Here is a 57,671-nt window from a genome sequence, read left to right on the forward strand (position 1 = left end):
CGGAGCCGACGACGTCGACGCGGCCGTGGCCGCCGCCCGCGCGGCCTTCCCCGGCTGGGCCGGCGCCACCCCCGGGGAGCGGTCCGACGCCCTGCACCGCTTCGCCGCGGTCCTCGCCGAACGGGCGGAGGACTTCGCCCGCGCGGAATCCCGGCAGTGCGGCAAGCCGCTCAAGCTCAGCCGTGAGTTCGACGTGCCGGGGACGGTGGACAACGCCGCCTTCTTCGCCGGTGCCGCCCGGCACCTCCAGGGCCAGTCGGCCGGTGAGTACTCCGGCGACCACACGTCGTACGTCCGCCGTGAGCCGATCGGTGTCGTCGGGTCGATCGCGCCGTGGAACTACCCGCTCCAGATGGCCGCCTGGAAGATCCTCCCGGCGATCGCCGCGGGCAACACCATCGTGCTGAAGCCCGCCGAGCTGACCCCGCTGACCTCGCTGCTGTTCGCCGAGGCCGCCACCGCGGCCGGCATCCCCGACGGCGTGATCAACGTCGTCACCGGTACCGGCAAGGAGGCCGGTGAGCGCCTGGTGGGACACCCGGACGTGGCGATGACCTCCTTCACCGGCTCCACCGCCGTCGGCAAGCGGGTCGCCGAGATCGCCACCGCCACCGTCAAGCGCCTGCACCTGGAACTCGGCGGCAAGGCCCCCTTCCTGGTCTTCGACGACGCCGACCTGGACGCGGCCGTCAACGGCGCGGTCGCCGGAGCGCTCATCAACACCGGGCAGGACTGCACGGCCGCCACGCGCGCGTACGTGCAGCGCCCGCTGTACGAGGAGTTCGTCGCCCGCACCGCCGCGCTGATGGAGACGGTGCGCCTCGGCGATCCCTTCGCCCGCGGCACCGACCTCGGACCGCTGATCTCGCACGCCCAGCGCGACCGCGTGGCCGGCTTCGTCGACCGGGCGCGTGCCTACGCGCGCGTGGTCACCGGCGGTGAGGCACCCGGGGGAGAGCTGGCCAAGGGCGCGTACTACCGGCCCACCCTGGTCGCCGACGCACCGCAGGACAGCGAGATCGTCCAGGCGGAGATCTTCGGTCCCGTGTTGGTCGTCCTGCCGTTCGACAGCGACGATGAAGGCATCCGGCTGGCCAACGACACCCCCTACGGCCTCGCCGCCTCCGCGTGGAGCCGGGACGTGTACCGGGCGAACCGGGCGACACGCGAGATCAAGGCGGGATGCGTGTGGATCAACGACCACATCCCGATCATCAGCGAGATGCCCCACGGCGGCTACAAGGCGTCCGGCTTCGGCAAGGACATGTCATCGTACTCGTTCGAGGAGTACACGCAGATCAAGCACGTCATGTTCGACAACACGGCGGTCGTCAGGAAGGACTGGCACCGCACGATCTTCGGGGACCGATAGCCACAGCGGGCCGCTGAGCGCGGCCCACCCTCCCGAAAGGGCAACCACGCGCATGGAGCAGTACGAGCCCGACCGCCCGACCCCGGCCCAAGCGGCCGCCATGCGGCGCAGTTTCGCCAACGGCCGGGCCGCCCTGACCCGCCGTTCGCTGCTGCGCGCCTCCGCGGGCGGCGCGCTCGCGGTCGGCGGACTCGGGGCGCTGAGCGCCTGCGGGATCCCCGCGGCCGGCAAGACGGCGGGCGGCACGTCCGCCGAGGACCACTCGGCCCAGGAGAAGACCGTCAACTTCTCCAACTGGACCGAGTACATGGACGTCGACGCCTCGGGCAAGCACCACCCGACGCTCGACCAGTTCACCCGGCGCACCGGCATCTCGGTCCGCTACACCGAGGACATCAACGACAACAACGAGTTCTTCGGCAAGATCCAGCCGCAGCTCGCCGCGGGCCAGGACACCGGCCGCGACCTGATGGTCCTCACCGACTGGATGGCCGCCCGGCTGATCCGTCTGGGCTGGGTGCAGAAACTGGACCCGGCGCACCTGCCGCACGCCTACGCCAACCTCTCGCAGCAGTTCCGCAATCCCGACTGGGACCCGGGGCGGGCGTACTCCTACCCCTGGCAGGGCATCTCCACCGTCATCGCCTACAACAAGAAGGCGCTCGGCGGCGTCGAGGTGAAGTCGGTCTCCGACCTGCTCGACAACCGCAAGCTCAAGGGCCGTGTCGGCTTCCTCACCGAGATGCGCGACAGCATCGGCATGACGCTGCTGGACATGGGCAAGGACCCGGCGAAGTTCACCGACGACGACTTCGACGCGGCGATCGCCCGGCTGCAGAAGGGCGTGGACAGCGGCCAGATCCGCCGCTTCACCGGCAACGACTACACCTCCGACCTCACCAAGGGCGACCTCGCCGCCTGTCTGGCCTGGGCCGGTGACGTCGTACAGCTGAAGGCGGACAGCCCGGACGTCGACTTCGTCATCCCGGACAGCGGGTACATCACCTCGACCGATGTGATGCTGATCCCGAACAAGGCGCGTCACAAGACCAACGCCGAACGGCTCATCGACTACTACTACGAGCCTCAGCCGGCCGCCGAGCTCGCCGCCTACATCAACTACGTCTGTCCGGTCGAGGGCGTGAAGGCCGAGCTTGCGAAGATCGACAAGGATGCGGCGAACAACCCGCTGATCATCCCCGACAAGGCCATGCAGGCGAGGTCTCATCCCTTCCGCTCGCTGACGCAGAAGGAAGAGACCGCCTACGAACAGAAATTCGCGAAGCTCACTGGGGCGTGACGATCATGACGACAGACAACAGCGGCGACGTCCGCCTCTCCGGGATCAGCAAGACCTACGACAACGGCTTCACCGCCGTCCAGCCGCTCGACCTGACCGTGCCGCAGGGCTCCTTCTTCGCCCTGCTCGGCGCCTCCGGCTGCGGCAAGACCACCACCCTGCGCATGATCGCCGGCCTGGAGGAGCCCACCACGGGCACCGTCCACCTCGGCGACCAGGACGTGACCCGCCTGCCGCCCTACAAGCGGCCCGTGAACACCGTCTTCCAGTCCTACGCCCTCTTCCCGCACCTCGACATCTTCGAGAACGTCGCCTTCGGTCTGCGCCGGCGCGGCATCAAGAGCGTGAAGAAGCAGGTCGAGGACATGCTGGAGCTGGTCCAGCTCGGCGAGCAGGCACGCAAGAAGCCGCACCAGCTCTCCGGCGGCCAGCAGCAGCGCGTCGCGGTCGCCCGCGCACTGATCAACCACCCGAAGGTGCTGCTCCTCGACGAGCCGCTCGGCGCGCTCGACCTGAAGCTGCGCCGCCAGATGCAGTTGGAGCTCAAGCGCATCCAGACGGAGGTCGGCATCACCTTCGTGCACGTCACGCACGACCAGGAGGAGGCCATGACCATGGCCGACACGGTCGCCGTGATGAACGCCGGCCGCGTCGAGCAGCTCGGCGCGCCCACCGACCTGTACGAGAACCCGCAGACCACGTTCGTCGCGAACTTCCTCGGCACCTCCAACCTGATCGAGGCCGAGGTCGACACCAAGAGCGGCGACGACATCGTCCTGAAGGCGGGCGGCGGCAAGCTGGTGCTGCCGCAGGCGCGATGTTCCGCGCCCGCCACCGCCGGCGGCAAGGTGCTGGTCGGCATCCGCCCGGAGAAGATCGCGCTCACGCACGCCGACGACGCGGGCTCGATCCCCGAGGGCCGCAACCGCGTCACCGGCAGGATCGCCGACGCCAGTTTCATCGGCGTCTCCACGCAGTACGTCATCGACAGCCCGGTCTGCGACGAGCTGGCGGTGTACGCGCAGAACGTCGAGCGCGACGGCCGGCTGGTCCCCGGCGCCGATGTCGTCCTGCACTGGAGCCCCGCGCACACCTTCGGTCTTGACGCCACGCAGGACATCGACGCGGGCACCGAGGAAGAGGCGGCGGCCTGATGTCGACGCTCACCGAGGCGCCCCCGCCGCTCACCCCGACCGCCCCGGAGAAGAAGCCGCCGCGCAAGCGGGGCCGGCTCACGCCGTACTGGCTACTGCTGCCCGGTCTGCTCTGGCTGATCGTCTTCTTCGCGCTGCCGATGATCTACCAGGGCTCCACGTCCGTGCAGACGGGCTCCCTGGAGACCGGCTACAAGGTCACCTGGCACTTCGCCACCTACTGGGACGCGCTGGCCGAGTACTGGCCGCAGTTCCTGCGCTCGGTCGCCTACGCGGCCGCCGCGACCGTGCTGTGCCTGCTGCTCGGCTACCCGCTGGCGTATCTGATCGCCTTCCGCGCGGGACGCTGGAAGAACCTGGTCATGATCCTGGTGATCGCGCCGTTCTTCACCAGCTTCCTGATCCGCACCCTCGCCTGGAAGACGATCCTGGCCGACGGCGGGCCGGTCGTCGGCGCCCTGAACACGCTGCACGTCCTGGACGTCACCAACTGGCTCGGCTGGACGGCCGGTGACCGGGTGCTCGCCACCCCGCTGGCGGTGGTGTGCGGTCTGACGTACAACTTCCTGCCGTTCATGATCCTGCCGCTGTACACGTCCCTGGAGCGCATCGACGGGCGGCTGCACGAGGCGGCCGGCGACCTTTACGCGCGGCCGTGGACCACCTTCCGCAAGGTGACCTTCCCGCTGTCGATGCCGGGCGTCGTCTCCGGCACCCTGCTCACCTTCATTCCGGCGGCCGGCGACTACGTCAACGCCGAACTGCTCGGCTCCACCGACACCCGCATGATCGGCAACGTCATCCAGACGCAGTTCCTGCGGATCCTGGACTATCCGACGGCCGCCGCGCTGTCCTTCATCCTCATGGCGGCGATCCTTCTCATGGTCACCTTCTACATCCGCAGGTCCGGGACGGAGGATCTGGTCTAAATGCCCTTCGTCACCTGGTTCAAGAAGAAACTCGTCGTCATCGCGGGCCTTTTCACGCTCGCCTATCTGCTGCTGCCGAACATCGTCGTCACGGTGTTCTCCTTCAACAAACCGAAGGGCCGCTTCAACTACGAGTGGCAGCAGTTCTCCACGGACGCCTGGAAGGACCCGTGCGGCGTCGCCGACATGTGCGGCTCGCTCGGCATCAGCCTGCAGATCGCCGTGTGGGCGACCATCGGCGCCACTCTGCTCGGCACGATGATCGCCTTCGCGCTGGTGCGCTACCGCTTCCGCGCCCGGGGCGTGGTCAACTCGCTGATCTTCCTGCCGATGGCGATGCCCGAGGTCGTCATGGCGGCCTCGCTGCTCACCCTGTTCCTCAACATGGGCGCGCCGCTCGGCTTCTGGACGATCCTGATCGCGCACATCATGTTCTGCCTGAGCTTCGTCGTCACCGCGGTCAAGGCGCGCGTGATGTCGATGGACCCGCGTCTGGAGCAGGCCGCGCAGGACCTCTACGCCGGACCGGTGCAGACGTTCCTGCGGGTCACCCTGCCCATCGCGGCCCCCGGAATCGCCGCGGGCGCGCTGCTCGCCTTCGCGCTCTCCTTCGACGATTTCATCATCACCAATTTCAACGCGGGCTCGACGGTCACCTTCCCCATGTTCGTGTGGGGTTCGGCGCAGCGCGGCACGCCCGTCCAGATCAACGTCATCGGTACGGCCATGTTCCTGGTCGCCGTGCTGCTGGTGCTGACCTCCATGCTGATCGGCAATCGCCGCAGCAAGCAGAAGGCGTAAGCCTCTTCTCGCACACCCCGGTAGGGAGTTGAAATCATGGCCCCGAGCGCCATGAGCCGTTGGACAGAGTCTCTTTCGCAAGCGCAGCCGGTCCCGTACTGGCTGGACGACCCCGGCAGGCCGCGCCCCGAGCCCGCGCTGACCGCCGCCGAATCCTGCGATCTGCTGGTCGTCGGCGGCGGGTACAGCGGACTGTGGACCGCGCTGATCGCCAAGGAGCGCGACCCGCAGCGGGACGTGGTCCTGCTGGAAGGCCGCGAGGTGGGCTGGGCCGCCTCCGGCCGCAACGGCGGCTTCTGCGCCGCCTCCCTCACTCACGGCCTGCCCAACGGGCTGACCCGGTGGCCGCAGGAGATCCACACCCTGGAGGAGCTGGGCCGGCGCAACCTCGACGAGATCGAGCGGGCGGTCGCCCGCTACTCCATCGACTGCGACTTCGAGCGCAGCGGCGAGATCGACGTGGCGACGGAGCCGTACCAGGCCCGGGAACTGCGCGAGTGGTACGACGAGCTGGAGGCGAAGGGGCTCGCCGAGGGCATCGAGTTCCTGGATGCCGACGCGGTGCGCGCGCAGGTGAACTCACCCACCTTCGAGGCGGGCCTGTGGGACCGCCGGGGCGTGGCGATGCTGAACCCGGCCAGGCTCGCCTGGGGCCTCAAGCGCGCCTGCCTCGACCTGGGCGTGCGCGTCTACGAGCGCACCCCCGCCCTCACCCTGAAGGCGTACGGCGCCGGCATGGCCGTGCGCACGCCGTACGGCCAAGTCCGTGCCCGGCAGGTGGCGCTCGGCACCAACATCTTCCCGAGCCTGGTCAAGCGGGTGCGGTCCTACACCGTGCCCGTGTACGACTACGCGCTGATGACCGAGCCGCTGACGGCCGAGCAGCTGAAGTCGATCGGCTGGGAGAACCGGCAGGGCCTCGGCGACTCGGCGAACCAGTTCCACTACTTCCGGCTGTCCGCCGACAACCGGATCCTGTGGGGCGGTTACGACGCGATCTACCCGTACGGCGGCCGGGTGCGCTCCGAGTACGACGACCGCCCGGAGACCTACGCCAAGCTGGCCGGGCACTTCTTCACCTGCTTCCCGCAGCTGGAGGGTGTGCGGTTCACGCACGCGTGGGGCGGCGCGATCGACACGTGCTCGCGCTTCTCGGCGTTCTTCGGCACAGCCCACCAGGGCCGGGTGGCGTACGCGGCGGGCTTCACGGGCCTCGGTGTCGGCGCGACCCGGTTCGGCGCGGACGTGATGCTGGACCTGCTGGCGGGGGAGCGCACCGAGCGCACCGCGCTGGAGATGGTCCGCAAGAAGCCGCTGCCGTTCCCGCCCGAGCCGTTCGCCTGGACCGGCATCGCCCTCACCAAGTGGTCCCTGGCCCGCGCGGACGCCCACGGCGGCCGGCGCAACCTGTGGCTGCGCACGATGGACAAGCTGGGGCTCGGCTTCGACAGCTGACCTCGGATGTGACCCGGATCACTCCAACGGGTCGCCGGAACCCGCGTAATGCTCCTGGAAGACCTCCCTCTCCACTCGTGGCGCCCGCGGTGCGCACCGCGTCGCGGCACGTGGACGAGACAGGGAGGTCTTCTCATGGCAGGGGCGAAGACGGCGGTGGAGTGGCTGGCATCGGTGGCGCCGGACCCCGCGGCCTGCCGCTGGGAGTGGGAGCGCAGTCCGCTCGGGGTCGCGCTGCTGCCCGCCGGCCGGGCCTGGGACGTGCTGATCCTGCCGAGCGGTCTCGGCTATCCGACGCTGGACGTCCTGACCCGCATCCTCGACCGGCCCGGACCCGTCCTGGTCGACTTCGGCGACCACCGCATGGGCTTCTTCGTGCCTCCGGGCACCGCCGCGCGCTGGGTCGGCACCGGCATCCGCTCGGCCGGGTACGGCACCTGGATCGTGGTGCCGCGTCCGGGCCGGTCCACCGGCGCGGTCCGCTGGCTCGTGCAGCCGGACGGCTCCGGGACGCTGACCGACCCGGCGCTGCTGGAGCTGGCGATGCACGAGGCGGCGGCGGGTCTGGCGGCCGGGGACGGGACGGACTGAGCCGCCGGACGTCTTGACAACGGGATTGGTCTGGACCAAGTTGGGCGCGCTCCACCCCTCCACTTCCCCCATGCCCGGAGGCACTTGTGGACCGCACCAGACCCCTGGCCGCCCTCATCGCGGCCGCCGTCCTGACCCTCCCCGGTATCACCGCGCTGTCGTCGGCCGCCCGTGCGGCCGAGGCGAACCTCGCGGTGAACGGCGGCTTCGAGTCGGGCCTCGACGGCTGGACCTGTCCCGCCGGACAGTCCGTCACCTCACCGGTGCACAGCGGCACCCACGCGCTGCAGGCCACCCCGGCCGGCAACGACAACGCCCAGTGCGCCCAGACGGTGACCGTGCAGCCGAACGCGCAGTACACGCTGTCCGGTTACGTCCGCGGCTCCTACGTCTACCTCGGCGCGAGCGGCACCGGCACCACCGACGTCTCCACCTGGACCCAGTCCGCCCCCGACTGGCAGCAGCTCACCACCACCTTCCGCACCGGCGCCGCCACGACCGCGGTCACGATCTACACCCACGGCTGGTACGGCACCGGCGCCTACCAGGCCGACGACCTCACCCTCACCGGCCCCGGCGGCACGACCACGCAGCCGCCCGCCCCTCCCGCCGCCCCGGCCATCGGTACCGTCACCTCCACCAGCGTGGCCCTGTCCTGGCCGGCGGTGCCGGGCGCCACGGGGTACGCCGTCTACCGGGACGGCGTGAAGGCGCAGACGGTGACGGGGACGACGGCCACGGTGACGGGCCTCGCCCCCTCGACGCCGTACACCTTCCAGGTCACCGCGACGAACAGCGCCGGCGAGTCCGCGAAGTCGGCGGCCGTGACGGCGACGACCGGCGCGACGACGGGCGGCGGCACCGGCGACCTCCCCCCGCACGCCCTGGTCGGCTACCTCCACGCGAGCTTCGCCAACGGCGCCGGCTACACCCGCCTGGCCGACGTCCCCGACAGCTGGGACGTCATCGACCTGGCCTTCGGCGAGCCGACCTCGGTCACCTCGGGCGACATCCGCTTCACCCGCTGCCCGCTCACCGAGTGCCCGACCGCCGAGTCCGACGCCGAGTTCAAGGCGGCGATCAAGGCCAAGCAGGCGGCCGGCAAGAAGGTCCTGATCTCCATCGGCGGCCAGAACGGCCAGGTCCAGCTGACGACGACGGCGACCCGCGACACCTTCGTCGCCTCCGTGGCGAAGATCATCGACACCTACGGCCTCGACGGCCTCGACGTCGACTTCGAGGGCCACTCCCTGTCCCTGAACGCCGACGACACCGACTTCCGGAACCCGAAGACCCCGGTGATCGTCAACCTGATCTCGGCACTGAAGACACTGAAGGCCAAGTACGGCGCGAAGTTCGTGCTGACCATGGCCCCCGAGACCTTCTTCGTGCAGAACGGCTACCAGTACTACGGCACCGGCAAGTGGGGCGGCCAGGACCCGCGCTGCGGGGCCTACCTGCCGGTGATCCACGCACTGCGCGACGACCTGACCCTGCTGCACGTCCAGGACTACAACTCGGGCCCGATCATGGGCCTGGACAACCAGTACCACTCCATGGGCGGCGCCGACTTCCACATCGCGATGACCGACATGCTGCTCACCGGTTTCCCCGTCGCCGGGGACGCCACCCGCTTCTTCCCGCCGCTGCGCCCCGACCAGGTCGCCATCGGCATGCCGGCCTCCAGCAACGCGGGCAACGGCTACGTCACTCCGGCCGAGGTCACCAAGGCCCTGGACTGCCTGACGAAGAAGACCGGCTGCGGTTCCTACACCCCGCACGGCACCTGGCCGTCCCTGCGCGGCCTGATGACCTGGTCGGTCAACTGGGACCGGTTCGCGGGCGGGGAGTTCCAGCGCACGTTCGACGGCTACTTCGGCTGATCACCCGCCACAGCACGGTCAGCAGGACGGTGGCCAGACACCAGCTGGCCACCACGTCCAGCGGCCAGTGGTAGCCCCGGATCAGCAGGCCGGTGGAGACGGCCAGGGCGAGGAACGCCCACACGGCGACGGTGACGTGGCGGGCAGCGGGGGAGCGGAGCCAGGGAAGGAGAAGCAGGGCCGCGGCGCCGTACGCCACCAGGGCCGTCGCCGTGTGCCCGGAGGGGTAGTAGCCGGTGGCCGGCGGCATCACCGGGGTGCTGGGGCGGGCGGTCCAGTCCTTCAGCGGGACGACCAGGGCCGGTACCAGCGCCATGGTGAGCGCCGCGGCGAGCGGCGGGAGCCACCAGCGTTCCGGGCCCGCGGACCGGCCGCGCCAGGCGGCGTACGCCACCGCCAGGGCCAGCACCGGCACCGCGACCTCCACATTGCCGAGGTCGGAGAGCAGCGCCCAGAAGCGGTCCGGATGCACGATGTCGCCGCTCACCCGCTCGTCCACCGTGAGCAGCGGGCCGTCGGTGACGACCTGCCAGGTGATGAGGGCGAAGAGCAGAACCGGCAGGAGCAGCAGAAGCATGAGGCCCATGATCCGTCAGCGGACGGCGGGCGCGGCGGAAAAGGAGGCCGGCCGCCCCGGAACAGGGGGGGTGGTTCCGGGGCGGCCGAACTGACCGGAACGCCGCGCGCCCCGGGGGGTTTGGGGCGGGCGACCGTCCGATCGGTGAGGAGATCCGGAGCCCTCGGGCTCCGTCTGTGTGCGCGAGGCACGACCAGGTCGAAGCTGGGGAGGCCTCGGCCTGAGATCACCCACAGTCCCCTGTGGGTGGGGGTGTATCTCTCATCTGGGTAGAACCTACGGCAGCGGATGCGCGGGGGACAGCAGGAACGGCGTCCTGCCATCCACCTCGCACACGTTCTTCACACCCTCTGCCGCAGGGCCGCCGGACGTGCGCACGGCGTGCCGGTGCGCGCCCCGCTCAGATGCGAGTGAAGGCCTGCTCGATGATGTCGAGGCCCTCGTTCAGCAGGTCGTCGCCGATGACCAGCGGCGGCAGGAAGCGCAGCACGTTGCCGTAGGTGCCGCAGGTCAGGACCAGCAGGCCCTCCTGGTGGCAGGCCTTGGCCAGGGCGGCGGCCGCCTCGGCGTTCGGCTCCTTGGTGGCGCGGTCCTTGACCAGCTCGATGGCGATCATCGCGCCACGGCCGCGGATGTCGCCGATGACGTCGAACTTCTCGGCCATGGCGGCGAGGCGGGACTTCATGATCGCCTCGATGTTCTTCGCCTTGGCGTTGAGGTCCAGCTCCTTCATCGTCTCGATGGCGCCGAGCGCACCGGCGCAGGCCACCGGGTTGCCGCCGTAGGTGCCGCCCAGGCCGCCCGCGTGCGCGGCGTCCATGATCTCGGCGCGGCCGGTCACCGCGGCCAGCGGCAGACCGCCGGCGATGCCCTTGGCGGTGGTGATCAGGTCCGGGACGATGCCCTCGTCCTCGCAGGCGAACCACTGGCCGGTGCGGCAGAAGCCGGACTGGATCTCGTCGGCGACGAAGACGATGCCGTTGTCGTTGGCGAACTTCACGATCTCCGGCAGGAAGCCCTTGGCCGGCTCGATGAAGCCGCCCTCGCCGAGCACCGGCTCGATGATGATCGCGGCCACGTTGTCCGCGCCGACCTGCTTGGTGATCTGCTCGATGGCCTGCTTGGCGGCCTCGGGGCCGCAGTTCTCCGCACCGGTGGGCCAGCGGTAGCCGTAGGCGACCGGGACGCGGTAGACCTCGGGGGCGAACGGGCCGAAGCCGTTCTTGTACGGCATGTTCTTCGCCGTCAGCGCCATCGTGAGGTTGGTGCGGCCGTGGTAGCCGTGGTCGAAGACGACGACGGCCTGGCGCTTGGTGTACGCACGGGCGATCTTGACGGCGTTCTCGACGGCCTCGGCGCCCGAGTTGAACAGCGCCGACTTCTTCGCGTGGTCACCCGGCGTGAGCTCGGCCAGCGCCTCGGCGACGGCCACGTAGCCCTCGTAGGGGGTGACCATGAAACAGGTGTGGGTGAAGTCGGCGAGCTGCGCGGAGGCGCGGCGCACCACGGCCTCGGCGGAGGCGCCGACGGAGGTCACGGCGATGCCGGAGCCGAAGTCGATCAGGCTGTTGCCGTCGACGTCCTCGATGACGCCGCCGCCGGCGCGCGTGACGAACACCGGCAGCGTGGAGCCCACGCCCTGCGCGACCGCGGCGAGACGGCGGGTCTGAAGCTCCTGCGACTTCGGACCGGGGATGGCGGTGACGACGCGGCGCTCCTGCGGAAGTGCGGTCATGCGGGGCTCCTGGGGGTTTTGCGGATGCTTGCCTTCTTTTCTCGCAGGCTAAGACGGGGGAGGAGGGGCGGGCATGCTCCATGTGGGCGTTGTCGGGGGTGTCCGTTGTCCGCGATGGATATAGAGGTGGGGGCGGCCGGCGACGCTCCGGCGACGAAGGACCGGCCGCGGAATCGGTGAACTCCCCATGCGGGGGCATTAGATTGGCTCGCTAGTGGTCGACGGAACGGCTGGTCAGGGGGCAGGGGCGATGGAGAGCGACGGGACGCACGAGGCGCGGGGCGCCCGATCGGGTGCCTGGCCGGGCACCCATGCGAACCCGGTGCCGCGCCCGGCGGGGCCGCCGCAGGTGCCGGCGGCCGGTGCGGCGGCCTCCGGCGCCGACGCCGGGGGGTACGGACCGCCCGGGGTGCCGCCACGGCCCGCGCACGCGCCGGGCCAGGTCCCCGCGCCGGGCCGGGCCCCGGGGCAGAGCCCCGCCTCCCCCATCGCCGAGTGGCTGGACGCGCCCCGCCCGGACGCCGAGCCGGGGATCTGGCGGCTCGGCTACCGGCGCCCCGATCCCGGTCCCGGCCGCGAGCGGCTCGCCCCCGTCACCCTCGTCGGCATGGCCGTCCCGCTCGTCGTGGGGCTGCTGCTCTGGTCGCTGTGGCGGCACGGCAGCGTCCCCTACCAGTGGAGCCTGCTGCGCCTGGTCACCCCCGACGACTGGTGGTGGGGCGGCACCTTCGCCTCCCCCAAGGGCTGGCAGGGCGCCGAGGCCACCGTCGTCTACGGCGGCGTCTTCTTCGGCGTGCTCGTCTACGCCATGGGCCGGCTCGGCAGCTGGCCCGGCGTCGTCCGGCACGTCGTGGCCCGCCGGCCGCAGCCCGCCCGCGCCCTGCTCGCGCTGCTGTTCGCCCTGGTCGCGCTGAGCTTCGTCTTCCCCAGCGCCTTCCCCGGCGTCGGCTGGGACGCGCTGCCCGTCGTGGGACCCGTGTTCTCCCTGGTCGCCCTGGTCAGCGGCGGCTACGACGTCTTCACCTCGCCCTGGGTCACCGACCTGCTCTACGCCGTCATCACCGCGCTCGTGGTGTGGCCCTTCGCCCGCCTCGGCGCCTGGCTGCCGTACGCGAAGGAACTGCTCGCCGCCCGCCGTGAGACACCGAGCGCTGCCGTGCCCGACACGACGCTGCCGCCCACGCAGTGGCCCGCGCTGCGCGAGGCCGGGCAGCACCGGGCCGCCGATCTGCTCACCGCCGACGTGCTCGCCGGTCGGATGAACGACGTGGACTGCGCCCGGCTGGAACACGCCTGGACGCTGGCCCGCGGCCGGGGCCGCCTCGCCGAGTTCACCGACGCCGTCCTGCGCCACGGCTCCGCCGCGCTCACCCACCCCTCCGGCGCCCGCGACCTGCCCGCCCGCACCGCCCGGCACGACCTGCGCGCCGGGCAGGTACGCATCGGCCGCTGGGTCGCGGGCGAGCGCACCCCGCCCGCGTACGGCGACGCCGGCGCCGCCCTCGACCCGGCCGCCCTCGGCACCTCCCTGCTGGTCGTCGGCCCCTCGGGCACCGGCAAGACCCGGCAGGTGATCGCACCCCTCGTCGAGTCCCTCGCGCTGCAGGCGCTGACCGGGCGGTGCGCCGTCGTCGCGGTGGGCCCCGGATGCGGACCCGACGCCTCCTTCGACGTGGTGGTCCGCATCGGGGACCCCGCCTCCCTGCACGACCTCGACCCCTACGCCGGCACCACCGACCCCGACGAGGCCGCCGCCCTGCTCGCCGAGGCCCTCGCCGGTGACCTCGACACCGTCGGCGCCCAGCGCGCCGCGACCGCGCTGGCCCAGCTGCTCGGCCCCTACCGGGCCGTCCACGGCGCCTTCCCCACCCTGCCCGTGCTGCGCGAACTCCTCGCCGGGGAGCCCGCGCCGCTCACCGACCTGCGCGCCGCCCTCGCCGAGGAGCGGCACGCCGTGATGCGGCGCGAGCTGGACGCCCGGGTCCGTCAGTCCGGCACCCCGGGCGATGCCGGGCTCGCCCTCGCCGACCGGCTCGCGCTGCTGGACCGGCCGGTGTTCGCGGAGTTCTTCGGCGCGGGTACGGGAGCGGGCGGTGCCGGTTCCGACGCGAGCGGCGCGTCCGACGACGCGATCCGGCCGTTCTCGCTGCGCGCCCTCGCCCACCACCCGCTGCGGGTGCGCATCGACCTGCCCGAGCACGGCCACGAGGAGGCCGCCCGGCTGCTGACCCGGCTGGTCCTCGCGCAGTTCGCCGCCGTCGCCCGGGAAAGCGGACGCGACCACTTCGCCTGCCTGGTCCTGGACGACGCCACCGGAGCGATCACCGCCGAGTCCGTCCGCCGTGTCCAGCGGCTGCGCTCGCAGAACGCCGGTGTCGTGCTCGCCCTGCGCACGGTCGCCGACGTGCCCGAGGCGCTGCACGGGCCGCTGTACGCCGCCGTCGGCTGCCGGATGGCCCTGTCGGGGGTCAGCACCTGGGACGGCAGCCGGTTCGCGGGGGCCTGGGGCACCGAGTGGGTGGAGACCCGTGACGTCGCCCAGCACACCGTCTTCGCCGACCAGCCCATGACCCGCGCGCTGCACGCGCTGCGCAAACTGGTCACCGGCAAGGCCGTCACCACGGAGGCGGTCACCGTCCGGCAGGTCGAGCGGGAGCGGTGGTCCGCCTCGGAACTGGCACACTCGGTGCCGCCCGGGCACGCGGTGCTGTCGCTGACCACGGTGACGGGCGAGCACGCCCCGCCGCTGCTGGTCGACCTGCGCGGCTGACGCCACGTCCCTCGCCCGACGGCGCGTCACGGCGACGGTCGTGCAAGGCGACGGTGGTGCAAGGCGACGGTGGTGCACGGCGACGGCCGCGTCACGCCGTCGTCCGTGGCGCACGCCATGGCCCTGCCCGACGCCCGACGTGACGACCGCGCCCGACGTGACGACCGCGCCCGGCGTCCGCCGCCACGGCCGCCCACCGACACGGCGTCACGCCCCCGGACGCGCCCACCGCTGACCGGAACTCCCGGATGGCGGCGCGCCGGGACCGTACGGTGAGGCAGAATCGACATAGGTCGTTCATACGTGGCGGCCAAAGGATCACAGCGATCACAGCGACCGCACGACGTCCGCAGACCTGCCGCAGACCTGAAGGCCCCATGCCCCTGACGCTCGCCTCCCTCGTCCACCACTCGGCGCTCAAGCTGACCGTGCGGGCGGGCGAGGACCGCCTGGACGTGCCCGTGCGCTGGGCGCACGTCAGCGAGCTCGCCGACCCCGTGCCCTACATGGAGGGCGGGGAGCTGCTGCTGATCACCGCGCTGAAGCTGGACGCCGAGGACCCCGAGGCGATGCGGCGCTATGTGCGGCGGCTGGCCGGCGCGGGCGTCGTCGGCATCGGCTTCGCCGTCGGAGTCAACTACGAGGAGACCCCGAAGGCCCTGGTCGACGCCTGCGCCGACGAGGGACTGCCGCTGCTGGAAGTGCCCCGCCGCACCCCCTTCCTCGCGATCAGCAAGGCCGTGTCCGCCGCGATCGCCGCCGACCAGTACCGGGCCGTCACCGCCGGCTTCGCCGCCCAGCGCGAGCTGACCAAACAGGCCCTGAACTCCGGGCCCGAGGGACTGCTCGCCGCGCTCGCCGCGCAGGTCGACGGCTGGGCGGCGCTGTACGACGCCTCCGGTGCCGTCGTCGCCACCGCGCCCGACTGGGCCGTACGCCGGGCGGCCCGGCTCACCGCGGACGTGGAGCGGCTGCGCGAGCGGCCCGCCCCCGCGTCCTCCGTGGTCGGCGGCCCCGACCACGAGGACCGCGTCGAACTGCACTCCATCGGCACCGGCCGCCGCCCCCGCGCCGCCCTCGCCGTCGGCACCGCCGCCACCCTCGGCACCGCCGAGCGCTACGCCGTGCACTCCGCGATCGCCCTGCTCACCCTCACCACCGAGCGCTCCCGCTCGCTGCACGCCGCCGAGCAGCGGATCGGCACCGCCGTGCTGCGCATGCTGCTCGCCGGGGAACCGGACCACGCGCGGGCCGTCGCCGGGGACCTGTACGGGACGCTGCTCGACGCCCCGTTCCGGGTGATCGTCGCCGAGTCGGCGTCCGCCTCCGCCGCACGGGCGCATGCCGACGGCCACGCGCACGTGACGGCGGCGAAACCGGCCGCCGCCGGCCCCGCCGCCGCGGTCGACTCCTCGGGCGACCCGCTGGGCGTCCTCGCCGAGACCGTCGAGGCGGCCGCCGCCCGCGCCGGTGAGGCCGTGCTCGTCGTCCCCGACGGGGAACGGCTCGTGGTGCTCGCCGGCGACGGCGGCGCCGCCGTCGGCGCGTGCACCGCGTACGCGGCGGCCCTGGAGGCGAGCCGCACCACGGAGCTGCACGAGCAGCCCGGCGGCGAGGAGGACGAGTTGATCGTCGGCCTGTCGGCGCCGTCCGGGCCGATCGCGGCCGCCGCCGCGTACAAGCAGGCCGAACAGGCGCTGTCGGTGGCCCGCCGGCGCGGCCGGGTGTGCGTCGAGCACGAGCACCTGGCCTCCGGTTCGGTGCTGCCGCTGCTCGCCGACGACGCGGTCAAGGCGTTCGCCGACGGCCTGCTGCGGGCCCTGCACGAGCACGACGCGACGGGCCGCGGCGACCTCGTGGCCTCCCTGCGCGCCTGGCTGTCCCGGCACGGGCAGTGGGACGCGGCCGCCGCCGACCTGGGCGTGCACCGGCACACCCTGCGCTACCGGATGCGCCGGGTGGAGGAGATCCTCGGCCGCTCCCTGGACGACCCGGACGTCCGCATGGAGCTGTGGCTGGCCCTGAAGGCGACATCGACCGAATAGTCGTACGCCAAAGCGGCGCATGCCGGCCGCCGACTGCTACGGGTCGGACAAACGACCCCTGCCTGTCCCGGCCCTACCGTGGTGGCGAAAGCACGCACACCCCCTACGCGGAAGGGCCGGGACTCGCCAATGACTTCCACCCACGCCTTCTGGCTCGCCGGCCGCCAGGCCACCGGCGACGACACCTTCGACGTCAGCTCCCCGTGGGACGGCCGGCTGGTCGGCACGGTCGCTGTGCCCACCGAGGCGCAGGTCGAGGAGGCCGTGGCCGCCGCGTACGCGGTGCGGGACGAGTTCGCCGCCACCCCGGCGCATGTGCGCGCCGCCGCCCTGGACCACGTCAGCAAGCGGCTCGTCGAGCGCACCGAGGAGATCGCCCAGCTGATCTCCGCCGAGAACGGCAAGCCGATCAAGTGGGCCCGCGGCGAGGTCGGCCGTGCCGTGTCCGTGTTCCGCTTCGCGGCCGAGGAAGCCCGCCGCTTCAACGGCGGCGACGGCCAGCGCCTGGACACCGACGCCGGCGGCCAGGGCCGCCTGGCGATCACCCGCCGCTTCCCGAAGGGCGTCGTGCTCGGCATCGCGCCGTTCAACTTCCCGCTGAACCTGTGCGCCCACAAGGTCGCCCCGGCGATCGCCGCCGGTGCGCCGATCATCCTGAAGCCGGCCCCGGCCACCCCGCTCTCCGGCCTGATCCTCGGCGAGCTGCTGGCCGAGACCGACCTCCCGGCGGGCTCCTGGTCGATCCTGACCGTCCCGAACGACCGCATGCCCGCCCTGGTCAAGGACGAGCGCCTGCCGGTCATCTCCTTCACCGGCTCCGACACGGTCGGCTACGCCATCATGGACTCGGTGCCGCGCAAGCACTGCACCCTGGAGCTGGGCGGCAACGGCGCGGCCGTCGTGCTCGGCGACTGGGCGAGCGACGAGGACCTGGACTGGGCCGCGACCCGCATCGCGACCTTCTCCAACTACCAGGGCGGCCAGTCCTGCATCTCGGTGCAGCGCGTGATCGCCGACGCGTCGGTGTACGACCGCCTCCTGCCGCGCATCGTCGCTGCCGTCGAGGCGCAGGTCACCGGCGACCCGTCCGACGACACGGTGGACGTCGGCCCGCTCGTCAGCGAGGCCGCCGCCCAGCGCGTCGAGACCTGGGTGGACGAGGCCGTGGCGGCCGGCGCGAAGCTGCTCGCCGGCGGCAAGCGCGACGGCGCCTCCTACGCGCCGACCGTCCTCGCCGAGGTCCCGGCCGACGTCACGATCGCCTGCGAGGAGGTCTTCGGGCCGGTCCTCACCGTGCAGAAGGTCGACGGCGAGGCCGAGGCGTTCGCCGCGGTCAACAACTCCAAGTTCGGCCTCCAGGCGGGCATCTTCACGCACGACCTGCAGACCGCGTTCCGCGCCCACCGCGCCCTCGAGGTCGGCGGCGTCGTCATCGGCGACGTCCCCTCCTACCGCGCCGACCAGATGCCGTACGGCGGCGTCAAGCAGTCCGGTGTGGGCCGCGAGGGCGTGCGCTTCGCGATGGACGACTACACCTACGAGCGGGTCCTGGTCCTGACGGGTATCGCCCTCTGACCGACCCCCCCAGGCCAACGGCCCGAGCTCACTGTGCGGGAGCTCGGGCCGTTGTCGTACCCGCCGTACGGTCCGCTGCGGCCGCGGGGTCACCTCGCCGTCGGGCGGCCCGTACCGCGTCCCGGACGGCCGCGTGGCGGGCGGTGGTTCAGGAAGGCGCCGGCCCCGAGCTGGCCCGGACCGTCAGCCGAGGCGCGATCAGCACGACCTCGTCGCCGCCCCGCCCGTCCAGCTTGGCGACCAGTTGCTCGACGGCGCGACGCCCCATCTCCTGCGCGGGCACGGCGACCGACGTCAGCCGCACCGAGCCCTGCGTGGCGACCTGTTCGGGACAGACGGCCACCACCGACACGTCCTCCGGTACGGCACGGCCCTGCTGGCGCAACAGCGCGAGCAGCGGTTCGACCGCCGCCTCGTTCTGCACGACGAAGCCGGTCGTGCCGGGCCGCTCGTCGTGGATGCGGGCGAGGGTGGCGGCCATCGCGTCGTAGCCGCCCTCGCTCGGACGGTGCAGCACGCGCAGGCCCAGCTCACGGGCGCGCGAGCGCAGCCCGTCCAGGGTGCGCTCGGCGAAGCCGGTGTGCCGTTCGTAGACGGCCGGTGCCTCGCCGATGACGGCGACGTCCCGGTGGCCGAGCTCCGCCAGGTGCTCGAGGCACAGCGCGCCCGTCGCGCTCCAGTCGAGATCGACGCAGGTCAGACCGGTGGTGTCGGCGGGCAGACCGATCAGCACACCGGGCTGCCGGCTCTCGCGCAGCAGCGGCAGCCGCTCGTCCTCCAGCTGCACGTCCATGAGGATCATCGCGTCGGCGAGCCCGCTGCCGGTGACCCGGCGCACGGCGTCGGGGCCCTCCTCGCCGGTGAGCAGCAGTACGTCGTACCCGTGTGCGCGGGCCGTGGTGGCGACCGCGATGGCGATCTCCATCATCACCGGCACATACATGTCGGTGCGCAGCGGCATCATCAGCGCAACGATGTTCGACCGGCTGCTGGCCAGGGCGCGGGCTCCCGCGTTGGGGTGGTAGCCCAGCTCCTGGATGCTCCGCTCGACGCGCTGCCGCGTGGTGGCGGAGATGGACCGCTTGCCGCTGAGGACATAGCTCACCGTGCTCGCCGAGACTCCGGCGTGCTGGGCGACCTCGGCGAGGGTGACCATCCGGCTCTCCAAGCGGCGTGAAGCGCTTCGACGACGCTTCGTTTGTGTCCACAGGATTAAGGGTGCGACGACCCTAGCTCGTCTCGGAGTCTGCTGTCCACGAGGTGCTGTCCACGAGGGTGTCGAAGCGCTTCGACACCCTCCCCAGCCGCTCGACCGTCCCGTCGCCCCCGTGGCCCGAAGGTACCGGCATCGGCTGAACGGACGCGCGAGGACTGGTGGGGACGTCCGCTTTCGGGTAACAACGATCCAGTAGCACTGGTCGGTAACGAACGGTCCCCGAACATCCCTCTTCGCGGCGAGGTGACCCTCATGTCCGCCCCCACCACTCCCTCCTCCTCTCCCGCCACCCCACCGCCCTCCCGGCCCGCCGTCAGTGAGCGCGAGGCCCGTGAGGTTGCGGAGGCCGCCCGGGAACAGCACTGGCGCAAGCCCAGCTTCGCCAAGGAGCTGTTCCTCGGCCGTTTCCGGCTCGACCTCATCCACCCGCACCCGCTGCCCGCCGACGACGCCGTCCAGCGCGGCGAGGCCTTCCTCGCCAAACTGCGCGACTTCGTCGAGACCCGGGTCGACGCGGCCCTCATCGAGCGCGAGGCCCGCATCCCCGACGAGGTGATCGACGGCCTCAAGGAGCTCGGCGCCCTCGGCATGAAGATCGACCCCAAGTACGGCGGGCTCGGCCTCACCCAGGTGTACTACAACAAGGCGCTCGCCCTGGCCGGCTCGGCGTCCCCCGCGATCGGCGTGCTGCTGTCGGCGCACCAGTCGATCGGCGTGCCCCAGCCGCTGAAGATGTTCGGCACCCAGGAACAGAAGGAGACGTTCCTGCCGCGCTGCGCGCGCACCGACATCAGCGCCTTCCTGCTCACCGAGCCCGACGTCGGCTCCGACCCGGCCCGCCTCGCCACCACCGCCGTACCCGACGGGGACGACTACGTCCTCGACGGGGTGAAACTGTGGACCACCAACGGGGTCGTCGCCGACCTGCTCGTGGTCATGGCCCGGGTGCCGCGCGGCGAGGGCCACAAGGGCGGCATCACCGCCTTCGTCGTGGAGGCCGACTCGCCCGGCATCACCGTCGAGAACCGCAACGCCTTCATGGGCCTGCGCGGCATCGAGAACGGTGTCACCCGCTTCCACCGGGTCCGGGTGCCCGCCGCGCACCGCATCGGCGAGGAGGGACAGGGCCTGAAGATCGCCCTGACCACCCTGAACACCGGCCGGCTCTCCCTGCCCGCCTCGTGCGTCGCCGCCGGCAAGTGGTGCCTGAAGATCGCCCGCGAGTGGTCGGCCGCCCGCGAGCAGTGGGGCAAGCCCGTCGCCGAGCACGAGGCGGTCGGCTCGAAGATCTCCTTCATCGCCGCCACCACCTTCGCCCTGGAAGCCGTCACCGACCTCGCCTCCCAGATGGCTGACGAGGACCGCAACGACATCCGCATCGAGGGCGCGCTGGCCAAGCTGTACGCCTCCGAGATGGCGTGGAAGATGGCCGACGAACTCGTCCAGATCCGCGGCGGCCGCGGCTTCGAGACCGCCGAGTCGCTGCGCGCCCGCGGCGAACGCGCCGTCCCCGCTGAGCAGTTGCTGCGCGACCTGCGCATCAACCGCATCTTCGAGGGCTCGACGGAGATCATGCACCTGCTGATCGCGCGGGAGGCCGTCGACGCCCACCTGTCGGTCGCGGGCGACCTCATCGACCCCGGGAAGTCGCTGTCCGACAAGGCGAAGGCGGGCGCGAACGCCGGCGTCTTCTACGCCAAGTGGCTGCCGAAGCTGGTCGCCGGACCGGGCCAGCTGCCCACCGCCTACACCGAGTTCAAGCACGAGGTGGATCTCTCGCCGCACCTGCGCTACGTCGAGCGCACCGCCCGCAAGCTCGCCCGCTCCACCTTCTACGGCATGTCCCGCTGGCAGGGCCGCATGCAGTCCAAGCAGGGCTTCCTCGGCCGGATCGTCGACATCGGCGCCGAGCTGTTCGCGATGAGCGCCGCCTGCGTACGCGCCGAGCTGCTGCGCGCCCAGGGCCGCAACGGCCGCGAGGCCTACCAGCTCGCCGACGTCTTCTGCCGCCAGTCCCGGCTGCGCGTCGAGGAACTCTTCGGCCGCCTGTGGAACAACACCGACGACATGGACCGCACGGTCGTCAAGGGCGTCCTCAGCGGCACGTACACATGGCTGGAGGACGGCGTCATCGACGCATCCGGGGACGGCCCCTGGATCGCCGACACCACCCCCGGCCCGAGCACGAAGGAGAACGTGCACCGCCCGATCCGGTGACATCGAGCGCTGCCCGCCCCGGCGCGTGGTGCACAATCGTCGACCAGTCGACCGACGCACACGACCACAGGGGTGGGCATGCTCGGCTCACGGGCCCGACACACGGCGGCCGCCGCACTCGCGGCGGCCGTCCTCACGGCCGCGGCCGCCTGCGGCGGGAACGGGGCCGGCCGGGCCGCCGCCCCGTCATCCGCCGCACCGACCGCCTCCTCACCGGTCCCGCCGGCCGCCGCCCCGGCGGGCCCGAGGCCCCTCACCCGGACGCAGCTGCTGGCCGCGGCGCTCTCCGAGGAGGACGATGCCGGGTCGTACACCGCGGAGGAGCCCGTCGACGGAGAGCCGCCCGTCAGCGACATGTACACCGCCGCCCCGGCCGTCTGCCAGCCGCTCGTCAGCCTCACCCGGGGCGCCACACCGCACGATCCGGCCGCCGAGATCGTCCGCACCGTCTGGGACCCGGACGCGGAACGCGGCGTCGACATCGACCTGCACCTGCGCTCCTACACCGCCGCCGACGCCGCCGCCGTCATGCAGGCCCTCGCCAGGGCGGGCCGGGAGTGCGCGCACGGCTTCACCGAGCAGCGGGTGATCACCGACGCGAAGGTCCTGCGGGTCGAGACCCTCCGCCCGCCCGCCGCGGGCGACGAGGCGTACGCCTTCCGGATCACCACGCAGGACGTCAAGGACGCACGCCTGAAGCTGTACGACTACCTCACCGTCATCCGCTCCGGCTCCACCACCCTGTCCTTCCGCGCCGACACGCACAGCACCGAGGACGTCGGCGGCGTACCGCAGGACGTGGTGGACGCGCAGTGGCACAAGTTCCGGCACGCCACCCCGTGAACACGGCCGACGCCCCCAAGGGGCAAGAATGGGGGGCATGAGTGACAGTCCCGCACCCCTCGCCGATCCGCACCTCGTCTACGACCCGGTGACCGCGGACGGCCCGAAGGACGTCGTGATCCTCGGCTCCACCGGCTCGATCGGCACCCAGGCCGTCGACCTCGTGCTGCGCAACCCCGGCCGGTTCAAGGTCACCGGCCTGTCCGCCAACGGCGGCCGCGTCGCCCTCCTCGCCGAGCAGGCCCGCCGGCTGAGGGTGCGCACCGTCGCGGTGGCCCGCGAGGACGTCGTACCGCAGCTGCGCGAAGCGCTCGCCGGGCAGTACGGCGCAGGGGAGCCGCTGCCGGAGATCCTCGCCGGACCCGACGCGGCCACGCAACTCGCCGCCTCCGACTGTCACACCGTCCTCAACGGCATCACCGGCTCCATCGGCCTCGCGCCCACCCTCGCCGCCCTGGAGGCGGGCCGCACCCTCGCGCTCGCCAACAAGGAGTCGCTCATCGTCGGCGGCCCGCTGGTCAAGGCGCTGGCCAAGCCCGGTCAGATCATCCCCGTCGACTCCGAGCACGCGGCGCTCTTCCAGGCGCTCGCCGCCGGCACGCGCGCGGACGTGCGCAAGCTCGTCGTCACCGCCTCCGGTGGCCCCTTCCGCGGCCGCACCCGGGCCGACCTCGCCCAGGTCACCGTCGAGGACGCCCTCGCCCACCCCACCTGGGCCATGGGACCGGTCATCACGATCAACTCCGCGACCCTCGTCAACAAGGGTCTGGAGGTCATCGAGGCCCACCTGCTGTACGACATTCCCTTCGACCGCATTGAGGTCGTCGTGCACCCGCAGTCGTATGTCCATTCGATGGTGGAGTTCACGGACGGATCGACGATGGCCCAGGCGACGCCCCCCGACATGAGGGGGCCGATCGCCATCGGTCTCGGCTGGCCCGAACGCGTCCCCGACGCCGCGCCCGCCTTCGACTGGAGCAAGGCCTCCACGTGGGAGTTCTTCCCGCTGGACAACGACGCCTTCCCCTCCGTGAACCTGGCCCGGCACGTGGGTACGCTCGCGGGCACCGCCCCGGCGGTGTTCAATGCGGCCAACGAGGAGTGCGTGGACGCGTTCCTGCGCGGCGCGCTGCCGTTCAACGGGATCATGGACACCGTCATCCGGGTGGTCGAGGAACACGACACGCCGGTCACGGGAACTTCACTCACCGTGCCGGACGTCCTCGAAGCGGAGACCTGGGCGAGGGCCCGGGCCAGGGAACTGACAGCGAAGACGGCGGAGGCCCGTGCATGACGACCCTGATGATGATCCTCGGCATAGTGGTCTTCGCGGTCGGCCTGCTCGTCTCGATCGCCTGGCACGAGCTGGGGCATCTGTCCACGGCCAAGCTGTTCGGCATCCGCGTGCCGCAGTACATGGTCGGCTTCGGCCCGACCGTCTGGTCGCGGAAGAAGGGCGAGACGGAGTACGGCGTCAAGGCCATCCCCTTCGGCGGCTACATCCGCATGATCGGCATGTTCCCGCCCGGCGACGACGGCCGGATCACCGCCCGCTCCACCTCACCCTGGCGCGGCATGATCGAGGACGCCCGCTCCGCCGCCTTCGAGGAACTGCAGCCCGGTGACGAGTCACGGCTCTTCTACACGCGCAAGCCGTGGAAGAGGGTCATCGTGATGTTCGCGGGGCCCTTCATGAACCTCATCCTCGCCGTCGCGCTCTTCCTCGTCGTCCTCATGGGCTTCGGCATCCAGCAGCAGACCACCTCCGTCAGCTCCGTCTCGCCCTGTGTGATCTCGCAGAGCGAGAACCGCGACACGTGCAAGAAGACCGACCCCGCCTCCCCGGCGGCAGCCGCCGGCATGAAGGCCGGCGACAAGATCGTCGCCTTCGACGGCCGGCGCACCGAGGACTGGAACACGCTGTCCGACCTGATCCGCGACAGCGCCGGGAAAACCGTGCCGATCACCGTCGAGCGGGGCGGCCGGGAAGTGACCCTGCACGCGAAGATCGCCACCAACATGGTCGCCAAGAAGGACGCCTCCGGCGCCTACGTCCAGGGCCAGTACGTCAAGGCCGGCTTCCTCGGCTTCAGCGCGGCCACCGGCGTCGTCAAGCAGGACTTCGGCCAGTCGATGACCTGGATGACCGACCGGGTCGGCGACGCGGTCGACTCCCTCGCCGCGCTCCCGGCCAAGATCCCCGCCTTGTGGGACTCCGCCTTCCACGGCGCCCCCCGCGCCCCCGACTCGCCCATGGGCGTCGTCGGCGCGGCCCGGGTCGGCGGTGAGATCTTCACCCTGCACATCCCGCCCACCCAGCAGCTCGGCATGGCCCTGATGCTGGTCGCCGGCTTCAACCTCTCGCTGTTCCTGTTCAACATGCTCCCGCTCCTCCCGCTGGACGGCGGGCACATCGCGGGCGCTCTGTGGGAGGCCCTGCGCCGCAACACCGCCAAGGTGCTGCGCCGCCCGGACCCGGGCCCGTTCGACGTGGCGAAGCTGATGCCGGTGGCCTATGTGGTGGCCGGGATCTTCATCTGCTTCACCGTCCTGGTCCTCATCGCGGACGTCGTCAACCCGGTGAGAATCTCCTAGCCACACGGGGGACGACGCGGCCGGGCCCCCACGGGGACCCGGCCGCCTCCCATCGAGTGGGTTTACGGGTGTGATGTGCCCGCGCGATCGCGCGTGCCGTAATCTCGAAATCCGGAGCCCGCCGCTGACGGGACCGGGACCTTGATCCACGACTTGGGGTTGCACAGCAGATGACTGCGATTTCTCTCGGCATGCCGTCCGTTCCGACCAAGCTCGCCGAGCGCCGCAAGAGCCGGCAGATCCAGGTCGGATCCGTGGCCGTCGGCGGAGACGCCCCCGTGTCGGTGCAGTCGATGACGACGACCCGTACGTCCGACATCGGTGCCACGCTCCAGCAGATCGCCGAGCTCACCGCGTCCGGCTGCCAGATCGTGCGGGTGGCCTGCCCCACCCAGGACGACGCCGACGCGCTCGCCACCATCGCCCGCAAGTCGCAGATCCCTGTGATCGCCGACATCCACTTCCAGCCGAAGTACGTCTTCGCCGCGATCGAGGCCGGCTGCGCGGCCGTGCGCGTCAACCCGGGCAACATCAAGCAGTTCGACGACAAGGTCAAGGAGATCGCCAAGGCCGCCAAGGACCACGGCACCCCGATCCGCATCGGCGTCAACGCCGGCTCGCTGGACCGGCGCCTGCTCCAGAAGTACGGCAAGGCGACCCCCGAGGCCCTGGTGGAATCGGCCCTGTGGGAGGCGTCCCTCTTCGAGGAGCACGACTTCCGCGACATCAAGATCTCGGTCAAGCACAACGACCCGGTCGTCATGATCGAGGCCTACCGCCAGCTCGCCGAGAGCTGCGACTACCCCCTTCACCTCGGCGTCACCGAGGCCGGCCCCGCCTTCCAGGGCACGATCAAGTCGGCCGTGGCCTTCGGCGCCCTGCTCTCCCAGGGCATCGGTGACACCATCCGCGTCTCCCTCTCGGCCCCGCCCGCCGAGGAGGTCAAGGTCGGCCTGCAGATCCTGCAGTCCCTCGGTCTGCGCCAGCGCGGCCTGGAGATCGTCTCCTGCCCGTCCTGCGGCCGCGCCCAGGTCGACGTCTACAAGCTCGCCGAGGAGGTCACCGCCGGCCTCACCGGCATGGACGTCCCGCTGCGCGTCGCCGTCATGGGCTGCGTCGTCAACGGCCCCGGCGAGGCCCGCGAGGCCGACCTCGGCGTCGCCTCCGGCAACGGCAAGGGCCAGATCTTCGTCAAGGGCGAGGTCATCAAGACCGTCCCCGAGTCCAAGATCGTCGAGACCCTGATCGAAGAGGCGATGAAGCTCGCCGAGCAGATGGAGTCCGAGGGCGCCGCCTCCGGCGAACCGTCGGTGACGGTAGCGGGCTGACCTTCCGGACGCCGGGCTGACCTTTCGTGCGCTGGGCAGTGCAAAGCCGTCAGGGGTGCGGGGCTGTGTCGATGTGCGGCTCCGCCGCGTGGGCGCGACCAGCCTCAACGCACCTGCACTCGCCCACGGACCGGAACCCCCCGAGATCGAAGGCGCCCGGCACCAGCAGCGCAGCTATAGTGCGGAGATCAGTGCACACCCGACCGTGAGGCCCCACCCGTGCTGACCCAGACCACCTCACGGGTCCTCGAACCGAGCGACCTGGACGCCGCGCTCGCCGTGCTGCACCGCGAGCCGGTCGTGAACGCCTTCGTGACGTCACGCGTCCAGGTCGCGGGCCTCGACCCGTGGCGGCTCGGCGGCGAGATGTGGGGCTGGTACGAGGACGGCATGCTCACGTCCCTGTGCTACGCGGGCGCCAACCTCGTCCCGATCTGTGCCACCCCGCGCGCGGTGCGCGCCTTCGCCGACCGCGCGCGGCGGTCCGGCCGCCGCTGCTCCTCCATCGTCGGCCCCGCCGGCCCGACCTCCGCGCTGTGGCGCCTGCTCGAACCCAGCTGGGGCCCGGCCCGCGACGTCCGCGCCCACCAGCCGCTGATGGTCACCGACCGCATGCCCGGCGACATCGCCCCGGACCCCTACGTCCGCCGCGTCCGCAAGGACGAGATGGAGACGATCATGCCGGCCTGCGTCGCGATGTTCACCGAGGAGGTCGGCGTCTCCCCGATGGCCGGCGACGGCGGTCTGCTCTACCAGGCCCGGGTCGCCGAACTCGTCGGCTCCGGCCGCTCCTTCGCCCGCGTCGACGAACACGGCAAGGTGATGTTCAAGGCGGAGATCGGCGCGGCGACCCCGCAGGCCTGCCAGATCCAGGGCGTCTGGGTCGACCCCGCCTACCGCGGCCAGGGCCTCGCCGCCCCCGGCATGGCGGCCGTCCTGCGTTACGCACTGGCCGATGTGGCCCCCGTGGTGAGCCTGTACGTCAACGACTTCAACACCCCCGCACGCAGGACCTACCGGCGCGTCGGCTTCCGGGAAGCCGGCGAGTTCATGAGCGTGCTTTTCTGAACCCGGCCAGCGAGGCCCCCTGTAGGCTCCCGGCATGGATGTCGTGATCGGCCCGCTGGACCTGTCCGCCCACGTCGACGAGGCACTGGCCGTCCAGGCCGTCGCCTTCGGGCTCGGTGCCGACGAAGTGGCCGTACGCCGTCAGATCGTCATCCGCCACATGACCCACCCGGGCGCCCGCGCCCTCGGCGCCACCGTCGAAGGCCGCCTCGTCGGTTTCGTCTACGGCATGCCCAACGACCGCACCCACTGGTGGTCCACGGTCGTCGAGCCCTACCTGCGCGCCCAGGACCACGAGGAATGGCTGAACGACTCCTTCGTGATCACGGAGCTGCACGTCCACCCCGACCACCAGCACCGCGGGATCGGCCGCCGCCTGATCACCACGATCACCGACAGCGCCACCGAACCCCGCTCGATCCTCTCCGCGATCGACACCGAGAGCCCGGCCCGCGCCCTCTACCGCTCCCTCGGCTACCGCGACCTCGCCCGCCAGGTGCACTTCCCGAGCGCCCCCAAGCCGTACGCCGTGATGGGCGCCCCCCTGCCGCTGCGCCGCCCGTGAAACGGATTTCCGGCCACGGCGGCCGCCCGGCTAACCTCCTAGCCATCACCTACACGTAGCGGGAGTAAGAGAGCCATGGCGAACGCACCGGTCCAGCGCATGTCCCAGTTGATGGCGAAGACGCTGCGCGACGACCCGGCGGACGCCGAGGTCCTCAGCCACAAGCTGCTCGTCCGCGCCGGTTACGTCCGCCGCACCGCCGCCGGCATCTGGACCTGGCTGCCGCTGGGCAAGAAGGTCCTCGCCAACGTCGAGCGGATCGTGCGCGAGGAGATGGACGCCATCGGCGCCCAGGAAGTGCTCCTGCCCGCCCTGCTGCCCCGCGAGCCCTACGAGGCGACCGGCCGCTGGGACGAGTACGGCGCCGAGCTGTTCCGTCTGCAGGACCGCAAGGGCGGCGACTACCTGCTCGGCCCCACCCACGAGGAGATCTTCACCCTCCTGGTGAAGGACCAGGCGTCCTCCTACAAGGACCTGCCGGTGATCCTCTACCAGATCCAGACGAAGTTCCGTGACGAGGCCCGCCCCCGCGCCGGCATCCTGCGCGGCCGCGAGTTCCTGATGAAGGACTCCTACTCCTTCGACCTGGAGGACGAGGGCCTGGCGCAGTCCTACGCCCTGCACCGCGAGGCCTACCAGCGCATCTTCGCCCGCCTGGGCCTGGACTACCGCATCTGTGCCGCGACGGCCGGCGCGATGGGCGGCTCCAAGTCCGAGGAGTTCCTCGCTCCGGCCGAGGCCGGCGAGGACACCTTCGCCGACTGCCCGAACTGCGACTTCGCGGCGAACACCGAGGCCGTCCACTACGCCCTGAAGCCGGTCGACGCCACGGACGTCCCCGCCGCCGAGGACATCCCGACGCCCGCCACCCCCACCATCGAGAGCCTGGCCGCCCACCTCGGCGTCCCCGCCTCCGCCACCCTCAAGAACCTCCTGGTCAAGGTGGACGGCGAGATCGTCGCCGTCGGCGTGCCCGGCGACCGCGAGGTCGACATGGACAAGGTCGAGGCGCACTTCGCCCCGGCCACGGTCGAGATGGTCACCGAAGAGGACTTCGCGACCCGCACCGACCTGGTCCGCGGCTACGTCGGCCCGCAGGGCCTGGACAAGGTGAAGTACATCGCCGACCCGCGCGTCGCCCCCGGCACCGCGTGGATCACCGGCGCGAACAAGGCGGACACGCACGCCAAGAACGTCGTCGCCGGACGTGACTTCGAGGTCGACGAGTACGTCGACGTCGTGGTCGTCCAGGACGGTGACCCCTGCCCGGTGTGCGGCACCGGTCTGAAGCTGGACCGCGCCATCGAGATCGGTCACATCTTCCAGCTGGGCCGCAAGTACGCCGACGCGCTCAAGCTGGACGTCCTCGGCCAGCAGGGCAAGCCCGTCCGCGTCACCATGGGCTCCTACGGCGTCGGCGTCTCCCGAGCGGTCGCGGCCCTCGCCGAGCAGACCGCCGACGACAAGGGCCTGTGCTGGCCCCAGGAGGTCGCCCCGGCCGACGTCCACGTGGTCGCCGCGGGCAAGGCGCTGCAGACCGAGCTGGCCCTCGACGTCTCTGACAAGCTGGCCGCGGCCGGCGTCCGCGTCCTCGTCGACGACCGCGCGGGCGTCTCGCCGGGCGTGAAGTTCACCGACGCGGAACTGATCGGCGTCCCCTGGATCCTGGTCGCGGGCCGCCGTGCGGCCGAGGGCGTCGTCGAACTGAAGAACCGCCGCACGGGCGACCGCGAGGAACTCCCGGTCGCCGAAGCAATCACCCGCCTCACGGCCTGACCCCGAAAACGCCGGGCGCGCGACGAAGCGCCCGGCGTTTCGCGGTACATGTGCGGGCGCGTCGTGGCTGGGCAGCCGGCGGTGGCCGCCGGCCTGTTAGAACCGTCGGGGCGACGGCCCGCAGCCGCGTACGGCGGGAAGGGGCCGGGGCGGGGGGTGTCCGCCCGCAGCGTCCGGCACCGACCAAGGGCGCCCCTCGTCGGAAACGGCCGGCCGGACCGAGGACGGACACCCCCCACCCCGGCCCCGACTCAGAAACCGGCCGCAGGCGAGGACCGCAACCGGACACCGGACGGCAACGGGCCGCCGCAGGCAAAAAGGGGCGCGGGGAACGGCGCGACCAGCCACAACGCACCCGCAGACAACAACGCACCAAGCGCCGCAGGCACCACGCACCGTCACAGCCACCCCGCGAACTCCAGCAGCAACTCCCCGTCCTTGGGCCGCCCCACGCGCAGTGCCCGCACCCCCGACTCCACGGCACGGAACAGCGTCCACCCCCGCAGCCGCTCCTGATCCACCTCCAGCGACTCCGCGAGCCGCTTCACCCGCCGCCGCGTGATGGTCGCCCCCGACGGCGAGGCGATCAGATCCTCCACCCGGTCCCGCACCAGCCGCGCCAGATCGAAGGCGCACTCGCCCACCACCGGGTCCGGCCCCACCGCCAGCCATGGCATCCGGTCCCCGGCCAGCACCTTGCTCTGCCGGAACGTCCCGTGCAGCAACCGCCGCTCCGGCGGAGCCACCAGCAACGCCTCCCGCGCGGCCAGCGCCTCCGTGACCAGCGGCGCCACCTCCGCGTCCCGCTCGGCGCTCGCCCGCATCGCCTCGGCCTGCCGCCCGGTCCGCTCGGCCACGGTCTCGAACGTGTACTCCGCGGGCGGCTCGGCCCACAGCCGCCGCAACGTCCCCGCCGCCTCCAGCAACGCCCGCGCCTCGGGCAACGACCGCACCGACACCTCGGGATGCAGCCGCTCCAGCAGCAGCACCCCGGGCGCGACCGGCGAGGGATCGAGCAGCTGCACGGCACCCCGCCCGGCCCAGTGTGTCAGCGCCGCCCGCTCCGCCTCGGGACGAGCCCTGGCCGGCGCCAGCTTCAGCACCGCGGGTGTCCCGTCCGCGCACCGCACGAGCAGCACCAGACTGCTGCGACCGCCCGGTACCTGCACCCGCTCGACGGTCAACTCGCGTAGCGCGACGGCCTGCGCCACGGCCTCCGGCAGCCTCTCCAGCCACTCGTCACCGCCCGGTGCCGTCTCACCCAGCGCCTTCACCAGACGCCGCGGCGGGTCGAAAGCCATACGCGAGCCGCTCCTTCCTTCCCCTACGCCTCCGGCAGGGCTTCTACGCCGTGGGCGTCCCGCCCCGTTCGGCGAGCCCAGGGAAGGCTACGCTCCCGCCGCGCCACCGCACCGCCCGGACCGCCGCCTCCCGCAGCGCACCGGCGGCCTCCCGCCGCCGCTCGCCGGCACTGGCCCGCACCAGGTCGGAGTAGACCCCGGCGACACGTTCCTCCAGGTCGGCGGCGAGCCGCACCGCAGCCGCCGCGTCCGGCACCGGGAACGGCAGCGCGTACCCGGCCGCCGCGGCGACCGGCCGCGCGCCGCGGTCGCGCACCTCGCGCACCAGGGCGTCACGCCGCGCCCGGTGCGTGTCGTACGCCGCCCGGGCCTCCGCACGCCGGTCAGTGCCGATCCGGCCGCCGACGACGCCGTAGCCGTAGACGGCGGCGTGCTCGGCGGCCAGTGCCGCCTGGAGCGCCCTGATCACCTCGTTGCCGGTCATGCGGCCCCCTCCGTCAGCAGGAACGCGTGCGCCGCCCCGGCCGCCGCCACGGAGGCCAGCAGCCGCGCCAGCTCACCGTCGACGCCGACCAGCTCGGCGGTGCGCCGGTCGGCCAGCTCCCGCTCGGCGGCGGCGAGCTGCGCCAGCGCCTGCGCCGGGGTGCCGGGCACGGCGGGCGACGCGGACACCGACGCCGGGGGAGCCCCCGCCGCCGAAGGCGACTGCGATGGCGGCTGCGACGGCGAAGGCGACACCGCCGGGCTCCCGGACGCCGTGGGCGCTCCCGCCCGGCTCCCGGCACCCGCGGCCGTCCCGCCGAACGCCTCCCCGTGCCGTACGACCTCCGCCCGCAGCGGCCCGAGCCGCGCCGCCAGCGCCGGATGGGCGGCGAGCACGGCGTCGTAGCGCGCGACCAGCCCCGCGCTGTCCCGCGCAGCACGCGCGCGTGTCCGCTCGCTGAGCGACGGACTGCCGCCGGTGCCCCCGTCACCGTCCCCGGAACCGCCGGAGCAGCCGGTGACGAGCAGGGCGCCCGCGGCGGACGCGGCGAGCAGGGTTCTTCGGCGCGGCCCCGAGGGCAGGCGCGGCGGAGGGAACGGCACGGCAGTCGTCCTCAGGGAACTCGTACGAGCGGGACCGGCGGGCACACGGCCCGTGATCACCGTACCCGCGCCCTCCTCCACCACCACCCATCGGCACCACCGACCACCCATCAGCACCCCCCACTGCCTTCGGACGCCCACGCACCGCCCCGCCCCGCCCCCACTCTCCGCCCCCGCCGTCCCTCGCCACCCGCCCCCACCGTCCGCCGGCCCCCCGCCCCTCCACCGACCACCCTCGGCCCCCGGCAACACCGACCACCCCTCGGCCCCCGCCCCGTCCCGCCAGCCACGCACCGGCACCGTCCGTGCACAGGTGGACGGCATCACCGCCCGGGACCGGATACCCTTTGACCTGACACGCGACCCATCCCACAACAGCACACGCGGCCGAGGAGTCACCCGGATGAGCACCACCCACCACGAGAGGCTGCGGGAACTGCTGGAACCGCTCGTCACTTCCGAGGGCCTGGATCTCGAAGAGATCGCCGTGGACTCCGTCGGACGGAAGCGTGTGCTGCGCGTCGTCGTGGACTCCGACACCGGAGCCGACCTGGACCAGATCGCCGATGTGAGCCGTGCGCTCTCGGCGAAGCTCGACGAGACCGACGCGATGGGCGAGGGGGAGTACACCCTCGAGGTCGGCACCCCGGGCGCGGAACGCCTCCTCACCGAGCACCGGCACTACGTGCGTGCCACCGGCCGGCTGGTGAAGTTCCAGCTGGCCGAGGACGGAGAGCTGGTCGCGCGGATCCTTCAGGTCGACGACGAAGGACTCGACCTCGAGGTGCCCGGGGTCAAGGGACGCAAGGCCACCACCCGCCGCATCGCCTTCCCGGAGATCGAGAAGGCCCGCGTGCAGGTGGAATTCAGCCGCAAGGACAAGAACGAGAACGCAGAGGAGGCGTAGCCGTGGACATCGACATGAGTGCCCTGCGGGGCTTGGTCCGGGAGAAGGAGATCTCCTTCGACCTGCTGGTCGAGGCGATCGAATCGGCCCTCCTCATCGCCTACCACCGCACCGAGGGAAGCCGCCGACACGCGCGCGTGGAGCTCAACCGGGAGACCGGGCATGTGACCGTGTGGGCGAAGGAGGACCCGGACGACCTCGAGGAGGGGCAGGAGCCCCGCGAGTTCGACGACACCCCCTCCGGCTTCGGCCGGATCGCCGCGACCACCGCCAAGCAGGTGATCCTGCAGCGCCTTCGGGACGCGGAGGACGACGCCACGCTCGGCGAGTACGCCGGCCGCGAGGGCGACATCGTCACCGGCGTGGTCCAGCAGGGCCGCGACCCGAAGAACGTGCTGGTCGACATCGGCAAGCTGGAGGCCATCCTGCCCGTGCAGGAGCAGGTCCCCGGTGAGACCTACCCGCACGGCATGCGCCTGCGGTCGTACGTCGTACGGGTGGCGAAGGGTGTGCGCGGTCCGTCCGTCACGCTCTCGCGCACCCACCCCAACCTGGTGAAGAAGCTGTTCGCGCTGGAGGTCCCGGAGATCGCCGACGGATCGGTCGAGATCGCCGCGATCGCCCGTGAGGCCGGCCACCGCACCAAGATCGCCGTCCGCTCCACCCGCTCGGGCCTGAACGCCAAGGGCGCCTGCATCGGCCCGATGGGCGGCCGGGTGCGCAATGTCATGGGCGAGCTGAACGGCGAGAAGATCGACATCGTCGACTGGTCGGACGACCCGGCCGAGATGGTGGCGAACGCGCTGTCACCCGCACGGGTGTCGAAGGTCGAGATCGTCGACATGTCGACCCGCTCCGCCCGGGTGACCGTCCCCGACTACCAGCTCTCGCTGGCGATCGGCAAGGAAGGCCAGAACGCCCGGCTCGCGGCCCGGCTCACCGGCTGGCGGATCGACATCCGGCCGGACACCGAGCAGACCGCTCAGCCGGACGAGCAGCACGCCGGGGAATAAATACCGGCCGTCGGCCGCTGAGATCACGACAGGTTGACGTCGGGTAACTGTTCGAACCCTGCCCCAAAGGGGTGAGGTGCGTACGGGGAGGTAGACTTAAGGGTGTCTGGCCGGACACGGGACCGAGCATGCCCTGAACGCACCTGTGTGGGGTGCCGGGAACGAGCGGCCAAGACGGAGCTGGTGCGCATCGTGGCGATCAAGGACGAGTGTGTTCCTGATCCACGCGGTACGCTGCCCGGCCGGGGTGCTTACGTGCACCCCGCCCTGGTCTGTCTCGATCAGGCGGTACGCCGCCGGGCGTTCACGCGGGCACTGCGCGCCCCGGGAGCGCTCGACACAAAGGCGTTGCGTCAGTACGTCGAGCAGGCAACAGTTGCCGAGCAGGCAACACGGTAAGAAGACGTGCCGCACGGCACCCCGTGCGGTGTAGGTACCTCGCGAGTCGAAAGCAGGTCGAGATTGCGATGAGCACTCGATGAGTACGCGATGAGTACGCCCATGAACTAGCGACGGTCCGGCATCACCCGGACCTCAAAGGAGCGAAGTGGCTAAGGTCCGGGTCTACGAACTCGCCAAGGAGTTCGGTGTCGAGAGCAAGGTCGTCATGGCCAAGCTCCAGGAACTCGGTGAATTCGTCCGTTCGGCGTCTTCGACGATCGAAGCGCCTGTCGTACGCAAGCTGACCGACGCCTTCCAGGGAGGTGGCTCCGGCAAGTCCGGCAAGCCCGCCGCTCCCAAGAAGGCCGCCCCCAAGCCCGCCGCGCCCTCCCCGGCGCAGGCGGCACGTCCCGCTGCACCGGCTGCTCCCAAGCCGGCCGCCGCCCCCAAGCCCGCGGCGCAGCAGCCCGCGGCCCCGTCGGCGCCCGCGCCGGCCCAGGGCCCGCGTCCCGTGCCCGGCCCGAAGCCCGCGCCGCGTCCGGCCCCGGCCGCCCCGGAGTTCACCGCTCCGCCGGCCGCCCCCGCCGCTCCGCAGGCTCCGGCCGCCCAGGGCCCGCGCCCCGGTGCGCGTCCCGGTGCCCCCAAGCCCGGCGGCGCCCGTCCCGGTGCTCCCGGTCAGGGCCAGCAGGGCCAGCGTCCCGCCGCCGCTCAGGGCGGCGCGCGTCCCGGCGCCGGCGCTCCGCGTCCGGGCGCCCGTCCGGCCGGTCCCCGCCCGGGCAACAACCCCTTCACCTCCGGCGGCAACGCCGGCATGGCGCGCCCGCAGGCTCCCCGCCCGCAGGGTGCTCCGCGTCCCGGCGGTCCCGGTGCTCCCGGCGGCGGTCCCCGTCCGCAGGCCCCCGGCGGCCAGGGCGGCGGTCCTCGTCCGCAGGCTCCGGGCGGCGCCCGTCCGACCCCGGGCGGCATGCCTCGCCCGCAGGGCGCAGGCCCCGGCGGTCCGCGTCCCGGCGGCCCGCGTCCCAACCCCGGCATGATGCCGCAGCGTCCCGCTGCCGGCCCGCGTCCCGGCGGCGGTCCCGGCGGTGGCCGAGGCCCGGCCGGTGCCGGCCGGCCCGGCGGTGGCGGTCGTCCCGGTGGCGGCGGCTTCGCCGGTCGTCCCGGCGGTGGCGGTGGCGGCGGCTTCGCCGGCCGTCCCGGTGGCGGCGGTGGCGGCGGCGGCTTCGCCGGTCGTCCCGGCGGTCCCGGTGGCGGCGGTGGCCGTCCCGGCTTCGGCGGCCGTCCCGGCGGTCCCGGTGGCCGTGGTGGCACGCAGGGCGCCTTCGGCCGTCCCGGTGGTCCCGCGCGTCGCGGTCGCAAGTCGAAGCGGCAGAGGCGCCAGGAGTACGAGGCCATGCAGGCCCCGAGCGTCGGCGGCGTGATGCTGCCGCGCGGCAACGGCGAGACCATCCGTCTCTCCCGCGGCGCGTCGCTCACCGACTTCGCGGAGAAGATCAACGCCAACCCGGCGTCGCTCGTCGCGGTCATGATGAACCTCGGCGAGATGGTCACGGCCACGCAGTCCGTCTCCGACGAGACGCTGCAGCTCCTCGCGGGCGAGATGAACTACCAGGTTCAGATCGTCAGCCCCGAGGAGGAGGACCGCGAGCTGCTCGAGTCCTTCGACATCGAGTTCGGCGAGGACGAGGGCGACGACGAGGACCTGGTGGTCCGTCCGCCGGTCGTCACCGTCATGGGTCACGTCGACCACGGCAAGACCCGACTGCTCGACGCCATCCGCAAGACGAACGTCATCGCGGGCGAGGCCGGCGGCATCACCCAGCACATCGGTGCCTACCAGGTCTCGACCGAGGTCAACGACGAAGAGCGCAAGATCACCTTCATCGACACCCCGGGTCACGAGGCGTTCACCGCCATGCGTGCCCGTGGTGCGAAGTCGACCGACATCGCGATCCTGGTCGTCGCGGCCAACGACGGCGTCATGCCGCAGACGGTCGAGGCGCTCAACCACGCCAAGGCGGCCGACGTGCCGATCGTGGTCGCGGTCAACAAGATCGACGTCGAGGGTGCCGACCCGACCAAGGTGCGCGGTCAGCTGACCGAGTACGGCCTGGTGGCCGAGGAGTACGGCGGCGACACGATGTTCGTCGACATCTCCGCCAAGCAGGGTCTGCACATCGACAGCCTCCTCGAGGCCGTCGTCCTCACCGCCGACGCCTCGCTCGACCTGCGGGCCAACCCGAACCAGGACGCGCAGGGCATCTCGATCGAGTCCCGCCTCGACCGCGGCCGCGGTGCCGTGGCGACGGTCCTCGTCCAGCGAGGCACCCTGCGGGTCGGCGACACGATGGTGGTGGGCGACGCCTACGGCCGCGTGCGCGCCATGCTCGACGACAACGGCAACAACGTCGCCGAGGCCGGCCCGTCGACGCCGGTCCAGGTCCTGGGCCTGACCAACGTCCCGGGTGCGGGTGACAACTTCCTCGTGGTCGAGGAGGACCGTACGGCCCGCCAGATCGCGGAGAAGCGCGCCGCCCGCGAGCGCAACGCGGCCTTCGCCAAGCGCACGCGCCGTGTCTCGCTCGAGGACCTGGACAAGGTGCTCAAGGCCGGCGAGGTCCAGCAGCTGAACCTGATCATCAAGGGTGACGCCTCTGGTTCCGTCGAGGCCCTCGAGTCCTCCCTGCTCCAGCTGGACGTCGGCGAAGAGGTCGACATCCGCGTCCTGCACCGCGGCGTCGGTGCGGTCACGGAGTCCGACATCGACCTGGCGATGGGCTCCGACGCCATCGTGATCGGCTTCAACGTCCGTGCGGCAGGCCGCGCGGCGCAGATGGCCGAGCGCGAGGGTGTGGACGTCCGGTACTACTCGGTCATCTACCAGGCGATCGAGGAGATCGAGGCGGCCCTCAAGGGCATGCTCAAGCCGGAGTACGAAGAGGTCGAGCTCGGTACGGCGGAGATCCGCGAGGTCTTCAAGTCGTCCAAGCTGGGCAACATCGCGGGTGTTCTCATCCGCTCCGGCGAGGTCAAGCGCAACACCAAGGCCCGCCTCATCCGCGACGGCAAGGTGGTCGCGGAGAACCTCAACATCGAGGGTCTGCGTCGCTTCAAGGACGACGTCACCGAGATCCGCGAAGGCTACGAGGGTGGTATCAACCTCGGAAACTTCAACGACATCAAGGTCGACGACGTCATCGCGACGTACGAGATGCGCGAGAAGCCGCGGGTGTAACGCCCACGGTGCGTGCCGGCCGGCGGGACCGAGTGTCCCGTCGGCCGGTGCGCCGTTTGCGGCCCCTTCCCACGGTCCACGGAGCGCAATATCCGTCGATCGTGCGGGCCGTGTCGTTGTACGGTTCTTGATGTCCCCGGCCGCACGGCCGCGGGGCCATCGATCCCGTACCGGCGGGTGAACCGGTTACACACATGTACGTGGGGACGCTGTCCTTCGACCTCCTCCTCGGCGACGTCCATTCGCTCAAGGAGAAGCGCTCCGTCGTCCGCCCGATCGTCGCCGAACTCCAGCGCAAGTACGCCGTGAGTGCGGCCGAGGTGGACCACATCGATCTCCACCGGCGGGCGATCATCGGCCTCGCCGCGGTCTCCGGTGACGCGGGGCACCTCACCGACGTACTCGACCGGTGTGAACGGCTGGTCGCCGGCCGCCCCGAGGTGGAGCTGCTGTCCGTGCGGCGGCGGTTCCACGGCGAAGACGACGACTGACCAACACGAAACGCAAGCAGAGAAAGAACGGGAGACGGACCAGTGGCCGACAACGCGCGGGCGAAAAGGCTGGCGGACCTCATCCGAGAGGTGGTGGCCCAGAAGCTGCAGCGCGGGATCAAGGACCCGCGGCTCGGCTCGCACGTCACCATCACGGACACCCGGGTCACGGGCGACCTGCGGGAGGCGACCGTCTTCTACACGGTGTACGGCGACGACGAGGAGCGCAAGGCGGCGGCAGCCGGCCTGGAGAGCGCCAAGGGCGTCCTGCGCTCGGCCGTCGGCGCGGCCGCCGGGGTGAAGTTCACGCCCACCCTGACCTTCGTGGCCGACGCCCTTCCGGACACCGCCCGGAACATCGAGGACCTGCTCGACCGGGCCCGCCAGTCCGACGAGAAGGTGCGCGAGGTCTCCGCGGGCGCCACCTACGCCGGTGAGGCGGACCCGTACCGCAAGCCGGGCGAGGACGACGACGAGACGGACGACGCCGCCGAATGACCAGCAAGCCCACCCCGCCCGACGGCCTCGTCATCGTCGACAAGCCGTCGGGTTTCACTTCGCACGACGTGGTCGCCAAGATGCGCGGGATCGCCAGGACCCGCCGCGTCGGCCACGCCGGCACCCTCGACCCGATGGCGACCGGTGTGCTCGTCCTCGGCGTCGAGAAGGCCACCAAGCTCCTCGGCCACCTCGCGCTGACCGAGAAGGAGTACCTGGGCACCATCCGCCTCGGGCAGACCACGATCACGGACGACGCCGAGGGGGAGCTGACCGCCTCCACCGACGCCTCCCACGTCACCCGGGACGCCGTCGACGCCGGCGTCGCCAAGCTGACCGGCGAGATCATGCAGGTGCCGTCCAAGGTCAGCGCCATCAAGATCAACGGCGTGCGCTCCTACAAGCGGGCCCGCGAGGGCGAGGAGTTCGACATCCCGGCCCGCCCGGTGACCGTCTCCTCCTTCGCGGTGTACGACGTCCGCGAGGCCGTCGCCGAGGACGGCACCCCGGTGCTCGACCTGGTCGTCTCCGTGGTCTGCTCCTCCGGCACCTACATCCGCGCCCTGGCCCGCGACCTCGGCGCCGACCTCGGCGTCGGCGGCCACCTCACCGCCCTGCGCCGCACCCGGGTCGGCCCCTACAAGCTGGACGCGGCCAAGACCCTGGACGAGCTCCAGCAGGAGCTGACCGTGATGCCGATCGCCGACGCCGCGGCCGCCGCGTTCCGCCGCTGGGACGTGGACGCGAGGCGCGCCCGGCTGCTCGCCAACGGCGTCCGGCTGGAGATGCCGGACGAGTACACGGACGCCGGTACCGTCGCCGTATTCGGACCGGAGAACCGGTTGCTCGGCCTGGTCGAGTCGCACAAGGGCAAGGCCAAGAGCCTCGCCGTGTTCGCCTGACCGAGGCTGAACGTCCTGCCCGTGGAGCGGCGGTCACGGGGTGCTCGCTGCCGCCGCTCCACGGTCCCCCCTCGGTTCCCCCACCCCTAGGGTGTATCCAGCGCCCCCGGTCCAATCACCCGTCCGGGCAGGCGCTCGGAGTGAACCGGGGGAGTGCAGGGGGGCGCGTTCATCACGCCGTCTGTCCCGCCGATCACCCCGCGCCTACCGTCGAGGCAAGGGGCACAGGCGGGAGGTACGACCATGGCGGGACGGGGCCCGCGGGACCGTTCCCGGCACACGAGCGACACTCCACCTGCGACCGGCCCCGACGCGGCCCTCGTCCGCATCCGCGACCTGGCCGGACGCCCCCGCGGCCTCGGTTTCGCCGCCGACCACCACGGCACCGTCGTCACCAGCCACGAGGCCGTCGACGGTCTCGCCCGCCTCGCGCTGTACGGCGCGGACGACCGCAGCTGCGTCGTCACCGCCGACGCGGTCACCCCGCTGCCCGAGCAGGGCCTCGCCCTCGTGCGCACCGACGGCCTCGGCACCGATCCGCTCCCCCTCACCGTCCGGGACCGCGTCGAGACCGGTACCTACGTCCGGCTCCCGGCCGGGTGCTGGCGCGAGGCCCGCCTCCTCGGCGCGACGAGCGTCACCTACACCGCCACCGACCGCTTCCACGTCCTCGACGACGCCCTGGAACTGGCGATCGGCACCTCCGGGCAGGACGCCCTCCGACTGGGCGGCGGCGCCGCCGGCGCCCCGGTGCTCGACACCGGCACCGGCGCCGTGATCGGCGTCGTCGGCACCGCGCTGCGCGCCGGCCACCGGGACTGCGGGTTCGCCGTACCCCTGCGGCCCGCCCCGGCCGGCCCGCTCGCCGAGCTCCTCGCCCGCAACGCGGCCACCGTCCCCGCCTACGGAGCCGACCTGAACCTCGCCGGCGTCCTCGAACTCACCGCCACCTCGGCCGGCTCCGACGGCCCCCGCCCCTTCGCGCCGCCTCCCGTCGAACGCGCCGGTCCGGCAGGGGAGTTCGCCGCCTTCACGGCCGGCCCGGCCGCCGTCCTCGCCCTCGTCGGAGCCCCCGGCAGCGGCCGTACGACGGAGCTGGCGGTCCTCGCCGAGCGACGGCACCGCGGCCCCGACCCCGCGCCCACCCTGTGGCTGCGGGGCGCCGATCTAGCCGCCGACGACACCTGCGTGGCCGACGCGGCCGGCCGTGCCCTCGCCCGGGCGGCGCGCATCGTCGCCGCCTCGCGCGCCGCACAGGGTCCGGGCGAACCCGGTCCCGAGCGGGTGGCCCGCCTCGCCCGGGACGCCGGGCGCCCGCTGCTCCTGCTGCTGGACGGCCCCGAGGAGATGCCGCCCGTCCTCGCACACCGGCTGGGGGAGTGGACCGCCGGCACGGCGGAGTGGCTGGAGCGGACGGGCGCCCGGCTGGTGGTGGCCTGCCGGGCGGAGTACTGGGAGGAGGCCGGGGCGTGCTTCCCGCCCCGGCTGCTCCACGGACGCCCCGCGCCTGGGCTGCCGCCCTGCGTCCGCCTCGGCGACCTGACCGACGAGGAGGCCAGGCTCGCCCGCGCCCGCCACGGCATCTCCGACGGCCTCCTCGCCGACGCCGACGCCCGTCACCCCCTCACCCTGCGCCTGCTGGCCGAGGTCCGCACGGCTCTGACGGCACCGCCGCCTTCGCCCTCCCCGTCTCCGTCCCCCTCTTCGTCTCCCGGCACCGGCGAAGGCCGTGCGGCCCCGGCGTCCGGCGCCGCGGGGAGGGGCTCCCCGGCCTGGGCGTCCGGCTGCGCGCGCACCGGCTCGCCGCCCGCGGCGTCCGTCGCCCCGGGCGGGGGGCCCTCGGAGCCGTCGCCCGCCGTGCGTGTCGACCGGCACGACGTGCTGGCCGCTCATCTGGACCTGATGTGCCTGCGCATCGCCGTCCGGCTCGCCGCCGGGCGCGGGCTGCGCGGCACGGGGGTGCGACGGCTCGCCGCGAAGGTCGCGGGGCAGGTCCACGAGGCGGCCCGGCGCAGCCTGGGGCCCGGCCAGGGCGAGCTGGACCGGCCCTCCTTCGAGGCCGTCTTCCCCTGGGGACCGGCCCCGGCCGCCCTCGGCGGCGGCACCGGCTGGGCCTCCGCCGTGCTCACCGAGGGCCTCCTCGTCCCGGCCGGCGACGGCTACCGCTTCGCCCACGAGGAACTCGCCGACTACCTCCACGGCATCCACCTCGACCTCGACACGGCCCTGCGCGCCCTCGTGCACCGCACCGACGCCCACCCCCTGCCCGTGCCGCGCCACCGCATCGGCCCCGTCGTGCAGGCCCTGCTCCTGCTGGAGCGCCAGCAGGGCCCGCACGCCCTCGCGGCGCGCCTGGCCGGGCTGCTCGGCACCCTCGACGCCGACCCGGAGTCCTGGTGGGCCGCCCACCTGCTCGCCGAAACCCTGCCGCGTGTGCCGGACAGCACCCGGCACCTCGCCGTGCTGCGGGGCATCGCCGACCGCATCGCCGAGCGACGGCTCGCGCCGACGTGGTTCGGGCCGGCCTTCTGGACGTCCCTCGCGCTGGACCCGCCCGACCTGCTCGACCTGCTGCGCCGGCTCGTCCTCGCCGACCCCGCCCCGCACGACGGCGCGGCACCGCGGTTCCTGGACACGGCCGCGCAGTTGCTCGCCGCCGACCCCACCGCCGTACAGCGGCATCTGGTGCGGTGGTTCGACGACGGGCGGTCGCTGCCCGCGACCCCGCACGCCACCGTCGCGTCCGCCGCGCAGGCGCTGCTGCACACCCACCGGCACCGCGCGCTGGACGACCTCACCGAGGCCCTGGTGGACGCGGCCCACCCGCGCGCCGAGGAATTGCTCGGCGCGCTCGCCGAGGAGGAGCCGTCCGCGCTGTGCCGGGCCGTCGACCGCTGGGCGCACGACGACCGGCCCGCACGCCGGGCAGCGGCCGTGACCTACGGACTGCGGGCCGTCCCGCACGTACGCACCGACGCCGACCGCGCGCTGCTGCGCTACGCCGCCGTCGCCCTGCTCACCGACACCGCCCTGCACGTCTGTGCCCTCGCCCTCCTCGTCCGCGACCCGCACAGCCGCGCCCGCCACCTGCCCCACGCCGTGCGCCACTTCACCGACGGCGACCGGCAGCTGCCGCCCGCCGCCCTGGCCGCCGCCCTGCCCACCCATCCCGACGAGGTCCTGGAAGCCTTCCGCGCCCGGCTGCTCACGGCCGCGCCGCACGACGCGGGACGGATCCTCGCCGCGCTCGCGGACGCCGCGCCGCCCTCCCTGGCCTGCCGTGTCGCCGACGTCCTGCGGGACGCGGTGCGGCGGCGGCCCGAGGCATTGGCGGAGTGCCTGGCCGGTTACGCCTCCCGCCGCCTGGCCCAGGGCGGCGACGCCCGTCCCGTGCTGTTCCCGCTGCTCACCGGGCTGCTCAGGGACGGCCCCGACCGGGTGCGCACGGCCCTCGCCACCGTCCTCGCCGACCCCGGCGCCCCGGTCTCCGCCGCGCTCCGCCGCGACCTGCGCGACATCCTGCTGGCCCACGAGAGCGACCCGGCCGTGCTCGACACCCTGCTGCGCGCGGCCGTCCCCACGATCACCGGCGACGAACAGCGTGCCCTGGTCCAGCGCGTCGGCCTGCTCCTCGTCCGCACCCCCGAGGGCGCCGCCCGCTACGACCGGGCCCTGGTCGACCTGGCCCGCCACGTCACCGGCTTCGCCACCCGTCTGACCGGCTGGCTCACCGCCGCCCCGGCCGACTGGGCCGCCCTCGTCGGCCCCGGCGCCCGGCGCACGATCGAGCAACTGGCCGGCGTCCGGGTCCCCGCGTGAACCGGCCCTCCGGCAGGCCCGGCGGCGTGCAGCCGGTCACAGCGATGATGCCGATGCAGGCAGGGCGGGCGCGGCATGGCACCCTTAGACCTGCGTAAGGACGTAGACACGGACACGGGTTCGAGGAGCGGTCACAGTGCAGCGCTGGCGTGGCTTGGAGGACATCCCCCAGGACTGGGGGCGCAGCGTCGTCACCATCGGCTCCTACGACGGGGTGCACCGGGGCCATCAGCTGATCATCCAGCACGCCGTGGACCGCGCTCGCGAGCTCGGCGTCCCCGCCGTCGTCGTCACCTTCGACCCGCACCCCAGCGAGGTCGTCCGCCCCGGCAGCCACCCGCCGCTGCTCGCCCCGCACCACCGCCGCTGCGAGCTGATGGCCGGGCTGGGCGTGGACGCGGTGCTGATCCTGCCGTTCACCGCCGAGTTCTCGAAGCTGTCGCCGGCCGACTTCGTCGTGAAGGTGCTCGTCGACAAGCTGCATGCCAAGGCGGTCGTCGAGGGCCCCAACTTCCGCTTCGGCCACAAGGCCGCGGGCAACGTGGAGTTCCTCGCCGAACAGGGCAAGGTGTACGACTTCGAGGTCGAGGTCGTCGACCTGTACCTGTCCGGCGAGGTGGCCGGCGGACAGCCGTTCTCCTCCACGCTGACCCGCCGCCTGGTCGCCGAGGGCGACATGACGGGTGCCGCCGAGATCCTCGGCCGCCCGCACCGCGTGGAGGGCGTGGTCGTGCGCGGCGCCCAGCGCGGCCGCGAACTCGGCTTCCCCACGGCCAACGTCGAGACCCTCCCGCACACCGCGATCCCGGCCGACGGCGTCTACGCCGGCTGGCTCCACGCGAACGGCGAGGTGATGCCGGCCGCGATCTCCGTGGGCACCAACCCGCAGTTCGACGGGACCGAGCGCACGGTGGAGGCGTACGCCATCGACCGCGTCGGGCTCGACCTGTACGGCCTGCACGTGGCCGTGGACTTCCTGGCCTTCGTGCGCGGTCAGGCGAAGTTCGACACGCTCGACGCGCTGCTGGAGCAGATGGCGCAGGACGTGAAGCGCTGCCGTGAGCTGGTGGCGGGGTCGCAGCCGCCGCGCTGACCCCCGACGACGCCGAAGGGCGGCCGGTGCCTCATGGGCACCGGCCGCCCTTTCTCATGGCCTGCGACTACGGCCGCCCGCCGGCCGCCTGCCGCGACTACTGCTGGGGCGGGGCCGGGGGCTGCCCGGGGTACCCCGGCTGTCCGGGCTGTCCGGGCTGGGGCTGCGGGTAGCCGTAGCCGGCGGGCGGATAGCCGGGCTGCTGCGCGGCCTGTTCCGGCTGACCGGGCTGACCCGGCTGCCCCGGCTGGGCCGCCTGTGGGTCGGGCGCCTGGGCGGGCACGCCGGGCTGTCCGGGCTGGGGGTAGGGCTGGCCCGGGTACGGCTGTGCCGGCTGGGCGGCCTGGGGGTACGGCTGCTGGCCCGGCTGCGGGGCGGCCTGGGGGTACGGCTGACCGGGCTGGCCCGGCTGACCGGGGATCGGCTGGCCCGGCGCGGGCTGCCCCGGCATCGGCTGCCCGGGGAAGGGCCGGCCCGCGACCGGCGGCGGCCCGGGGTAGGGGTGGTCCGGAGCCGGCTGTCCGGGATACGGCTGACCCGGAGCCTGCTGGCCGGGGATCTGCTGACCGGGGTACGGCTGGTCGGGAGCCGGCTGGCCCGGGTACGGCTGGCCGGGGACCTGCTGTCCGGGGTACGGCTGGCCCGGGCCCGCCTGGCCCGGGAACGGCGGGGCGGCCACCGGCGGCGGGTTGCCGTCGCTGGTCCACAGGCCGTGCGACTGCTGGTGCCGGACGAAGTCCTCGGCGACCATCGCCGCGAGGTTGAAGTACGCCTCCCGCACCTTTGGCCGCATCATGTCGAGGTCGACCTCGGCGCCGGCGGACAGATGCTCGTCGAACGGCACCACGATCACCCCGCGGCAGCGGGTCTCGAAGTGCGCCACGATGTCCTCGACCTTGATCATCTTGCCGGTCTCGCGGACCCCGGAGATGACCGTGATGGACCGGGAGACCAGCTCCGCGTACCCGTGCGCGGACAGCCAGTCCAGCGTCGTACTGGCGCTGCTCGCGCCGTCCACGGACGGCGTCGAGATGATGATCAGCTGGTCGGCGAGGTCGAGCACGCCGCGCATCGCGCTGTAGAGCAGGCCGGTGCCGGAGTCGGTGAGGATGATCGGGTACTGCTTGCCGAGCACGTCGATGGCGCGCCGGTAGTCCTCGTCGTTGAACGTGGTCGACACGGCCGGGTCCACGTCGTTGGCGATGATCTCCAGACCGGACGGCGCCTGCGAGGTGAACCGCCGGATGTCCATGTAGGAGTTGAGGTACGGGATCGCCTGGACGAGGTCACGGATGGTGGCCCCGGTCTCCCGGCGCACCCGGCGCCCGAGGGTGCCCGCGTCCGGGTTGGCGTCGATGGCGAGGATCTTGTCCTGCCGCTCGGTGGCGAGGGTGGAACCCAGCGCGGTGGTCGTGGTCGTCTTGCCCACGCCGCCCTTGAGGCTGATGACCGCGATCCGGTAGCAGGACAGCACCGGCGTGCGGATCAGGTCGAGCTTGCGCTGCCGCTCGGCCTCCTCCTTCTTGCCGCCCAGCTTGAACCGCGAACCGCCGCCGACCGGACGGGTGCTCTTCGCCTTCTGCTTCTTGGAGTTGAGCAGCCGGTCGGAGGACAACTCCACGGCGGCGGTGTACCCGAGCGGCGCACCGGGATGCGTGGGCTGCCGCTGGTCATGCTGCATGGGCTGCGGCCAGGCAGCCCCGAGCCGCGGATCGACCGGAGGCTGGGGGGCCTCCGGGACCTGCGGGGCCTGGGCAGCTTGGGGCGCCTGCGGGACCTGGGCAGCAGGGGCGTCCGGCGTGCCGGGGTACGCCTGGCCGGGGTGACCGGGGTGACCGGGGTGACCGGGGTGACCGGGCTGGTCCGGGTGAGCGGGCGGCTGGGGGAAGCCGTAACCGCCGCTCTGGGCAGGCGAGTTGGGAGCAGCGGACTGCTCCGGCTGCGCACCGGGGTGCGGGAAGCCGTACCCGGCGGGCGGGTTCGGCGCGGAGGCGGGTGCCTCGCTCTGCGGGAGGCCGTAACCGCCGCCCGGCTGCGCGGGGTTGACGGGCTGCGCATCCGGTGCCGGCGGGGCAGGCTGCGCATGGGGAGCGGGCATGCCGGGCTGGGGGAAGCCGTAGCCGGCGGGCGCTTGCGGGGGAGTGGGCGCGGGGGCCGCCGTGGGCTGCGGGAAGCCGTAACCGGCGGGCTGCTCGGGCACGTTGGCCTGCGGCGCGGCGGCGGGCTGCGCGTTCGGCAGGGGCGGCGGGAAGCCGTAACCGGCGGGCGGGTACGGCTGGCCGGGCTGCGGCGCGGCGGGGGTGTTCCAGCCGCCGGGAGCGGGCTGCGGCTGGGGCTGCGCGGGCCACTGAGCCGCCGGGGCGGGCGCGGCGGGCTGATACGACGGCGGCAGCGGAGGAACACCGGCCTGCGGAGGCGACGCAGGGGTCCACTCGGCAGGCGGCGCATCCTGCGGCTCCGGGGCCGCGGCGGGAACCGCTTCCCGCGGCTCGCCCGCCACGTCGGCGGCCGGTACGGCGTCGGCGGGCTCCTCGGCGGAGGGCGCCGCGTCGGCGGACTCGGCCTGCGCGTCCTGCGCGTCCTGCGCGGGAGTATCGGCGGGGGAGTCGTCGGACTCACCGGAATTGCCGGAAGCGACCGCGTCGGCGTCCGCAGCGGCCTCGTCGACGGACTCAGCGGACTCAGCGGATTCGGGGGACGTCTCGCCGACGACCGTGTCGGTGTCGTCCCGCGTTCCGTCGGCGACGGACGGCTCGGTCTCCTCGGCCTCGGCATCCGCGCGGCCGTCCTCATCGGCTGCCGCGCCGGCGCTCTCGTCAACCGCTTCGGCGCTCTCGTCCGAGGCGTCGTCGCGACCCTCGCCGCGCTCCTCTCCGTCGGACCGTTCGTCGGGCGCGAAGTCAGGCTCGACTGCGGCCTTGTCCTCGGCCTCGATCTCGTCCTTGCCCTCGGACGCAACCTCGGCCTTGTCCTCTGCCGCGCTCTTGTCCTCTCCCGTGCCCTTGTGCTCGGCGTCGGTGTCGGCGTCGGCCTGGACGGTAGCGGCGTGTTCGGCGATCTGCCGCTTCAGGGCGACCGCCGAGAAGCGCATGGTGGCACCGCTCTGGATGTCCCCGTTGCCGAACTCGGCACCGGCGTCACCACCAGAGACGGAAGGCGTGTCGGCCGAGGCCGAAGACGCGTCGGCCGAACCACCCGTCTCCACCGAACCGGCCGCAGGAGCCGCCGAGGCCCCCCACTGCGCCTGGAACCCCGGAACGGGAATGTTCGGCACGGCGCTGGGCGACGCGGGATCGGCGGACGGCGCCGGAGCGGCGGCCGGCGTCTCCGGCTGTGCCTGCTCCGGTTCCGGCGCGGTCTGAGGCCGCTGCGGCTCGAACCCGCTCCCCACCGGAAGCTTGGGCACGGCCACCGGGCTGCCGTGGGGCGGCGGCGGAGGCGGCGTGTACGCGGCCCCCGGAGCCGGAGCCGGAGCCGGAGCCGGAGCCGGAACGGGCGCGGGCGGCGTGTAAGGAGCCGGCGCCGGCGGAGGCGGAGTGAAGGACGCCCCGGACCCACCGGCGGCGTGCGGCGGCGGCGTCAGCCCGGGCAGCGGAACGTTGGGAACGGCCGCCGGCCCCGAGGCCGTACCGCTTCCCGACGCCCCCGGCGTCCCCGGCGCCCCGGACGCACCGGAACCGGACGCACCGGCCCCCGCCCCCGAGCCCCCGGCCCCTGACCCCCCGGACGCGTTCTGCGTGTACCAGGCAGGCGGCGCGTAGTCGATGGTGAACTCGCCCGTCGTCTCGATGGCGGACTCCGCGTCGGGCTGGTCGTCGCCGGGCGTGGCCCAGCCCCCGCGGTTCCCGTCCCGATCGCTGCTCACAGTTCCTCCTGGTGTGGTCGAGCACCCTCGAGCCGTGCCGGGGCGACCATTTCTTGTCGTTCAAGTGGTCCGAAATACAACGAGGTCGTCCGATCAGCGGCCCTCCCCCTGTGACGCAGACGCCGGTTCCACGGGTTCTGACGTCGCGCCGGTCCCAGCCTAATCACCAGGTACCCCACATCGTCAGACCCGTCCGCCGCCAGGCGTCGGTCCCGGACGCCCCACACGGCCGCGAAACGGTCGTACAGGAAGGCGTTTTGGTCGCAAATCGGTCAACCTGTGCACCACGGTGGGCATGTGACGCCTCGGGAGGACCGCGGCACAAAAAAAGGGGGCGGCACCTACCTGTGCCGCCCCGCGTCGGTCCACCGTCACCCGGCGTCCGCCGCCCCGCCCTCCCGTGCCGGCTCCAGATCGAACTCACCGTCGCGCGCACCGAGCACGAAGGCGCGCCACTCCGCCTCCGTGTAACGCAGCACGGTGTCCGGGTCCAGGGAGGAGCGCATGGCCACGGCTCCGCCCGGAAGGTAGGCGATCTCGACGCGCTCCTCGTGCCCCTCGGTGCCCGGCGCGCTGTGCCACTCGGCGCCGGAGATGTCGAGTGCGTACAGTTCGTCCCGCTCCCGCTCCTTGCGCGCCTTGATCTCTTCTGCCGACTCGGCCATGCCCCACCGGCCCCTTCTTAGAGGTAGGAACGATCAGTGGCCTCACCCTAGTGGCCGCGCGTCCCCCGTCCGGGCGGTTCCGGGACCTGGCGGAAGGCCCCTGCCTGTGCCTGGTACCCTGAGTGACGGCCGTATGTGTACGCACCCCCGGAAGCCCTCGCGGGCCCTGGTGGTCGCGCTCAGCGGATCCCCGCCTCCCGAGTCGTGGAAGGTCCCCCGAGATGCAGACCGGGGGCACTCGGTGGCAATCACAGTATCGAGGAGTACGCGTGTCGCTCGACGCCGCTACGAAGAAGCAGATCATCACCGAGTTCGGCCAGAAGGAGGGCGACACCGGCTCCCCCGAGGTCCAGGTCGCCATGCTCTCGCGCCGGATCTCGGACCTGACCGAGCACCTCAAGACCCACAAGCACGACCACCACTCCCGTCGTGGTCTGCTGATCCTGGTCGGTCAGCGCCGTCGCCTGCTGCAGTACCTCGCCAAGAAGGACATCCAGCGCTTCCGTACGCTGGTCGACCGCCTCGGCATCCGCCGTGGTGCGGCGGGCGCCAAGTAAGACGCCGTGAAGGGAGCGGTTCCCTGGGAAAGGGGGCCGCTCCCTTTGCTGTACGTGCGCACTGTCACTGCCCCTTTGTAGTGTGGTAGCACAACGCAATACGTACGACACCGCGTGATAGGCCCGCCCACGGAGGGTAGGGGCTGATCACGCAAGACGAAGAGGAGAAGCGCACCACGCCGCCGCCGGTCCTCGGTAGTGGCCCCCGGGACAGCGAATCCCGGGTGCTTCGATCGAAGACCGGCCCGCACCGCACGGAGCGCTTCTCCGCCACCGTCCCCCCGCCACACGGGCGAGGAGGGACGAGGACGAGGAGAAATCACTAGTGGAGAACGAGACCCACTACGCCGAGGCCGTCATCGACAACGGCGCCTTCGGCACCCGCACCATCCGCTTCGAGACGGGCCGCCTGGCCAAGCAGGCCGCCGGCTCCGCCGTGGCGTACCTGGACGACGACACCATGGTGCTGTCGGCCACCACCGCCTCCAAGAACCCCAAGGACCAGCTCGACTTCTTCCCCCTGACGGTGGACGTCGAGGAGCGGATGTACGCCGCCGGCAAGATTCCCGGCAGCTTCTTCCGCCGTGAGGGCCGGCCCTCCGAGGACGCGATCCTCACCTGTCGCCTCATCGACCGCCCGCTGCGCCCGTCCTTCAAGAAGGGCCTGCGCAACGAGATCCAGGTCGTGTGCACGATCATGGCGCTCAACCCCGACCACCTGTACGACGTCGTGGCGATCAACGCCGCGTCCGCGTCGACGCAGCTGGCCGGCCTGCCCTTCTCCGGCCCGATCGGCGGCGTCCGCGTCGCGCTGATCGGCGGCCAGTGGGTGGCCTTCCCGACGCACACCGAGCTCGAGGACGCCGTCTTCGACATGGTCGTCGCGGGCCGCGTCCTGGAGGACGGCGACGTCGCGATCATGATGGTCGAGGCCGAGGCCACCGAGAAGACCATCAAGCTGGTCGAGGGCGGCGCCGAGGCGCCCACCGAGGAGGTCGTCGCCGCCGGTCTGGAGGCTGCGAAGCCGTTCATCAAGGTGCTCTGCAAGGCGCAGTCGGACCTGGCGTCCAAGGCCGCCAAGCCGGTCGGCGAGTTCCCGATCTTCCTGGACTACCAGGACGACGTGCTCGAGGCGCTCACCGCCGCGGTCAAGCCCGAGCTGGCCCAGGCGCTCACCATCGCCGGCAAGCAGGAGCGCGAGTCCGAGCTGGACCGCGTCAAGGGCCTCGCCGCCGAGAAGCTCCTGCCGGAGTTCGAGGGCCGCGAGAAGGAGATCTCCGCCGCGTACCGCGCGCTGACCAAGCAGCTGGTCCGCGAGCGCGTGATCAAGGAGAAGAAGCGCATCGACGGCCGTGGGGTGACGGACATCCGTACCCTCGCCGCCGAGGTCGAGGCCATCCCGCGCGTGCACGGTTCCGCGGTGTTCGAGCGTGGCGAGACCCAGATCCTGGGCGTCACCACCCTCAACATGCTCCGCATGGAGCAGCAGCTGGACACCCTCTCCCCGGTGACCCGCAAGCGGTACATGCACAACTACAACTTCCCGCCGTACTCCACCGGCGAGACCGGCCGCGTCGGCTCCCCGAAGCGCCGCGAGATCGGCCACGGCGCCCTCGCCGAGCGCGCCCTCGTGCCGGTGCTGCCGGCGCGCGAGGAGTTCCCCTACGCGATCCGCCAGGTCTCCGAGGCGCTGAGCTCCAACGGCTCGACGTCCATGGGCTCGGTCTGCGCCTCCACCATGTCGCTGCTGAACGCCGGTGTGCCGCTGAAGGCCCCCGTCGCCGGTATCGCCATGGGTCTGATCTCCCAGGAGATCGACGGCGAGACGCACTACGTCACCCTCACCGACATCCTCGGTGCCGAGGACGCCTTCGGCGACATGGACTTCAAGGTCGCCGGCACCAAGGAGTTCGTGACCGCCCTCCAGCTCGACACCAAGCTGGACGGCATCCCGGCCTCCGTCCTGGCCGCGGCCCTCAAGCAGGCCCGCGACGCCCGCCTCCACATCCTCGACGTGATGATGGAAGCGATCGACACGCCGGACGAGATGTCCCCGAACGCCCCGCGGATCATCACGGTGAAGATCCCCGTGGACAAGATCGGTGAGGTCATCGGCCCCAAGGGCAAGATGATCAACCAGATCCAGGAGGACACGGGCGCCGAGATCACCATCGAGGACGACGGCACCATCTACATCGGTGCCGCCGACGGTCCCTCGGCGGAGGCCGCCCGCGCCACGATCAACGGCATCGCCAACCCGACGATGCCCGAGGTCGGCGAGCGCTACCTGGGTACGGTCGTGAAGACGACCACCTTCGGTGCGTTCGTCTCCCTGATGCCCGGCAAGGACGGTCTGCTGCACATCTCGCAGATCCGCAAGCTGGCCGGCGGCAAGCGCGTGGAGAACGTCGAGGACGTCCTCGGTGTGGGCCAGAAGGTCCAGGTCGAGATCGCCGAGATCGACTCCCGCGGCAAGCTCTCCCTCGTTCCGGTGATCGAGGGCGAGGACGGCGACGAGAACGCGAAGGACGACGCCGACCAGTGACGTCCCGTGGCTTCAAGGCGACGGCCCGCACCTCCTCGGAGGCGCGGGCCGTCGCCCGTACCCAAACCCTCATCAAGGGCGAGAACGGCATCGGCACGGTCCGCAGGACCACCCTCCCCGGCGGTCTGCGCATCGTCACCGAGACCCTGCCGTCGGTCCGCTCCGCCACCTTCGGCATCTGGGCGCACGTCGGCTCCCGCGACGAGACCCCGGCCCTGAACGGCGCCACGCACTACCTGGAGCACCTGCTCTTCAAGGGCACGAGCCGCAGGTCGGCGCTGGACATCTCCTCCGCCCTCGACGCCGTCGGCGGCGAGATGAACGCGTTCACGGCCAAGGAGTACACGTGCTACTACGCGCGTGTGCTCGACACCGACCTGCCGCTCGCCATCGACGTGGTCTGCGACATGCTGACCGGCTCCCTGATCCTCGAGGAGGACGTCGACGTCGAGCGCGGCGCGATCCTCGAAGAGATCGCGATGACCGAGGACGACCCGGGCGACTGTGTGCACGACCTGTTCGCGCACACGATGTTCGGCGACAACCCCCTCGGCCGCCCCGTCCTCGGCACGGTCGACACGGTCAACGCCCTCACCGCCGACCGCATCCGCCGCTTCTACAAGAAGCACTACGACCCGACCCACCTGGTCGTCGCCTGCGCCGGCAACATCGACCACAACAAGGTCGTACGGCAGGTCCGCGCCGCGTTCGAGAAGGCCGGCGCCTTCAAGAGCGACGACGCCCAGCCGATCGGCCCGCGCCAGGGCAGCCGCAGCATCCGCGCCGCCGGCAAGGTCGACCTGCTGAACCGCAAGACCGAGCAGGCGCACGTCGTCCTCGGCATGCCGGGCCTGGCCCGCACCGACGACCGCCGCTGGGCGCTCGGCGTGCTCAACACCGCCCTCGGCGGCGGCATGTCCTCCCGCCTCTTCCAGGAGGTCCGCGAGAAGCGCGGCCTGGCCTACAGCGTGTACTCCTACACCTCGGGCTTCGCCGACTGCGGGCTGTTCGGCGTGTACGCCGGCTGCCGGCCCTCGCAGGTCCACGACGTGCTGCGGATCTGCCGCGACGAGCTGGACCACGTCGCCGAACACGGTCTGTCCGACGACGAGATCGAGCGGGCCATCGGCCAGCTGCGCGGCTCCACCGTGCTCGGTCTGGAGGACACGGGTGCGCTCATGAACCGCATCGGCAAGAGTGAGCTGTGCTGGGGCGAGCAGATGTCCGTCGACGACATGCTGACCCGGATCGCGGCGGTGACCCCGGACGAGGTCCGTTCCGTCGCCCGCGACATCCTGGGCCGGCGTCCGTCGCTGTCGGTCATCGGCCCGCTGAAGGACAAGCAGGCCGCGCGGCTGCACGACGCGGTCGCATGAGTCACCTCCGTTAGCACCTCCGTTAAGGAAGCAACAGATGAGCAAGCTGCGCGTGGCGGTCCTCGGTGCCAAGGGCCGGATCGGGGCCGAGGCGGTCAAGGCGGTCGAGGCCGCCGAGGACATGGAGCTGGTCGCCGCCCTCGGCCGCGGCGACAAGCTGGAGACGCTGGCGGAGACCGGCGCCCAGATCGCGGTCGAGCTGACCACCCCCGCCTCGGTCATGGGCAACCTGGACTTCTGCGTCCGGCACGGCATCCACGCCGTCGTCGGTACGACGGGCTGGACCGACGAGCGCCTCGCGCAGCTGAAGGGCTGGCTCGCCCAGTCCCCGGAGACGGGCGTGCTCATTGCCCCGAACTTCTCCATCGGCGCCGTACTGACGATGAAGTTCGCGCAGATCGCCGCCCCGTACTTCGAGTCCGTCGAGGTCGTCGAGCTGCACCACCCCAACAAGGTGGACGCCCCGAGCGGTACGGCCACCCGCACCGCCCAGCTGATCGCCGAGGCCCGCGCCAAGGCGGGCTCCGCCCCGGCGCCGGACGCCACGGTGACCGCCCTGGACGGCGCCCGCGGCGCGAATGTCGACGGTGTGCCGGTCCACGCGGTCCGGCTGCGCGGCCTCCTGGCCCACCAGGAGGTCCTGCTCGGCGGCGAGGGCGAGACCCTCACCGTCCGGCACGACTCGCTGCACCACAGCAGCTTCATGCCGGGCATCCTGCTCGGCGCGCGCCGCGTGGTCAGCACCCCGGGCCTGACCTTCGGCCTGGAACACTTCCTGGACCTGAACTGAGCCTCTGACCCCATGCGCGCGAAGATCACCTACCTCGTCACGGCCGCCGTCCTCGTCTTCTACTTCGTCCTGGTCGGCAGCCGCGGCGTGATGCTCATCCAGTCCGGCACCCCGCTGACCGTCACCTTCGGTATCGCGGTGCTGATCCTGCCGGTCATCGGCCTGTGGTTCCTGTGGAAGAACACCGAGTTCGTCCGCAAGGCCAACGCCCTCGCCGCGGAACTGGAGGCCGAGGGCGGCCTGCCGGTCGACGAGCTGAAACGCCTGCCCAGCGGCCGGGTCGACCGTGACTCGGCGGACGAGGTCTTCGCCCGGCGCAAGGCCGAGACCGAGGCGTCCCCGGACGACTGGCGCTGCTGGTTCCGCCTCGCCGTCGCCTACCACGACGCCCGCGACACACCCCGCGCCCGCAAGGCCATGCAGCGGGCGATAGCCCTGCACGAAGGCCGCCCGGTCCAGGTCTGACCCGCCACGCCCACGCGCCGTCCCGGGCACGGGACAGCGGCTGCACCGAAGCGCCGGGGCCATGGGTACGCCGAAGGGGCCGGTCCGCGTTCACACGCGGACCGGCCCCTTCGCATCGCCGTCGTACGGAACCGCCGTTGCACCCGGTCGGCCCGGGGCAGGGCCGCTCAGCCCCGGCGGTTGTCCGCAGCCCACGCCTCCACGGCGTCCGCCGCGCGGTCGAAGGCCTCGGCGCGGCTCAGGAAGTCCGCGTTGTGCGTGGTCAGCAACGGCGGTACGGCATCGCCGGCGCGGTCGGCGCGTGTCAGTACCAGCGCCTGGCCCTGCACCGTGCGCGGCAGCCCCAGCCAGCGGACCGGCTGCTGCACCGTCCGCACGTTCACCACGCGCTCCCAGGCCACCGTGCGCGTGACGAGGAAGCTCACGTGCCGCAGTCCACGCGCGCTCACCCACACGCCCATGCGCAGCAGCCGCACCGCACCGGCGACGATCAGCAGCGCGATGCCGAAGACCGCGGCGGCTCCGCCGATCGTGCCGGTCAGCGCGATGATCACGGCCGCGCTCAGCACGTACGAGGCCAGCAGCAGGCACAGCGCGGTCGCCCCGACCCGCCAGGGGCCGGGCCGGTAGGGGCGCCGCCAGCGGTCGCGGTCGTCATGCGGCAGGGCGACATCTTCGGCTGCTTCTGTGTCGAACGCGCGGTCGGCCGTCAGGAAGGGCAGGGGCACGGCTGGTCCTCACTCGATCCCGGCATCTGCTGTGCCCGGTGAGGCTATCCGGCCACGCCCCGGCTCTCCAGCATTGGGGGCCACGGCGGCGCTCCACACCCCTGCCACGACGGCCGTGGGCGAGCATCAGTGGCCTTCGGACGCCTGCGAGTGCTGGGGCGAGGTGGAGGAGTGATCCAGGCTCAGCGCCGGCATCCCCACCATCAGCGAGCCGACCAGCGCGGCGACGATGGTCAGCCCCAGCAGCAGCCGGCCGGCCAGCTGACCCGCGGACGCGCGCTGAGGAGGCGGAGGAGTGACATTACTGCGGAACCTGTCGGCCTCGGCTATGAAGGCGAACGGGACGGGTTCACGCGGACCGGACATCGGGGGTGGGTCTCCCTTCGGGGACAGAACGGATCTTTGTCATCCGTAGAGACGAACGAACCGCCTCAAAGGTGCCCCGTTTCACCGACTTCTTGCAGTGCGGCACCAAACGCGCCACTGGGTAGAGTGGCGTCGCCACACGACAAGACCGGAAGGCCCACCGAAACCGTGATCCCCGAGGATGACATCAAGATCGAGTTCCGCAGCGACGTCACGGTGGAGCTGGTGAAACACAGCGCGGCCGACTCCGACGTACTGTTCGCCGCCCGTGTGTCCACGCTCGGGGAGCAGTCGCTGGACGAGCTGCAGAAGGACCCGGAGCGCTCCAAGGGCCTGATCAACTACCTCATGCGCGACCGGCACGGCAGCCCGTTCGAGCACAACTCGATGACGTTCTTCATCAGCGCCCCGATCTTCGTCTTCCGCGAGTTCATGCGGCACCGGGTCGGCTGGTCGTACAACGAGGAGTCCGGCCGCTACCGCGAGCTCCAGCCCGTCTTCTACGTCCCCGACACCTCCCGCAAGCTGGTCCAGGAGGGCCGCCCGGGCAAGTACCGCTTCGTCGAGGGCACCCCCGAGCAGTACAAGGTCGTCAGCGACTCGATGGAGGAGTCGTACCGCCAGGCGTACCGGACGTACCAGGAGATGCTGGCCGCCGGCGTCGCCCGTGAGGTCGCCCGCGCCGTGCTGCCGGTCGGCCTGTTCTCCTCGATGTACGCCACCTGCAACGCGCGCTCGCTGATGCACTTCCTCGGCCTGCGCACCCAGCACGAGCTGGCGAAGGTGCCGTCCTTCCCGCAGCGGGAGATCGAGATGGTCGGCGAGAAGATGGAGGCCGAGTGGGCCCGGCTGATGCCGCTCACGTATGCCGCCTTCAATGCGAACGGGCGTGTGGCGCCGTAACGGACCCCCGTTCCGCCGCTCGGCACACATGTACGGTTCAGCCATGCGAAGTGTCCGTATTGCGGCGTTAAGAGAAGTTCATCTAGCCTGATCAAACGGACCCGGCACTGCTTGAACCCCCGAGCAGGCAGTGCCGGGCTCCTCTTTTGTCCTGACTTGCCCGACACCCCGAGGGCAGACCACCTACTGCGCAACGAGTAGCGTGTAACCCATGGCACCGACCTCCACTCCGCAGACCCCCTTCGGGCGGGTCCTCACCGCCATGGTCACGCCCTTCACGGCGGACGGCGCACTCGACCTCGACGGCGCACAGCGGCTCGCCGCGCATCTGGTGGACGCAGGCAACGACGGCCTGATCATCAACGGCACCACCGGCGAGTCGCCCACCACCAGCGACGCGGAGAAAACGGACCTCGTACGAGCGGTCCTGGAGGCCGTCGGCGACCGGGCCCACGTGGTGGCCGGCGTCGGCACCAACGACACCCACCACAGCATCGAGCTGGCCCGCGCCGCCGAGAAGACCGGCGCCCACGGCCTGCTCGTCGTCACGCCGTACTACAACAAGCCCCCGCAGGAGGGCCTGTACCGGCACTTCACGGCCCTGGCCGACGCAACCGAGCTGCCGGTCATGCTCTACGACATCCCCGGCCGCAGTGGCGTTCCGATCAACACCGAGACGCTCGTCCGCCTCGCCGAGCACCCCCGGATCGTCGCCAACAAGGACGCCAAGGGCGACCTCGGCCGCGCCAGCTGGGCCATCGCCCGCTCCGGCCTCGCCTGGTACTCCGGCGACGACATGCTGAACCTGCCGCTGCTCTCCGTCGGCGCGGTCGGCTTCGTCTCGGTCGTAGGCCACCTCGTCACCCCGGACCTGCGCGCGCTCGTCGAGGCGT

45 protein-coding genes and 1 pseudogene (2 of these 46 running past the window's edge) are annotated in these 57,671 nt (G+C 72.2%); 35 read left to right on the plus strand and 11 right to left on the minus strand.

The window, feature by feature from the left end; translation table 11 throughout:
- From ACZ64A_RS35605 to ACZ64A_RS35640, 8 genes are all read left to right on the plus strand, one after another.
- Window positions 1–1,372, plus strand: partial view of a gamma-aminobutyraldehyde dehydrogenase gene (locus ACZ64A_RS35605; protein WP_469816076.1) — the 3' portion only. It extends 170 nt beyond the left edge of the window; only the last 1,372 of its 1,542 coding nucleotides appear in the window; its start codon lies off the left edge, out of view; the stop codon is at window positions 1,370–1,372.
- A gap of 52 nt (window positions 1,373–1,424) precedes the next feature.
- Entirely contained in the window at window positions 1,425–2,672 is a 1,248-nt protein-coding gene (locus ACZ64A_RS35610) for a polyamine ABC transporter substrate-binding protein (RefSeq protein WP_469816077.1), read from the plus strand.
- A 5-nt stretch (window positions 2,673–2,677) separates the two neighbouring features.
- Complete coding sequence (locus tag ACZ64A_RS35615) at window positions 2,678–3,826, plus strand: ABC transporter ATP-binding protein (RefSeq protein WP_469816078.1); 1,149 nt, start codon at window positions 2,678–2,680, stop codon at window positions 3,824–3,826.
- The gene (locus tag ACZ64A_RS35620) at window positions 3,826–4,755 is read left to right on the plus strand and encodes an ABC transporter permease (protein ID WP_469816079.1); all 930 of its coding nucleotides are present in this window, start codon (window positions 3,826–3,828) and stop codon (window positions 4,753–4,755) included. The genes ACZ64A_RS35615 and ACZ64A_RS35620 overlap by 1 nt, the downstream gene beginning before the upstream one ends.
- On the plus strand, window positions 4,756–5,556 hold the full coding sequence (locus ACZ64A_RS35625) for an ABC transporter permease (RefSeq protein ID WP_469816080.1): 801 nt from the start codon (window positions 4,756–4,758) through the stop codon (window positions 5,554–5,556). It abuts the gene before it with no gap.
- A gap of 36 nt (window positions 5,557–5,592) precedes the next feature.
- Complete coding sequence (locus ACZ64A_RS35630; protein ID WP_469816081.1) at window positions 5,593–7,011, plus strand: NAD(P)/FAD-dependent oxidoreductase; 1,419 nt, start codon at window positions 5,593–5,595, stop codon at window positions 7,009–7,011.
- A gap of 135 nt (window positions 7,012–7,146) precedes the next feature.
- Window positions 7,147–7,602, plus strand: coding sequence for a hypothetical protein (locus ACZ64A_RS35635; protein WP_469816082.1), 456 nt, complete (start codon window positions 7,147–7,149; stop codon window positions 7,600–7,602).
- 86 nt (window positions 7,603–7,688) lie between these two features.
- The gene (locus ACZ64A_RS35640) at window positions 7,689–9,485 is read left to right on the plus strand and encodes a chitinase (RefSeq protein WP_469816083.1); all 1,797 of its coding nucleotides are present in this window, start codon (window positions 7,689–7,691) and stop codon (window positions 9,483–9,485) included.
- On the opposite strand, the gene ACZ64A_RS35645 is transcribed toward ACZ64A_RS35640, so the two are convergent.
- The gene (locus tag ACZ64A_RS35645; protein ID WP_469816084.1) at window positions 9,424–10,062 is read right to left on the minus strand and encodes a phosphatase PAP2 family protein; all 639 of its coding nucleotides are present in this window, start codon (window positions 10,060–10,062) and stop codon (window positions 9,424–9,426) included. The two genes, ACZ64A_RS35640 and ACZ64A_RS35645, sit on opposite strands and share 62 nt — an antisense overlap.
- 400 nt (window positions 10,063–10,462) lie before the next feature.
- On the minus strand, window positions 10,463–11,797 hold the full coding sequence (gene gabT / locus ACZ64A_RS35650; RefSeq protein WP_469816085.1) for a 4-aminobutyrate--2-oxoglutarate transaminase: 1,335 nt from the start codon (window positions 11,795–11,797) through the stop codon (window positions 10,463–10,465).
- A 250-nt stretch (window positions 11,798–12,047) separates the two neighbouring features.
- On the opposite strand from gabT, the gene ACZ64A_RS35655 reads away from it, so the two are divergent.
- From ACZ64A_RS35655 to ACZ64A_RS35665, 3 genes are all read left to right on the plus strand, one after another.
- Entirely contained in the window at window positions 12,048–14,567 is a 2,520-nt protein-coding gene (locus ACZ64A_RS35655; RefSeq protein ID WP_469816086.1) for an ATP/GTP-binding protein, read from the plus strand.
- A 377-nt stretch (window positions 14,568–14,944) separates the two neighbouring features.
- The gene (locus tag ACZ64A_RS35660; protein ID WP_469816087.1) at window positions 14,945–16,612 is read left to right on the plus strand and encodes a PucR family transcriptional regulator; all 1,668 of its coding nucleotides are present in this window, start codon (window positions 14,945–14,947) and stop codon (window positions 16,610–16,612) included.
- 129 nt (window positions 16,613–16,741) lie between these two features.
- Entirely contained in the window at window positions 16,742–18,187 is a 1,446-nt protein-coding gene (locus ACZ64A_RS35665; RefSeq protein WP_469816088.1) for an aldehyde dehydrogenase family protein, read from the plus strand.
- 148 nt (window positions 18,188–18,335) lie between these two features.
- Here the strand turns inward: ACZ64A_RS35665 and ACZ64A_RS35670 are convergent, their stop codons facing one another.
- Entirely contained in the window at window positions 18,336–19,343 is a 1,008-nt protein-coding gene (locus ACZ64A_RS35670; protein ID WP_469816089.1) for a LacI family DNA-binding transcriptional regulator, read from the minus strand.
- Window positions 19,344–19,655: 312 nt separating this feature from the next.
- Here ACZ64A_RS35670 and ACZ64A_RS35675 point away from each other — a divergent pair, with 312 nt between their 5' ends.
- The 8 genes from ACZ64A_RS35675 (at window position 19,656) to ACZ64A_RS35710 (ending at window position 29,795) form a co-directional block, all read left to right on the plus strand.
- A complete protein-coding gene (locus ACZ64A_RS35675) occupies window positions 19,656–21,620 on the plus strand; it encodes an acyl-CoA dehydrogenase family protein (RefSeq protein WP_469816090.1) in 1,965 nt (654 codons plus the stop codon).
- Between the two features lie 78 nt (window positions 21,621–21,698).
- The gene (locus ACZ64A_RS35680; protein WP_469816091.1) at window positions 21,699–22,463 is read left to right on the plus strand and encodes a hypothetical protein; all 765 of its coding nucleotides are present in this window, start codon (window positions 21,699–21,701) and stop codon (window positions 22,461–22,463) included.
- Between the two features lie 37 nt (window positions 22,464–22,500).
- Window positions 22,501–23,757, plus strand: coding sequence for a 1-deoxy-D-xylulose-5-phosphate reductoisomerase (gene dxr, locus ACZ64A_RS35685; RefSeq protein WP_469816092.1), 1,257 nt, complete (start codon window positions 22,501–22,503; stop codon window positions 23,755–23,757).
- Window positions 23,754–25,058, plus strand: a complete 1,305-nt coding sequence (locus tag ACZ64A_RS35690) for a M50 family metallopeptidase (RefSeq protein WP_469816093.1) — start codon at window positions 23,754–23,756, stop codon at window positions 25,056–25,058. Before dxr ends, ACZ64A_RS35690 begins: the two co-directional genes overlap by 4 nt.
- A 170-nt stretch (window positions 25,059–25,228) precedes the next feature.
- A complete protein-coding gene (gene ispG, locus ACZ64A_RS35695; RefSeq protein WP_469816094.1) occupies window positions 25,229–26,386 on the plus strand; it encodes a flavodoxin-dependent (E)-4-hydroxy-3-methylbut-2-enyl-diphosphate synthase in 1,158 nt (385 codons plus the stop codon).
- A gap of 219 nt (window positions 26,387–26,605) precedes the next feature.
- Complete coding sequence (locus ACZ64A_RS35700) at window positions 26,606–27,454, plus strand: GNAT family N-acetyltransferase (RefSeq protein ID WP_469816095.1); 849 nt, start codon at window positions 26,606–26,608, stop codon at window positions 27,452–27,454.
- Window positions 27,455–27,488: 34 nt separating this feature from the next.
- Window positions 27,489–28,019: a GNAT family N-acetyltransferase gene (locus ACZ64A_RS35705; protein WP_469816096.1), complete on the plus strand. Its 531-nt coding sequence runs from the start codon at window positions 27,489–27,491 to the stop codon at window positions 28,017–28,019.
- 75 nt (window positions 28,020–28,094) lie between these two features.
- Complete coding sequence (locus ACZ64A_RS35710; RefSeq protein WP_469816097.1) at window positions 28,095–29,795, plus strand: proline--tRNA ligase; 1,701 nt, start codon at window positions 28,095–28,097, stop codon at window positions 29,793–29,795.
- A gap of 398 nt (window positions 29,796–30,193) precedes the next feature.
- Here ACZ64A_RS35710 and ACZ64A_RS35715 read toward each other — a convergent pair whose 3' ends face one another.
- Genes ACZ64A_RS35715 through ACZ64A_RS35725 form a run of 3 tightly spaced genes read right to left on the minus strand, consistent with a single transcriptional unit; the run spans window position 30,194 to window position 32,182 of the window.
- Complete coding sequence (locus tag ACZ64A_RS35715) at window positions 30,194–31,096, minus strand: aminoglycoside phosphotransferase family protein (protein WP_469816098.1); 903 nt, start codon at window positions 31,094–31,096, stop codon at window positions 30,194–30,196.
- Between the two features lie 43 nt (window positions 31,097–31,139).
- Window positions 31,140–31,580 (minus strand): ferritin-like domain-containing protein, encoded by a 441-nt coding sequence (locus ACZ64A_RS35720; RefSeq protein ID WP_469816099.1) that lies wholly within the window; start codon window positions 31,578–31,580, stop codon window positions 31,140–31,142.
- A complete protein-coding gene (locus ACZ64A_RS35725) occupies window positions 31,577–32,182 on the minus strand; it encodes a hypothetical protein (protein WP_469816100.1) in 606 nt (201 codons plus the stop codon). Before ACZ64A_RS35725 ends, ACZ64A_RS35720 begins: the two co-directional genes overlap by 4 nt.
- A gap of 403 nt (window positions 32,183–32,585) precedes the next feature.
- Here ACZ64A_RS35725 and rimP point away from each other — a divergent pair, with 403 nt between their 5' ends.
- The 9 genes from rimP to ACZ64A_RS35770 all read left to right on the plus strand — a co-directional run bounded on the left by rimP (window position 32,586) and on the right by ACZ64A_RS35770 (window position 44,518).
- Complete coding sequence (rimP, locus tag ACZ64A_RS35730) at window positions 32,586–33,089, plus strand: ribosome maturation factor RimP (RefSeq protein WP_469816101.1); 504 nt, start codon at window positions 32,586–32,588, stop codon at window positions 33,087–33,089.
- A gap of 2 nt (window positions 33,090–33,091) precedes the next feature.
- Window positions 33,092–34,102, plus strand: a complete 1,011-nt coding sequence (nusA, locus tag ACZ64A_RS35735) for a transcription termination factor NusA (RefSeq protein ID WP_469816102.1) — start codon at window positions 33,092–33,094, stop codon at window positions 34,100–34,102.
- Window positions 34,103–34,204: 102 nt separating this feature from the next.
- The gene (locus ACZ64A_RS35740; RefSeq protein WP_469816103.1) at window positions 34,205–34,501 is read left to right on the plus strand and encodes a YlxR family protein; all 297 of its coding nucleotides are present in this window, start codon (window positions 34,205–34,207) and stop codon (window positions 34,499–34,501) included.
- Between the two features lie 148 nt (window positions 34,502–34,649).
- Entirely contained in the window at window positions 34,650–37,715 is a 3,066-nt protein-coding gene (gene infB, locus ACZ64A_RS35745; RefSeq protein WP_469816104.1) for a translation initiation factor IF-2, read from the plus strand.
- Window positions 37,716–37,909: 194 nt separating this feature from the next.
- Window positions 37,910–38,206 (plus strand): DUF503 domain-containing protein, encoded by a 297-nt coding sequence (locus ACZ64A_RS35750; protein ID WP_469816105.1) that lies wholly within the window; start codon window positions 37,910–37,912, stop codon window positions 38,204–38,206.
- A 42-nt stretch (window positions 38,207–38,248) separates the two neighbouring features.
- Window positions 38,249–38,704 (plus strand): 30S ribosome-binding factor RbfA, encoded by a 456-nt coding sequence (gene rbfA, locus ACZ64A_RS35755; protein WP_361638705.1) that lies wholly within the window; start codon window positions 38,249–38,251, stop codon window positions 38,702–38,704.
- Window positions 38,701–39,606: a tRNA pseudouridine(55) synthase TruB gene (gene truB / locus ACZ64A_RS35760; protein WP_469816106.1), complete on the plus strand. Its 906-nt coding sequence runs from the start codon at window positions 38,701–38,703 to the stop codon at window positions 39,604–39,606. The genes rbfA and truB overlap by 4 nt, the downstream gene beginning before the upstream one ends.
- A gap of 243 nt (window positions 39,607–39,849) precedes the next feature.
- A complete protein-coding gene (locus tag ACZ64A_RS35765; RefSeq protein WP_469816107.1) occupies window positions 39,850–43,425 on the plus strand; it encodes a trypsin-like peptidase domain-containing protein in 3,576 nt (1,191 codons plus the stop codon).
- A gap of 136 nt (window positions 43,426–43,561) precedes the next feature.
- Window positions 43,562–44,518 (plus strand): bifunctional riboflavin kinase/FAD synthetase, encoded by a 957-nt coding sequence (locus ACZ64A_RS35770; RefSeq protein WP_469816108.1) that lies wholly within the window; start codon window positions 43,562–43,564, stop codon window positions 44,516–44,518.
- A 97-nt stretch (window positions 44,519–44,615) separates the two neighbouring features.
- Here the strand turns inward: ACZ64A_RS35770 and ACZ64A_RS35775 are convergent, their stop codons facing one another.
- The 3 genes and pseudogenes from ACZ64A_RS35775 to ACZ64A_RS35785 all read right to left on the minus strand — a co-directional run bounded on the left by ACZ64A_RS35775 (window position 44,616) and on the right by ACZ64A_RS35785 (window position 49,048).
- Window positions 44,616–47,924 carry a MinD/ParA family ATP-binding protein gene (locus tag ACZ64A_RS35775; RefSeq protein ID WP_469816121.1) on the minus strand — a complete coding sequence of 1,103 codons (3,309 nt, stop codon included), beginning with the start codon at window positions 47,922–47,924 and terminating at the stop codon, window positions 44,616–44,618.
- Between the two features lie 330 nt (window positions 47,925–48,254).
- Window positions 48,255–48,383 (minus strand): annotated as a pseudogene (locus tag ACZ64A_RS35780) (SCO5717 family growth-regulating ATPase); the annotation flags it as partial.
- A 371-nt stretch (window positions 48,384–48,754) separates the two neighbouring features.
- Window positions 48,755–49,048 carry a DUF397 domain-containing protein gene (locus ACZ64A_RS35785; RefSeq protein WP_469816109.1) on the minus strand — a complete coding sequence of 98 codons (294 nt, stop codon included), beginning with the start codon at window positions 49,046–49,048 and terminating at the stop codon, window positions 48,755–48,757.
- Window positions 49,049–49,317: 269 nt separating this feature from the next.
- Here ACZ64A_RS35785 and rpsO point away from each other — a divergent pair, with 269 nt between their 5' ends.
- From rpsO to ACZ64A_RS35810, 5 genes are all read left to right on the plus strand, one after another.
- Entirely contained in the window at window positions 49,318–49,605 is a 288-nt protein-coding gene (gene rpsO, locus ACZ64A_RS35790) for a 30S ribosomal protein S15 (protein ID WP_067301615.1), read from the plus strand.
- 325 nt (window positions 49,606–49,930) lie between these two features.
- The gene (locus tag ACZ64A_RS35795; protein WP_469816110.1) at window positions 49,931–52,150 is read left to right on the plus strand and encodes a polyribonucleotide nucleotidyltransferase; all 2,220 of its coding nucleotides are present in this window, start codon (window positions 49,931–49,933) and stop codon (window positions 52,148–52,150) included.
- Window positions 52,147–53,526 (plus strand): M16 family metallopeptidase, encoded by a 1,380-nt coding sequence (locus ACZ64A_RS35800; protein WP_469816111.1) that lies wholly within the window; start codon window positions 52,147–52,149, stop codon window positions 53,524–53,526. The genes ACZ64A_RS35795 and ACZ64A_RS35800 overlap by 4 nt, the downstream gene beginning before the upstream one ends.
- Window positions 53,527–53,563: 37 nt before the next feature.
- A complete protein-coding gene (gene dapB, locus ACZ64A_RS35805) occupies window positions 53,564–54,316 on the plus strand; it encodes a 4-hydroxy-tetrahydrodipicolinate reductase (protein ID WP_469816112.1) in 753 nt (250 codons plus the stop codon).
- 12 nt (window positions 54,317–54,328) lie between these two features.
- Window positions 54,329–54,781 (plus strand): tetratricopeptide repeat protein, encoded by a 453-nt coding sequence (locus ACZ64A_RS35810; protein WP_361638688.1) that lies wholly within the window; start codon window positions 54,329–54,331, stop codon window positions 54,779–54,781.
- A gap of 167 nt (window positions 54,782–54,948) precedes the next feature.
- On the opposite strand, the gene ACZ64A_RS35815 is transcribed toward ACZ64A_RS35810, so the two are convergent.
- Together ACZ64A_RS35815 and ACZ64A_RS35820 are read right to left on the minus strand one after the other, a co-directional pair.
- Complete coding sequence (locus ACZ64A_RS35815) at window positions 54,949–55,509, minus strand: hypothetical protein (RefSeq protein WP_469816113.1); 561 nt, start codon at window positions 55,507–55,509, stop codon at window positions 54,949–54,951.
- A gap of 126 nt (window positions 55,510–55,635) precedes the next feature.
- On the minus strand, window positions 55,636–55,875 hold the full coding sequence (locus ACZ64A_RS35820) for a hypothetical protein (protein ID WP_469816114.1): 240 nt from the start codon (window positions 55,873–55,875) through the stop codon (window positions 55,636–55,638).
- A gap of 168 nt (window positions 55,876–56,043) precedes the next feature.
- On the opposite strand from ACZ64A_RS35820, the gene thyX reads away from it, so the two are divergent.
- Complete coding sequence (thyX, locus tag ACZ64A_RS35825; RefSeq protein ID WP_469816115.1) at window positions 56,044–56,778, plus strand: FAD-dependent thymidylate synthase; 735 nt, start codon at window positions 56,044–56,046, stop codon at window positions 56,776–56,778.
- Between the two features lie 211 nt (window positions 56,779–56,989).
- Window positions 56,990–57,671 carry the 5' portion of a 4-hydroxy-tetrahydrodipicolinate synthase gene (gene dapA, locus ACZ64A_RS35830; RefSeq protein ID WP_469816116.1) on the plus strand. 218 nt of this gene lie beyond the right edge of the window, so only the first 682 of its 900 coding nucleotides appear in the window; its start codon is at window positions 56,990–56,992; its stop codon lies off the right edge, out of view.

The sequence above is a fragment of the Streptomyces sp. NPDC104814 genome (genome assembly GCF_055583185.1).

Bases quoted from the DNA above. Each gene is read 5' to 3' on its own strand.
- ACZ64A_RS35610 (WP_469816077.1), top strand. From the start codon at position 1,425: ATGGAGCAGTACGAGCCCGACCGCCCGACCCCGGCCCAAGCGGCCGCC.
- ACZ64A_RS35615 (WP_469816078.1), top strand. From the start codon at position 2,678: ATGACGACAGACAACAGCGGCGACGTCCGCCTCTCCGGGATCAGCAAG.
- ACZ64A_RS35620 (WP_469816079.1), top strand. From the start codon at position 3,826: ATGTCGACGCTCACCGAGGCGCCCCCGCCGCTCACCCCGACCGCCCCG.
- ACZ64A_RS35625 (WP_469816080.1), top strand. From the start codon at position 4,756: ATGCCCTTCGTCACCTGGTTCAAGAAGAAACTCGTCGTCATCGCGGGC.
- ACZ64A_RS35630 (WP_469816081.1), top strand. From the start codon at position 5,593: ATGGCCCCGAGCGCCATGAGCCGTTGGACAGAGTCTCTTTCGCAAGCG.
- ACZ64A_RS35635 (WP_469816082.1), top strand. From the start codon at position 7,147: ATGGCAGGGGCGAAGACGGCGGTGGAGTGGCTGGCATCGGTGGCGCCG.
- ACZ64A_RS35645 (WP_469816084.1), bottom strand. From the start codon at position 10,062: ATGCTTCTGCTGCTCCTGCCGGTTCTGCTCTTCGCCCTCATCACCTGG.
- gabT (WP_469816085.1), bottom strand. From the start codon at position 11,797: ATGACCGCACTTCCGCAGGAGCGCCGCGTCGTCACCGCCATCCCCGGT.
- ACZ64A_RS35655 (WP_469816086.1), top strand. From the start codon at position 12,048: ATGGAGAGCGACGGGACGCACGAGGCGCGGGGCGCCCGATCGGGTGCC.
- ACZ64A_RS35660 (WP_469816087.1), top strand. From the start codon at position 14,945: ATGCCCCTGACGCTCGCCTCCCTCGTCCACCACTCGGCGCTCAAGCTG.
- ACZ64A_RS35665 (WP_469816088.1), top strand. From the start codon at position 16,742: ATGACTTCCACCCACGCCTTCTGGCTCGCCGGCCGCCAGGCCACCGGC.
- ACZ64A_RS35670 (WP_469816089.1), bottom strand. From the start codon at position 19,343: ATGGTCACCCTCGCCGAGGTCGCCCAGCACGCCGGAGTCTCGGCGAGC.
- ACZ64A_RS35675 (WP_469816090.1), top strand. From the start codon at position 19,656: ATGTCCGCCCCCACCACTCCCTCCTCCTCTCCCGCCACCCCACCGCCC.
- ACZ64A_RS35680 (WP_469816091.1), top strand. From the start codon at position 21,699: ATGCTCGGCTCACGGGCCCGACACACGGCGGCCGCCGCACTCGCGGCG.
- dxr (WP_469816092.1), top strand. From the start codon at position 22,501: ATGAGTGACAGTCCCGCACCCCTCGCCGATCCGCACCTCGTCTACGAC.
- ACZ64A_RS35690 (WP_469816093.1), top strand. From the start codon at position 23,754: ATGACGACCCTGATGATGATCCTCGGCATAGTGGTCTTCGCGGTCGGC.
- ispG (WP_469816094.1), top strand. From the start codon at position 25,229: ATGACTGCGATTTCTCTCGGCATGCCGTCCGTTCCGACCAAGCTCGCC.
- ACZ64A_RS35705 (WP_469816096.1), top strand. From the start codon at position 27,489: ATGGATGTCGTGATCGGCCCGCTGGACCTGTCCGCCCACGTCGACGAG.
- ACZ64A_RS35710 (WP_469816097.1), top strand. From the start codon at position 28,095: ATGGCGAACGCACCGGTCCAGCGCATGTCCCAGTTGATGGCGAAGACG.
- ACZ64A_RS35715 (WP_469816098.1), bottom strand. From the start codon at position 31,096: ATGGCTTTCGACCCGCCGCGGCGTCTGGTGAAGGCGCTGGGTGAGACG.
- ACZ64A_RS35720 (WP_469816099.1), bottom strand. From the start codon at position 31,580: ATGACCGGCAACGAGGTGATCAGGGCGCTCCAGGCGGCACTGGCCGCC.
- rimP (WP_469816101.1), top strand. From the start codon at position 32,586: ATGAGCACCACCCACCACGAGAGGCTGCGGGAACTGCTGGAACCGCTC.
- ACZ64A_RS35750 (WP_469816105.1), top strand. From the start codon at position 37,910: ATGTACGTGGGGACGCTGTCCTTCGACCTCCTCCTCGGCGACGTCCAT.
- truB (WP_469816106.1), top strand. From the start codon at position 38,701: ATGACCAGCAAGCCCACCCCGCCCGACGGCCTCGTCATCGTCGACAAG.
- ACZ64A_RS35765 (WP_469816107.1), top strand. From the start codon at position 39,850: ATGGCGGGACGGGGCCCGCGGGACCGTTCCCGGCACACGAGCGACACT.
- ACZ64A_RS35785 (WP_469816109.1), bottom strand. From the start codon at position 49,048: ATGGCCGAGTCGGCAGAAGAGATCAAGGCGCGCAAGGAGCGGGAGCGG.
- dapB (WP_469816112.1), top strand. From the start codon at position 53,564: ATGAGCAAGCTGCGCGTGGCGGTCCTCGGTGCCAAGGGCCGGATCGGG.
- ACZ64A_RS35810 (WP_361638688.1), top strand. From the start codon at position 54,329: ATGCGCGCGAAGATCACCTACCTCGTCACGGCCGCCGTCCTCGTCTTC.
- ACZ64A_RS35820 (WP_469816114.1), bottom strand. From the start codon at position 55,875: ATGTCCGGTCCGCGTGAACCCGTCCCGTTCGCCTTCATAGCCGAGGCC.